The 55880-nt window shown below is 70.0% G+C and carries 53 protein-coding genes and 2 tRNA genes (1 of these 55 cut by a window edge); 38 read left to right on the top strand and 17 right to left on the bottom strand.

Annotation, left to right across the window (positions count from 1 at the left end; translation table 11 throughout):
* The 5 genes from ACFFGH_RS12880 to ACFFGH_RS12860 form a co-directional block, all read left to right on the top strand.
* Nucleotides 1-213 carry the 3' end of an NAD(P)-dependent oxidoreductase gene (locus tag ACFFGH_RS12880; RefSeq protein WP_386668843.1) on the top strand. Its footprint begins 429 nt before the window's first position, so the window shows 213 of its 642 coding nt (coding positions 430-642); the start codon falls outside the window, past its left edge; the stop codon is at nucleotides 211-213.
* A 94-nt stretch (nucleotides 214-307) separates the two neighbouring features.
* Nucleotides 308-1492, top strand: a complete 1185-nt coding sequence (locus ACFFGH_RS12875; protein ID WP_386668841.1) for an amidohydrolase family protein — start codon at nucleotides 308-310, stop codon at nucleotides 1490-1492.
* Nucleotides 1489-2799 (top strand): 2Fe-2S iron-sulfur cluster-binding protein, encoded by a 1311-nt coding sequence (locus ACFFGH_RS12870; protein WP_386668839.1) that lies wholly within the window; start codon nucleotides 1489-1491, stop codon nucleotides 2797-2799. The genes ACFFGH_RS12875 and ACFFGH_RS12870 overlap by 4 nt, the downstream gene beginning before the upstream one ends.
* Before the next feature lie 46 nt (nucleotides 2800-2845).
* Complete coding sequence (locus tag ACFFGH_RS12865; protein ID WP_386668837.1) at nucleotides 2846-3148, top strand: Dabb family protein; 303 nt, start codon at nucleotides 2846-2848, stop codon at nucleotides 3146-3148.
* A 192-nt stretch (nucleotides 3149-3340) separates the two neighbouring features.
* Nucleotides 3341-3772, top strand: coding sequence for a GerW family sporulation protein (locus ACFFGH_RS12860; RefSeq protein WP_386668835.1), 432 nt, complete (start codon nucleotides 3341-3343; stop codon nucleotides 3770-3772).
* Here ACFFGH_RS12860 and ACFFGH_RS12855 read toward each other — a convergent pair whose 3' ends face one another.
* The gene (locus ACFFGH_RS12855) at nucleotides 3773-4678 is read right to left on the bottom strand and encodes a LysR family transcriptional regulator (protein WP_386668833.1); all 906 of its coding nucleotides are present in this window, start codon (nucleotides 4676-4678) and stop codon (nucleotides 3773-3775) included. It abuts the gene before it with no gap.
* A gap of 103 nt (nucleotides 4679-4781) precedes the next feature.
* Between ACFFGH_RS12855 and ACFFGH_RS12850 the strand changes: the two genes are divergently transcribed.
* Nucleotides 4782-8249, top strand: a complete 3468-nt coding sequence (locus ACFFGH_RS12850) for a proline dehydrogenase family protein (RefSeq protein ID WP_386668831.1) — start codon at nucleotides 4782-4784, stop codon at nucleotides 8247-8249.
* A gap of 267 nt (nucleotides 8250-8516) precedes the next feature.
* Nucleotides 8517-9731: a DegT/DnrJ/EryC1/StrS family aminotransferase gene (locus ACFFGH_RS12845; RefSeq protein WP_386668830.1), complete on the top strand. Its 1215-nt coding sequence runs from the start codon at nucleotides 8517-8519 to the stop codon at nucleotides 9729-9731.
* A gap of 19 nt (nucleotides 9732-9750) precedes the next feature.
* Here ACFFGH_RS12845 and ACFFGH_RS12840 read toward each other — a convergent pair whose 3' ends face one another.
* Nucleotides 9751-10647 (bottom strand): universal stress protein, encoded by an 897-nt coding sequence (locus tag ACFFGH_RS12840; protein WP_386668829.1) that lies wholly within the window; start codon nucleotides 10645-10647, stop codon nucleotides 9751-9753.
* 83 nt (nucleotides 10648-10730) lie between these two features.
* On the opposite strand from ACFFGH_RS12840, the gene ACFFGH_RS12835 reads away from it, so the two are divergent.
* Nucleotides 10731-11873, top strand: a complete 1143-nt coding sequence (locus ACFFGH_RS12835) for a Gfo/Idh/MocA family protein (protein WP_386668827.1) — start codon at nucleotides 10731-10733, stop codon at nucleotides 11871-11873.
* Nucleotides 11874-12086: 213 nt separating this feature from the next.
* Here ACFFGH_RS12835 and ACFFGH_RS12830 read toward each other — a convergent pair whose 3' ends face one another.
* The 4 genes from ACFFGH_RS12830 to ACFFGH_RS12815 all read right to left on the bottom strand — a co-directional run bounded on the left by ACFFGH_RS12830 (nucleotide 12087) and on the right by ACFFGH_RS12815 (nucleotide 15901).
* Entirely contained in the window at nucleotides 12087-12716 is a 630-nt protein-coding gene (locus ACFFGH_RS12830; RefSeq protein WP_386668825.1) for a response regulator, read from the bottom strand.
* Nucleotides 12691-14421, bottom strand: a complete 1731-nt coding sequence (locus tag ACFFGH_RS12825; protein ID WP_386668823.1) for a sensor histidine kinase — start codon at nucleotides 14419-14421, stop codon at nucleotides 12691-12693. Before ACFFGH_RS12825 ends, ACFFGH_RS12830 begins: the two co-directional genes overlap by 26 nt.
* Before the next feature lie 95 nt (nucleotides 14422-14516).
* Nucleotides 14517-15347: a universal stress protein gene (locus ACFFGH_RS12820; protein WP_386668821.1), complete on the bottom strand. Its 831-nt coding sequence runs from the start codon at nucleotides 15345-15347 to the stop codon at nucleotides 14517-14519.
* Entirely contained in the window at nucleotides 15344-15901 is a 558-nt protein-coding gene (locus ACFFGH_RS12815; protein ID WP_386668819.1) for a hypothetical protein, read from the bottom strand. Before ACFFGH_RS12815 ends, ACFFGH_RS12820 begins: the two co-directional genes overlap by 4 nt.
* Before the next feature lie 143 nt (nucleotides 15902-16044).
* On the opposite strand from ACFFGH_RS12815, the gene ACFFGH_RS12810 reads away from it, so the two are divergent.
* The 6 genes from ACFFGH_RS12810 to ACFFGH_RS12785 all read left to right on the top strand — a co-directional run bounded on the left by ACFFGH_RS12810 (nucleotide 16045) and on the right by ACFFGH_RS12785 (nucleotide 22741).
* Nucleotides 16045-16635 (top strand): GNAT family N-acetyltransferase, encoded by a 591-nt coding sequence (locus ACFFGH_RS12810; protein WP_386668817.1) that lies wholly within the window; start codon nucleotides 16045-16047, stop codon nucleotides 16633-16635.
* Nucleotides 16636-16699: 64 nt separating this feature from the next.
* On the top strand, nucleotides 16700-19420 hold the full coding sequence (locus ACFFGH_RS12805; protein ID WP_386668815.1) for a helix-turn-helix transcriptional regulator: 2721 nt from the start codon (nucleotides 16700-16702) through the stop codon (nucleotides 19418-19420).
* Between the two features lie 57 nt (nucleotides 19421-19477).
* A complete protein-coding gene (locus ACFFGH_RS12800; protein ID WP_386668814.1) occupies nucleotides 19478-20002 on the top strand; it encodes a DJ-1/PfpI family protein in 525 nt (174 codons plus the stop codon).
* A 21-nt stretch (nucleotides 20003-20023) separates the two neighbouring features.
* Nucleotides 20024-21469 (top strand): MFS transporter, encoded by a 1446-nt coding sequence (locus ACFFGH_RS12795; protein ID WP_386668812.1) that lies wholly within the window; start codon nucleotides 20024-20026, stop codon nucleotides 21467-21469.
* A 37-nt stretch (nucleotides 21470-21506) separates the two neighbouring features.
* Complete coding sequence (locus tag ACFFGH_RS12790) at nucleotides 21507-22058, top strand: helix-turn-helix domain-containing protein (protein ID WP_386668810.1); 552 nt, start codon at nucleotides 21507-21509, stop codon at nucleotides 22056-22058.
* Entirely contained in the window at nucleotides 22055-22741 is a 687-nt protein-coding gene (locus tag ACFFGH_RS12785) for a hypothetical protein (protein ID WP_386668808.1), read from the top strand. Before ACFFGH_RS12790 ends, ACFFGH_RS12785 begins: the two co-directional genes overlap by 4 nt.
* Before the next feature lie 50 nt (nucleotides 22742-22791).
* Here ACFFGH_RS12785 and ACFFGH_RS12780 read toward each other — a convergent pair whose 3' ends face one another.
* Together ACFFGH_RS12780 and ACFFGH_RS12775 are read right to left on the bottom strand one after the other, a co-directional pair.
* Entirely contained in the window at nucleotides 22792-23361 is a 570-nt protein-coding gene (locus ACFFGH_RS12780) for a hypothetical protein (protein ID WP_386668807.1), read from the bottom strand.
* 13 nt (nucleotides 23362-23374) lie between these two features.
* A complete protein-coding gene (locus tag ACFFGH_RS12775) occupies nucleotides 23375-24523 on the bottom strand; it encodes a zinc-dependent alcohol dehydrogenase (RefSeq protein ID WP_386668805.1) in 1149 nt (382 codons plus the stop codon).
* 179 nt (nucleotides 24524-24702) lie between these two features.
* Here ACFFGH_RS12775 and ACFFGH_RS12770 point away from each other — a divergent pair, with 179 nt between their 5' ends.
* Nucleotides 24703-26181 carry an NAD-dependent succinate-semialdehyde dehydrogenase gene (locus ACFFGH_RS12770; protein WP_386668803.1) on the top strand — a complete coding sequence of 493 codons (1479 nt, stop codon included), beginning with the start codon at nucleotides 24703-24705 and terminating at the stop codon, nucleotides 26179-26181.
* Nucleotides 26182-26202: 21 nt separating this feature from the next.
* Here the strand turns inward: ACFFGH_RS12770 and ACFFGH_RS12765 are convergent, their stop codons facing one another.
* Nucleotides 26203-26559: a hypothetical protein gene (locus tag ACFFGH_RS12765; protein WP_386668801.1), complete on the bottom strand. Its 357-nt coding sequence runs from the start codon at nucleotides 26557-26559 to the stop codon at nucleotides 26203-26205.
* Nucleotides 26560-26614: 55 nt separating this feature from the next.
* On the opposite strand from ACFFGH_RS12765, the gene ACFFGH_RS12760 reads away from it, so the two are divergent.
* The 8 genes from ACFFGH_RS12760 to ACFFGH_RS12725 all read left to right on the top strand — a co-directional run bounded on the left by ACFFGH_RS12760 (nucleotide 26615) and on the right by ACFFGH_RS12725 (nucleotide 34758).
* Nucleotides 26615-27496, top strand: coding sequence for a carbon-nitrogen hydrolase family protein (locus tag ACFFGH_RS12760; protein ID WP_386668799.1), 882 nt, complete (start codon nucleotides 26615-26617; stop codon nucleotides 27494-27496).
* 4 nt (nucleotides 27497-27500) lie between these two features.
* The gene (locus ACFFGH_RS12755) at nucleotides 27501-28052 is read left to right on the top strand and encodes a hypothetical protein (protein ID WP_386668797.1); all 552 of its coding nucleotides are present in this window, start codon (nucleotides 27501-27503) and stop codon (nucleotides 28050-28052) included.
* Nucleotides 28053-28205: 153 nt separating this feature from the next.
* The gene (locus tag ACFFGH_RS12750; RefSeq protein ID WP_386668795.1) at nucleotides 28206-28799 is read left to right on the top strand and encodes a PKD domain-containing protein; all 594 of its coding nucleotides are present in this window, start codon (nucleotides 28206-28208) and stop codon (nucleotides 28797-28799) included.
* A gap of 257 nt (nucleotides 28800-29056) precedes the next feature.
* Nucleotides 29057-30601 carry a S1C family serine protease gene (locus ACFFGH_RS12745; RefSeq protein ID WP_386668793.1) on the top strand — a complete coding sequence of 515 codons (1545 nt, stop codon included), beginning with the start codon at nucleotides 29057-29059 and terminating at the stop codon, nucleotides 30599-30601.
* A gap of 138 nt (nucleotides 30602-30739) precedes the next feature.
* Nucleotides 30740-31756 carry a glycosyltransferase family 2 protein gene (locus ACFFGH_RS12740; protein ID WP_386668791.1) on the top strand — a complete coding sequence of 339 codons (1017 nt, stop codon included), beginning with the start codon at nucleotides 30740-30742 and terminating at the stop codon, nucleotides 31754-31756.
* The gene (locus tag ACFFGH_RS12735; RefSeq protein WP_386668789.1) at nucleotides 31756-32550 is read left to right on the top strand and encodes a CDP-alcohol phosphatidyltransferase family protein; all 795 of its coding nucleotides are present in this window, start codon (nucleotides 31756-31758) and stop codon (nucleotides 32548-32550) included. Before ACFFGH_RS12740 ends, ACFFGH_RS12735 begins: the two co-directional genes overlap by 1 nt.
* Nucleotides 32543-33457, top strand: a complete 915-nt coding sequence (locus ACFFGH_RS12730; RefSeq protein WP_386668787.1) for a glycosyltransferase family 2 protein — start codon at nucleotides 32543-32545, stop codon at nucleotides 33455-33457. Before ACFFGH_RS12735 ends, ACFFGH_RS12730 begins: the two co-directional genes overlap by 8 nt.
* 8 nt (nucleotides 33458-33465) lie before the next feature.
* Nucleotides 33466-34758 carry a CDP-glycerol glycerophosphotransferase family protein gene (locus ACFFGH_RS12725; protein WP_386668785.1) on the top strand — a complete coding sequence of 431 codons (1293 nt, stop codon included), beginning with the start codon at nucleotides 33466-33468 and terminating at the stop codon, nucleotides 34756-34758.
* 32 nt (nucleotides 34759-34790) lie between these two features.
* Here the strand turns inward: ACFFGH_RS12725 and ACFFGH_RS12720 are convergent, their stop codons facing one another.
* Both ACFFGH_RS12720 and ACFFGH_RS12715 read right to left on the bottom strand, forming a co-directional pair.
* Nucleotides 34791-35741 carry a hypothetical protein gene (locus ACFFGH_RS12720; protein WP_386668783.1) on the bottom strand — a complete coding sequence of 317 codons (951 nt, stop codon included), beginning with the start codon at nucleotides 35739-35741 and terminating at the stop codon, nucleotides 34791-34793.
* 116 nt (nucleotides 35742-35857) lie between these two features.
* Complete coding sequence (locus tag ACFFGH_RS12715) at nucleotides 35858-36550, bottom strand: phosphocholine cytidylyltransferase family protein (protein ID WP_386668781.1); 693 nt, start codon at nucleotides 36548-36550, stop codon at nucleotides 35858-35860.
* Between the two features lie 596 nt (nucleotides 36551-37146).
* Here ACFFGH_RS12715 and ACFFGH_RS12710 point away from each other — a divergent pair.
* Both ACFFGH_RS12710 and ACFFGH_RS12705 read left to right on the top strand, forming a co-directional pair.
* A complete protein-coding gene (locus ACFFGH_RS12710; protein ID WP_386668779.1) occupies nucleotides 37147-38223 on the top strand; it encodes an ABC transporter ATP-binding protein in 1077 nt (358 codons plus the stop codon).
* A gap of 88 nt (nucleotides 38224-38311) precedes the next feature.
* Nucleotides 38312-38692, top strand: coding sequence for a VOC family protein (locus ACFFGH_RS12705; RefSeq protein ID WP_386668777.1), 381 nt, complete (start codon nucleotides 38312-38314; stop codon nucleotides 38690-38692).
* A gap of 33 nt (nucleotides 38693-38725) precedes the next feature.
* On the opposite strand, the gene ACFFGH_RS12700 is transcribed toward ACFFGH_RS12705, so the two are convergent.
* Entirely contained in the window at nucleotides 38726-41848 is a 3123-nt protein-coding gene (locus ACFFGH_RS12700; protein WP_386668775.1) for a PKD domain-containing protein, read from the bottom strand.
* Nucleotides 41849-42206: 358 nt separating this feature from the next.
* Between ACFFGH_RS12700 and ACFFGH_RS12695 the strand changes: the two genes are divergently transcribed.
* From ACFFGH_RS12695 to ACFFGH_RS12685, 3 genes are all read left to right on the top strand, one after another.
* Nucleotides 42207-43793, top strand: coding sequence for a hypothetical protein (locus ACFFGH_RS12695; RefSeq protein ID WP_386668773.1), 1587 nt, complete (start codon nucleotides 42207-42209; stop codon nucleotides 43791-43793).
* 10 nt (nucleotides 43794-43803) lie between these two features.
* Nucleotides 43804-44064, top strand: coding sequence for a DUF3039 domain-containing protein (locus tag ACFFGH_RS12690; protein ID WP_386668771.1), 261 nt, complete (start codon nucleotides 43804-43806; stop codon nucleotides 44062-44064).
* Nucleotides 44065-44564: 500 nt separating this feature from the next.
* The gene (locus ACFFGH_RS12685; RefSeq protein ID WP_386668769.1) at nucleotides 44565-45194 is read left to right on the top strand and encodes a putative endonuclease domain-containing protein; all 630 of its coding nucleotides are present in this window, start codon (nucleotides 44565-44567) and stop codon (nucleotides 45192-45194) included.
* Nucleotides 45195-45238: 44 nt separating this feature from the next.
* On the opposite strand, the gene ACFFGH_RS12680 is transcribed toward ACFFGH_RS12685, so the two are convergent.
* Nucleotides 45239-46588: a nicotinate phosphoribosyltransferase gene (locus tag ACFFGH_RS12680; protein WP_386668958.1), complete on the bottom strand. Its 1350-nt coding sequence runs from the start codon at nucleotides 46586-46588 to the stop codon at nucleotides 45239-45241.
* Between the two features lie 33 nt (nucleotides 46589-46621).
* Here ACFFGH_RS12680 and murI point away from each other — a divergent pair, with 33 nt between their 5' ends.
* The 5 genes from murI to ACFFGH_RS12655 are packed head-to-tail and all read left to right on the top strand — an operon-like array spanning nucleotide 46622 to nucleotide 50967.
* Nucleotides 46622-47467: a glutamate racemase gene (gene murI, locus ACFFGH_RS12675; RefSeq protein ID WP_386668767.1), complete on the top strand. Its 846-nt coding sequence runs from the start codon at nucleotides 46622-46624 to the stop codon at nucleotides 47465-47467.
* On the top strand, nucleotides 47464-48204 hold the full coding sequence (gene rph, locus ACFFGH_RS12670) for a ribonuclease PH (RefSeq protein ID WP_386668765.1): 741 nt from the start codon (nucleotides 47464-47466) through the stop codon (nucleotides 48202-48204). Before murI ends, rph begins: the two co-directional genes overlap by 4 nt.
* On the top strand, nucleotides 48201-48791 hold the full coding sequence (rdgB, locus tag ACFFGH_RS12665; protein WP_386668763.1) for an RdgB/HAM1 family non-canonical purine NTP pyrophosphatase: 591 nt from the start codon (nucleotides 48201-48203) through the stop codon (nucleotides 48789-48791). Before rph ends, rdgB begins: the two co-directional genes overlap by 4 nt.
* A 36-nt stretch (nucleotides 48792-48827) precedes the next feature.
* Nucleotides 48828-49742 carry a cation diffusion facilitator family transporter gene (locus ACFFGH_RS12660; protein ID WP_386668761.1) on the top strand — a complete coding sequence of 305 codons (915 nt, stop codon included), beginning with the start codon at nucleotides 48828-48830 and terminating at the stop codon, nucleotides 49740-49742.
* A complete protein-coding gene (locus tag ACFFGH_RS12655; RefSeq protein WP_386668759.1) occupies nucleotides 49711-50967 on the top strand; it encodes an Nramp family divalent metal transporter in 1257 nt (418 codons plus the stop codon). The genes ACFFGH_RS12660 and ACFFGH_RS12655 overlap by 32 nt, the downstream gene beginning before the upstream one ends.
* An 18-nt stretch (nucleotides 50968-50985) precedes the next feature.
* On the opposite strand, the gene ACFFGH_RS12650 is transcribed toward ACFFGH_RS12655, so the two are convergent.
* Together ACFFGH_RS12650 and ACFFGH_RS12645 are read right to left on the bottom strand one after the other, a co-directional pair.
* Complete coding sequence (locus tag ACFFGH_RS12650) at nucleotides 50986-51750, bottom strand: DedA family protein (protein ID WP_386668757.1); 765 nt, start codon at nucleotides 51748-51750, stop codon at nucleotides 50986-50988.
* 31 nt (nucleotides 51751-51781) lie between these two features.
* Nucleotides 51782-51863: transfer RNA gene (locus tag ACFFGH_RS12645), tRNA-Leu, on the bottom strand.
* Between the two features lie 87 nt (nucleotides 51864-51950).
* Between ACFFGH_RS12645 and ACFFGH_RS12640 the strand changes: the two genes are divergently transcribed.
* Nucleotides 51951-52023, top strand: a tRNA-Glu gene (locus tag ACFFGH_RS12640).
* Nucleotides 52024-52104: 81 nt separating this feature from the next.
* Here the strand turns inward: ACFFGH_RS12640 and ACFFGH_RS12635 are convergent.
* Nucleotides 52105-52467: a cupin domain-containing protein gene (locus tag ACFFGH_RS12635; RefSeq protein ID WP_386668755.1), complete on the bottom strand. Its 363-nt coding sequence runs from the start codon at nucleotides 52465-52467 to the stop codon at nucleotides 52105-52107.
* A 109-nt stretch (nucleotides 52468-52576) separates the two neighbouring features.
* On the opposite strand from ACFFGH_RS12635, the gene ACFFGH_RS12630 reads away from it, so the two are divergent.
* The 4 genes from ACFFGH_RS12630 to ACFFGH_RS12615 are packed head-to-tail and all read left to right on the top strand — an operon-like array spanning nucleotide 52577 to nucleotide 55533.
* Nucleotides 52577-53458 carry an ABC transporter substrate-binding protein gene (locus ACFFGH_RS12630; RefSeq protein WP_386668754.1) on the top strand — a complete coding sequence of 294 codons (882 nt, stop codon included), beginning with the start codon at nucleotides 52577-52579 and terminating at the stop codon, nucleotides 53456-53458.
* A 40-nt stretch (nucleotides 53459-53498) separates the two neighbouring features.
* Nucleotides 53499-54371 carry an amino acid ABC transporter permease gene (locus ACFFGH_RS12625; RefSeq protein ID WP_386668752.1) on the top strand — a complete coding sequence of 291 codons (873 nt, stop codon included), beginning with the start codon at nucleotides 53499-53501 and terminating at the stop codon, nucleotides 54369-54371.
* Entirely contained in the window at nucleotides 54368-55123 is a 756-nt protein-coding gene (locus tag ACFFGH_RS12620; RefSeq protein WP_386668750.1) for an amino acid ABC transporter ATP-binding protein, read from the top strand. Before ACFFGH_RS12625 ends, ACFFGH_RS12620 begins: the two co-directional genes overlap by 4 nt.
* 53 nt (nucleotides 55124-55176) lie before the next feature.
* Nucleotides 55177-55533 (top strand): VOC family protein, encoded by a 357-nt coding sequence (locus ACFFGH_RS12615; protein WP_386668748.1) that lies wholly within the window; start codon nucleotides 55177-55179, stop codon nucleotides 55531-55533.
* Between the two features lie 35 nt (nucleotides 55534-55568).
* On the opposite strand, the gene ACFFGH_RS12610 is transcribed toward ACFFGH_RS12615, so the two are convergent.
* Nucleotides 55569-55859, bottom strand: a complete 291-nt coding sequence (locus ACFFGH_RS12610) for a 2TM domain-containing protein (RefSeq protein WP_386668746.1) — start codon at nucleotides 55857-55859, stop codon at nucleotides 55569-55571.
* Nucleotides 55860-55880 lie beyond the last annotated feature (21 nt).

Genomic DNA, 55880 nt, shown 5'->3' with positions numbered 1-55880 from the left:
GAGGAGCTCGACTGGTTCTTCGTCAGCCCGGCCGCCGGCTTCGGCGCCTGGGCGCCGGGTGAGCGCACCGGACGATATCGGCTCGGCGACGACGTGCTGCTCACCGACGAGAACGGCAAGAGCCTCATCTCGGCCGCGGATCTGGCGGTGGCCATCCTCGACGAGATCGAGCAGCCGAAGCACTCGCGGCGCCGCTTCCACGTCGCGTACTGAGCTCTCGATGCGCGGCGCTGCCGCTTCCGAACCGTTGGGCGGTTCACTCGGGAGTCCTGGATTCCAGACCCGCCGGCTCGTAAGGTTGATCCTTATGAACCATTCGCACCCCGAGGGCGGGGTCCGGCCGGGTGAGGTGCCGGCGGCCGCCGGCTCGCCGCTGCGCGTCGACACCGACATCCACAACGCGTTCCCCGACCTGCTGCCGTACCTGCCGCGCGTGTGGCGCGACCGCTGGTCCGCCACCGGCATGGGCGCGGGGTGGAACTACAGCAACCCGCGCGGAGTGTCCCGCCGGGACGTGACTCCGCCGAACGGGGCAGCGCCCGCGAGCGACCCGCTGTTCCTGCTCAGCGACCACCTGGATCGGTACGACATCGACTACGCCGTCCTCACCGGTCCGGGGCTGCTCCCGCTCGCGAACGATGTCGACTACCTCAACGCGATCGCGAGCGCCTACAACGACGTGACGCTCGACGCCTGGCTGCCGGTCTCCGACCGATACCTGGGCAGCATCCTCATCAACAGCGAGGACCCGGCGGGTGCGGTCCGTGAGATCCGGCGCTGCGCCGCACAAGGCAGGTTCGTGCAGATCATCGTCGCCGCGGCGACCCGGAAGCCGCTCGGCCAGCGGGACTTCCACCCGATCTACGAGGTCGCCAGTGAGCTCGGGATGCCGGTCGCGATCCACCCGGGAACGGAGGGCGCCGGCACGGCCTGGCCGCCGACCCCGGTCGGCTGGCCGTCCCGCTACATGGAGTGGCACAACATCCTGCCCATCGGGTTCATGGCGCAGATCAACAGCCTCGTCACCGAGGGCGTGTTCGAGAAGTTCCCGACCCTGCGATTCGTCGCCATCGAGGGCGGCGTCGCGTGGCTGCCCCACTTGATGTGGCGGATGGACAAGAACTACAAGGCGCTGCGCGACACGGCGCCATGGCTGAAGCGGCTGCCGTCGGAGTACATCCTGGATCACGTGGTGCTCACCACCCAGCCGATCGAGGAGCCGGCAAACCCCCAGCACCTGCTGCAGATCCTCGAGATGATCGACGCGGGCCGCACGCTCATGTTCTCCTCCGACTATCCGCACTGGGACTTCGACAACCCGCAGGCGATCCTTCCGGGAATCTCCCCTGAGCTGCGGGAGCGGATCATGGGAGGCACCGCGCGCGAGGTCTACGGGCTGACGACGAGGCCCGCGCGGGAGGCCCTGCCACCCTTCACCCCGGCGGAGGACGGCGTCCCGGTCGCGATGGCGCAGGCGGGACCGGCCGAGTGAACCGGACCCCCCTCGCCGAGGTGGCGGCGGTGCCGCCGCAGGGTGCGGGCGCGCTCACGGTGGCGGTGGACGGGGTCGAGGTCGGCCTCTACCGGGTGGGGGAGCGGATCGTCGCCTGGCGGAACGTGTGTCCGCACGGCGCGGCTCCGGTCTGCCGCGGCACGGTGGACGGCACGCGGCTGACGTCGGCGGTCTACGAGTACGAGTACGGCCGGGACCAGGAGATCCTCCAGTGTCCGTGGCACGGCTGGGAGTTCGACCTGCTGAGCGGGGAGCACCTCGCCGAGGGCTCCGCGGCACGCCTGCGCCGGCACCCGATCGCCGTCATCGACGGAGTGGTCTATGACGACGCGCCGGTTCCGGCGAGGATGCGGCTGCGGGTCACGGAGCGCGTCCGGGCGGCCGACGACATCGTGGTGCTCCGGCTGGCGTCCCCGGATGGAGCCGCGCTGCCGGCGTGGATGCCGGGCACTCACCTCGAGGTGTCGCTGCCGTCCGGGCTGGTGCGGCACTACTCCCTCTGCGGCGATCCGGCCGACCGCTCGTCGTATCGGATCGCGGTCCTCCGGGAGCGGTCGGGTCGCGGCGGATCGGCGGAGCTGTTCGCCGAATCCAAGGCCGGGCTGGAGCTCGACGTGCGCGCCTTGCGGAACCGGTTCCGGTTGCGGGAGGCCAAGCACTCGCTCCTGATCGCGGGCGGTATCGGCATCACGCCGCTGCTGCCGATGGCGGCGTCCCTGCACCGGCGGAGGCGGTCCTTCGAGCTGGTGTACACCGGCCGGGACCTCGCCTCGATGGCGCTCGCGGACGAGGCCGCGGCGCTGCCGAACGCGCGGCTCGTCGAGAGCAGCCTGCAGGGCCGCCCGGATCTCCGGGCGCTCCTCGCCGAGGCGCCGGAGGGCACTGCCGTCTACGCATGCGGTCCGGCCGGGATGATCGCGCAGGTGCGGGCGCTCGCGGCCGCCGAGGGGGATCGCATCCAGGTGTTCACGGAGGCGTTCGAGGGAGGCGAGCCGGAGCCCTCCGGGCACGGACCGGCCCGGCCGCTGGCGGTCGAGCTGGCGCGCTCCGGGGCGACGGTGCGGGTGGAGGCCGGCGAAACGGTGCTCCACGCGGTCAGGAACCTCGTGCCATCCGCCCCGTCCTCATGCGAGCAGGGCTGGTGCGGCACCTGCGAGACCCGGGTGCTCGACGGCGAGCCTGACCATCGGGATCGCGTGCTCACCGAGGGCGAGCGGGAGTCCGGGGACACCATGATGATCTGCGTCAGCCGCGCACGGTCGGAGCGGCTCGTCCTCGATCTTTAGTGTCCGGCTCCGCCTCGCGCTCCCCGACCGGCGGCAGAATGGGGTCATGGCTGAGATCACGCATGTCGTCCTGGTGCAGTGGCGGGCCGACGTGCCCGCCGAGGTGAAGGAGCAGGCGCGGGCGTCGGCGCGCGGCTTCGTCGGCGTCATTCCCGGCACGGTGTCGGTGGTCGAGGGGCCGAGTGTCAGCCCGGAGGGGCTGGAACAGGGGTTCGACTACGGGCTCGTGATCCGGTTCGCGGACGCCGCGGCACGGGACGGGTACCTCCCGCATCCCGTGCACCGTGTGCTCGCGGATCTGATCGGAGCCCACGCGGAACGCGTGGTCGTGTACGACATCGAGGCGTGAGCGACGCGGTCCGCCGCACCGGATCGGAAGGGTGTCGCCGGCTCGGGGGGCTGCGTGGCCAGAGGCGGCCGCCCGAGCGGGACCAAAGTCCTGGCGGCATTCCGAATGCGGGCGGATACTGCTGAGCGTGCGGTCCGGATCACGCCGGGGCGCCGTTCAGGTGAGCACGACTGGCCGAAAGGGGCGATGTCGATGGACAGGCGATCAAGAGCAGCCGAGAAGAAGCTTCCCGTGTTCCTGAAGGAATCGGTGGAGAAGATGCGATCGAGCGGATCCGCCGAGACGGTCTTCGGACCCGCACGCAAGGAGAACGGCCGCACCATCATCCCCGTGGCGCGAGTGGCCTACGGCTTCGGCGGTGGCTACGGCAGCGCGGCGCAGAAGGGCAAGGCGGGAGCCAGGCAGCGCAGGACCAAGCCGGGGGCCAACGGCGACACCGGGCTCGGCGGCGGGGGCGGCATGCGGGTCATCCCGGCAGGGATGTTCGAGGTCGGCCCGAACGGTGCGCGGTTCCTGCCAGTGCGCGGCTCGATGGCGACCACCGCGCTGACGCTCGCCGGGGGAGTGCTGGTGGGCATGCTGCTCCGTCGGCGCGCACGGCCGGCGGTCAAGCGGGTGCGCTGATCAACCTGCGGCCACCTGCGCGGCGGTGCGCTGCAGCGCGTCGCGGCAGGCGAGGATCGAGGGATTCCGCACGCTGGCGCTGCGGGCCGCCGTGAAGATCGTGCGGCGCGGGAGACCGGGCAGATCGATCAACTGAGCGCCCGTCTTCCGGCCCGTCCAGACCAGGTCCGGCATGAGTGCCACGGCGTTGCCGGACTCCACGAGCCGCATGTGCGCCTGGAGGTCCGCCGTCTCGAATCGCACGTCCGGCTCGAAACCGGCAGAGCGGCACGTCTGCTCGGCCCAGTGGCGGGATGCCGCACCGCGCGGCTCCATGACCCACGGGGATGAGGCCGCCTGCTCGATCGTGGCGATGCGGGTCCTGGAGCGGGACCGTGGCGGCACGGCGAGCCGGATGGCGTCGGTGGTCAGCGGGATGCGGTCGAGCTCTGGGTGGTGCGGTGCCGCGTGCCCGGGGTACTGCTCGGCGACGACGAGGTCGAAGTCCCGGATCCAGGTTTCGTAGAGCGCGGTCTCCGGCTCCCGCTGAGTGACCTCGACCCGGAGCGCCGGGTGCTCCTCGGCAAGGAGCGTCAGCACGCCGGGCAGCAGGGCGAGCGCCGCGGACTGGAAGACGGCGAGCCGCACCGTGCCGGTGGCCGAGCCGAGGGACACGCCGAGCTCCGACTCCGCGAGCTCCAGGCGCTCGAGCACCGCGGTCGTATGGTCCACGAGGATCTCCGCCTGCGGCGTGAGGGCGACCCGGCGCCCGGTCTTCCGCAGCAGCTCGACGCCCACCTCCCGTTCCAGTTGGGCGAGCTGCTGCGAGATGGCCGACGGGCTCTGGTTCAGCGCCAGCGCGACCTCGGCGAGTGTGCCCCGCAGCTTCAATTCGCGGAGCACCCGCAACCGCCGCACATCCAGCATCGTTTGTCCAGTTCTGCTTAGCAATACCGGTAAGAAAGCATCGCTTTACCTTACGCGAATCGCTTCGCATACTGAAGGCGTCCTCTTCAGATCGGGAGCCGCTATGACCGACGTGCTCGACGTTCCAGCCGTTCAAGCCTCATCCACCCGTGCGCTCGGGGACGAGGCGGTCGAGGTGGCAAGGCGCTGGCTCATGGAGGCGGCGAACCTGCCGGTGCATCCGTCGGCGCGCCAGCTCGCCGGCGTGCTGCGGGACCCGGATGGCCTCGACTTCACCGTCGGCTTCGTCGACGGCGTCGTCCGCCCCGAGGATCTCCGCGTCGCCGCGCGCAACCTGCGGGGGCTCGGACGCAAGATCCCGAAGTTCCTTCCTGCGGTTCTGCGCGGAGCCGTCGCCCTCGGCGGCGTGGTGGCACCCATCCTGCCGCGCATCGTCATCCCGATCGCCCGTGCGGTGCTACGCCGCATGGTGGGCCACTTGCTCATCGACGCCACCGACGCCAGGCTCGGCCGCGCCATTCGCAGAATCCGCACACCCGGCGTGCGGCTCAACATGAATCTGCTCGGCGAGGCGGTGCTCGGCGAGAAGGAGGCGGCGCGTCGCCTCGACGGCACCCGCCGGCTGCTCGAACGGGATGACGTCGACTATGTGTCGATCAAGGTCTCGTCGACCGTCGAGCCGCACTCGCCCTGGGCGTTCGACGAGGCGGTGGATGACATCGTCGAAAGACTCACGCCGCTGTACCGGTATGCCGCGTCGGCGCCGACTCCGAAGTTCATCAACCTGGACATGGAGGAGTACAAGGACCTGCACCTCACGATCGCCGTCTTCCAGCGGCTGCTGGATTCACCCGAGCTCAAGAACCTCGAGGCCGGCATCGTGCTGCAGGCGTATCTTCCCGACTCGCTCGCCGCGATGATCGGGCTCCAGGAGTGGGCGGCGACCCGGCGCGCGGCGGGGGGAGCCGGCATCAAGGTCCGGCTGGTCAAGGGCGCGAACCTGCCGATGGAGCACGTCGAGTCCGACCTCTCCGGCTGGCCGGTCGCCACCTGGGGCACCAAGCAGCAGACCGACACGCACTACAAACGGGTGCTCGACTACGCCCTCCACCCGGAGCGCACCGCGAACGTGCGGCTCGGCGTCGCCGGGCACAACCTCTTCGACCTTGCCTTCGCCTGGCTGCTGGCCAAGGAGCGCGGTGTGGAGAGCCACGTCGAATTCGAGATGCTGCTCGGCATGGCGCAGGGGCAGGCCGAGGCCGTGAAGAAGGACGTCGGCGGGCTGCTGCTCTACACCCCGGTCGTGCACCCGCAGGAGTTCGACGTCGCGATCGCCTACCTGATCCGGCGGCTCGAGGAGGGCGCGAGCTCCGAGAACTTCATGTCGGCGGTGTTCGAGCTCGCTGACAATCAGCTGCTCTTCGACCGCGAGAAGCAGCGGTTCCTGCACTCGCTCGCGGATCTCGACGACACCGTGCCGGGGCCGAACCGGACACAGGACCGTACGCGGCCGCCCGTCCCGGGGCTGCGCTCCGCATTCGAGAACGCATTGGACACCGACCCATCGCTTCCGGCGAACCGGCGCTGGGGCCGCGACATCCTCTCCCGGGTGCCGGCGTCACGACTCGGCGTCGATGCGGTGGCGGCCGCGACGATCGAGGACGCCGAGGCGCTGAGCGTCCTGATCGCCGCGGCGGCCGAGAGCGGCCGAGCCTGGGGTGCGCGATCCGGCGCCGAGCGTGCCGCAGTGCTGCACCGGGTCGGCGATGCGCTCGAACGCCGCAGAGCGGAGCTGATGGAGGTCATGGCCGCAGAGGCAGGCAAGACGCTCGACCAGTCCGACCCCGAGGTGTCGGAGGCCGTCGACTTCGCCCACTACTACGCCGAGCTCGCTCGTGAGCTCGACGCGGTCGACGGCGCCGTCTTCACACCCGCCAGGCTCACGGTGGTCACACCGCCGTGGAACTTCCCGGTCGCCATCCCGGCTGGATCCGTCCTCGCCGCACTCGCGGCCGGGTCCGCCGTGATCCTCAAGCCGGCGCATCCGGCGGCCCGCTGCGGCGCCGTGCTGGCGGAGGCGATGTGGGAGGCCGGCGTCCCGGGCGACGTGCTCCGGCTCGTGCAGGTGCGCGAGAGCTCGCTCGGCCGGGAGCTCATCGCCTCGCCCAGCGTCGACCGAGTCATCCTGACCGGCGCGTTCGAGACCGCCGAGCTGTTCCGCTCATTCCGCCCCGACCTGCCGCTGCTGGCGGAGACCAGCGGCAAGAACGCGATCGTGGTCACGCCGAGCGCCGACCTCGATCTCGCGGCGAAGGACGTCGCCTACTCCGCCTTCGGGCATGCCGGTCAGAAGTGCTCCGCCGCGTCCCTGGTGATCCTGGTCGGATCGGTCGCCGATTCGCGGAGGTTCCGCAGCCAGCTCGTCGATGCGGTGACCTCGCTGAAGGTCGGCTATCCCGACGACCCGGCCACCAAGATGGGGCCGATCATCGAGCCGGCGTCCGGCAAGCTGCTCGAGGCGCTGACTACGCTCGGACCGGGGGAATCGTGGCTCATCGAGCCGAGGCAGCTCGACGACTCGGGCAAGCTGTGGAGCCCCGGTGTGCGCGAGGGTGTGCGTCGCGGGTCGGAGTTCCACCGGATCGAGTACTTCGGCCCGGTGCTCGGCGTCATGCGAGCGGGCTCCCTCGAGGAGGCAGTGGCACTGCAGAACGATGTCGACTTCGGTCTCACCGCAGGCCTGCACTCGCTGGACCGGCGCGAGGTCGAATACTGGGTCGAGCATGTGCAGGCGGGGAATCTGTACGTCAACCGCGGCATCACGGGTGCGATCGTGCGCCGTCAGCCGTTCGGCGGCTGGAAGAAGTCGTCGGTCGGCGCCGGGACCAAGGCGGGCGGGCCGAACTATCTGGTCGGGCTCGGCAACTGGTCCGCGGCCCCGAGTGCGGCTTCGGTGCCGGTGAGCGACCCCACGGTCGCCGCGCTGCTCGAGGCGGCAAGGGAGGAGCTGCCCCCCGACGCCGGATACCTGGAGCGGGCGGCCCGGAGCGATGCCGCAGCGTGGGGGAGCGAGTTCGGCGTCGCGAAGGATGCGAGCGGACTGTCCGCGGAACGGAATGTGCTCCGGTATCTGCCGACGCGCACTGCGGTGCGCCTGGCCGAGGGTGAGCCGGTCGGGTCCTTGGTGCGGGTTCTCGCAGCCGCCATGCTCGCCTCCGCCGCGGTGACGGTGTCGAGCGCCGTGCCGCTGCCGAAGCCGATCGGCGTGATCCTCGCGGACCGGGGGATCCGGGTGCGGGTCGAGTCGGACGCCGCCTGGCTCGGCCGGCTCGCACGCGCGGACGATGAGCGCCTCCGGCTGATCGGCGGGAGCGTTGAAGCCGTCGCCGACGCCACCGGCGGACGACCAGGTCTCGCCGTCTATGGGCAGCCGGTCACCGAAGCGGGGCGCGTGGAGCTGCTGCCGTTCCTCAAGGAGCAGGCGGTGAGCGTCACCGCGCACCGGTTCGGCAACCCGACCGAGCTCGGGCAGGTCAGGCTCAGCGCCCCAGTGCCGGCCGCGTATCACTGAGGTGATTCGGAGCCGGTCCTCCTCGCTGACCGACCAGGGCGGACCCGGGACCTGGCACCGCGGCAGTGGCGGCACCGGCGCCCATCGCGTCGAGGAAAGAGCCGGTCCGGGGGCGGGTCCGGCCCGCTTTCCTTCCGCTGAGAGCGCCTGGTTGCTACAGTGAGCCAACTGATTCGTGTGAATAGTTAACCCGAGACGACCATACGAAGGGATATGGGCGCCGACCGTCCGCGGACGTGAGCCGTGTGCCGGCCCCCGACCGACCCCATGAGCCGAACCGCCGAACCCAGCCCCATACCGGTATATCGACCGTACCTCGGTCCTGAGATCCAAGATGCCGCCCGATCTGCAATCCAAGCCGGGTGGCTCGGGATGGGCAGCCTCAGCCAGCAGTTCGAGCAACGGCTGGAAGAGTTCCTCGAGTTGGATGGCCGGCGTGTCGTCAGCACGAATTCCTGCACCGAGGCGCTGCACCTGGCCGGCCAGCTGATCGGGCTCGGCCCAGGGGACGAGGTCATCTGCCCATCGTTCACCTACGTGGCAGGGCATCAGGCGATGAGCCGGACGGGCGCATCCGTCGTCTTCTGCGACATCGAGCCTGAGACGCTGAGCATCGACCCGGCCGCCGTGGAAGCACTGGTGACCGACCGCACGCGTGCCATCATGGCCGTCGACTTCCTCGGCCTCCCCTGCCGCATGGATGAGCTGATGGAGATCGCCGACAAGCACGGGCTCCGCGTCATCGAGGACGCCGCGCATGCCTTCGGATCACGAAGCAACGGGCGTCCGATCGGCTCCTTCGGCGACATCACCTGTTTCAGCTTCGGCCCGGTGAAGACGATCACGACCCTCGAAGGCGGTGCCGTGGTGACCGCCGATCCGAACGATGTCCAGGTGTTGCACGAGCTGCGTCACCTCGGCATCGACTCAGACACCGACGCCCGCTATCGGAATCAGCGGAACTGGGAGTTCGATGTCGTCCGCCAAGGCTTCCGGTGCCACCTCGGATCGGTCCCGGCAGCGATCGGCCTTGCGCAGATGGACCTGGTCGACGAGTTCATCGCGAATCGCCAGCAGTACTGCCGAGCCTATGACGAGGCATTCCGGAATGTGGACGGCATCGAGTTGTTCGAGACGGACTGGGACGGCATCGCCCCCTATATCTACGTGATCCGGGTCGCCTCCGACGTGCGCGACGATCTGATGGCTCACCTCAAGTCGCTCGGCATCGCCACCGGCATCCACTTCCTGGGGGCCCACAACTTCAGCTTCTACGCGGCGAGCCGGCGAGGAGACCTCTCGGTGACCGACCGGGTCACGAAGGAGGTGCTGACCCTGCCGCTTCACCCGTACATGAGCGACGACACGATCGGACGGGTGACGAAGGGGGTCCAGTCCTTCTTCAGCGGGCGGACGGCGGGCAGGGGCCGGTACGGTGGTGCTTCTCGCAAGGCTGCGGAGCCGGCCGACGCGCTGAACTGACGGTCACTCTCGGCAGTGATCAGCCGGCGCGCGCGTCACTTGGTGCCGTCTCGGCACCAGTGAGCTCGCGCTGTTCGTCGACCGGCACGACCGCGACCGGGCACGGTGGATTCATCAGCACGTCGTGCGCGGCCGAGCCGAGCACCAGGCCCCGCAGGATTCCGCCCCGCCTGCCGACCACGAGCAGCTGAGCGCGCTCGCCCTCATCGATCAGATGCGGGATGCGAGGGCCCTCCACCAGCCGCTCCGTGACGTCGAGCTCGGGAAAGGCGCTGCGGATCGCCGTCGCCGCGTCAGTGATGACCTCCTCATGCCAGTGCCGGATGGACTCGTGCAGATGTCCCACATGCTGCCGCACGGGCACCGGGTAGACCGGCGATGACGCCCATACGTGCAGCAGCTCCAAGCGCGTCTCCCGCACGATCGCCTCCCTGGCGGCGAACTCCGCTGCCTGGGGAGACGGCTCCTCGTCGCCGACGCCGAGCACGACGGGGGAGGACTCGCGCGACTGCCAGGTGCGGGGCACCACGACGACCGGGCAGCGCGCCCTTGCCGCGACCCGCATGGGGAGCGTGCCGTAGACCAGCCCGGCCATCTTGCTGGACTTGTCGGTGCCGATGACGAGCATGGAAGCACCCTCCGATTCCTGCACGAGCTCGGCCTGCGGCACGCCGTGCAGCATGCTCGTCGTCACCTCGACCCCCGGCACCGCGGACCGCGCATGCTGCTCTGCGTCGAGCAGCACCTGCTCATAGAGGGGCTCGACCTCCGAGTCGAAGGTGAATGAGGCGTGCCCCGTCCACACCACGGTCGCCACCCGCAACGCAGAGCGCGCCCGTCCGGCGCGTTCCAGGGCCCAGTCGAGGGCTGCCCGGCTGGCGGGGCCGCCGTCCACCGCGACGAGAACCGTGTCCATCTCCGCTCCTTCGCATTCGCGGACCCAATGGGCCCGAATCCAATCGTCCTCCCCGCCTGCCCGGGCGGGCTAGGCACTTCAGGATGTTCCAGCCGGATAATGACGGCGTGGTGAACGACGAGGCTTCTTCCTCCAGCCCACCTCTTCCGGATCCGCCGCTCCGCGCCGCCGTCGTGGGGCTCGGCTGGGCCGGCCAGCAGCACATGAAGGCGTACGCAGAGCTCCCCGGCGTCGACCTCGTCGCGATCTCCGGCAAGGAGCAGGCGCTGGGCCTCAGCCTCTGTGAGGAGTTCGGCGTCCCGCTGTTCGTCGACGACTGGAGCGAGCTGCTCGAGCGCACCCCGCTCGATGTCGTCAGCATCGCAGTGCCCACCTACCTCCACGCGCCCGTGGCGATCGGGGCACTGCAGCGCGGCATCCACGTGCTCACCGAGAAGCCGATGGCGAGGGCCGCGGAGGAGGCCGCCCAGATGGTGCAGGCGGCTCGGGCCGCCGGCCAGGTGCTCGACGTCGCGTTCAATCACCGCCGTCGCGGCGACATCGAAGCGCTGCGCGGCCTGATCGCCGAGGGCAGCATCGGAACCCCGTACCACGCACGCGCCTCGTGGATGCGGCGCAAGGGCATCCCCAAGCTCGGGAGCTGGTTCACGAACCGCGAGATGGCGGGCGGTGGCGCCCTGCTCGACATCGGCGTGCATGTGCTCGACTACGCGCTGTATGCCCTCGGCGAGCCGGAGGTGCGGTCGGTCTCGGCGGTCACCCACGCCGCGCTCGGTTCACGGGGCCTCGGCGGCAGCGAACGCGACACCGCGCTCGAGGGCACGTCCGAGTTCGAGGTGGAGGACATGGCGGCGGCCTTCGTGCGGTTCGCGGACGGCACCGCCCTGGTGCTGGAGACATCGTGGGCGGCCTTCCGCGATCCCGTCGATCTGATGGACATCGCGGTCCTGGGCTCCGACGGGGGAGCGGAACTCTCGATCGTCGGCGCCACCGCACTGGAGGCAGCCGAGATCCGGGTGTTCCGCGACGAGGACGGGCGCATCGCCGACTTCCGGGTGCCCACGCGCCCGGGCCGCGGCCACATCAAGGTGGTCGACGACTTCATCGGCGCGGTTCGGCGCCCGGAGGAATGGGGCCTGCATGACGGGGGACGCGCGCTCGTGCGGGCCGAGATCATCGATGCCTGCTACCGGTCTGCCGCCGAAGGGCGGGAAGTGACACTCTGACGTCGGTGGCGGGTGACCAAAGTCCCTACCCGGCCGGTGCTCGTGCGGAGAACAATGCAGGCACAGACAGCGGATGCTGTCTCACAGCAGCAGGAGGTATCCCGATGTCCCCGCACGAGTCTCCCCAGTCGGCCGTCAGCCCGCCCGCGGGCGATCAGCCGACGCAGCCCATCGACATCACGGCGATCCTCGGGTCGCTCGCCAAGTCCTGATTCACGTCCCGCGGAATCTCGCCCCGTACACCGCAGCCTGGGTGCGGCGCTCCATCCCGAGCTTCGCCAGCAGCCCGGAGACGTAGTTCTTGACGGTCTTCTCGGCGAGCTCGAGCCGCTCGCCGATCTGCCGGTTCGTGAGCCCGTCCGCGATGAGGCCGAGCACCTGACGCTCGCGAGCGGTGAGGTCGGCCCGGGCGGGATCCGCCGCCGTTGCCTGGATTCGCTGGACCACCGTGCGGCTGACGGTGGCGGGCATGAGGTTCTCGCCCCGCGCGACCCGGCGCACGCTCTCGACCAGCTTCTGGCCGCGGATGTCCTTCAGGGCGTAGCCGGCTGCGCCGGCCAGCACCGCGGCTGCCGCCGCCTGATCGTCGTCGAAGCCGGTGAGAATCAGGCACTGCACGGCGGATCCCGTGGAGCGAAGCTCACGGCAGACGTCGATGCCGTTGCCGTCGGGGAGGTGGACGTCCAGGATCGCCACATCGGGCTTCGTCGCGGCGATCCGCCCCACCGCCTGCTGGGCGGTCGATGCCTCACCGACCACCTCGAGGTCCGGCTCGGCGTCGATCATCTCGGCAAGCCCCCGGCGCACCATCTCGTGGTCATCGAGCAGGAATACCCGGATCATCCGTCCCCTCCCCGGTGCTTCGAACGTCGAGCCGGGCACGCCACGTCAGCTTGGTTCCTCCCTCGGCCCGGCGCTCCACTCGTGCGGTCCCGCCCCGGCGCGCTGCCCGCCGTTCGAGGTTCGCGATGCCGCTGCGCCGCCCGGTGTCGCCGATGCCGACGCCGTCGTCGGTGATCTCGAGTGTCAGTCCGTCTCCTTCGACCGTCAACGCGACGGTGACCTCGCGCGCTCGCGCATGCCGGGCGACGTTGGTGAGCCCTTCGCGGAGTGCGGCGAGGACGTCGTCGGCGACGTCGTCCGGGACCGCCAGGTCGACCGGGCCGGCGATCACCAGCCTGGGGGAGGCGTCGAAGAGGCCGGCCAGCTCGGTGAGCAGGCCGATCACCCGGTGGCGCAGGGGTGGACGCTCCTCCGGCTCAGAGGTGAGCGTGAAGATCGCGGTGCGGATCGCGACGATGGCCTCGTCGAGGGACTGCACCTGGTCAGCTATGCGCGCCTGTGTATCGGGGTCGGCGACCTTGGCCGCGGTGAGCTGGAGGCTGAGCCCCGCGGCGAACAGGCGCTGAATGACGTGGTCGTGGAGGTCGCGGGCGATCCTGCTGCGATCCTCGAGCACCAGCAGCCGCTGCTGGTCCTCCCTGGCCGCGGCAAGCTCGAGGGCGACGCTCGCCTGCGTGGCGAACTCCGCCGCCAGCTCCACGTCACGCGCGGTGAACTCGCGCGATCCCGGGCGTCGGGAGACGACGAGGGCGCCCAGCGGTGAGCGGGCTGTGATCATGGGGATCACCATGGTGGGGCCGAGCATCAGCGGCCGTTCTCGCGTGCCTTCCGAGAGGGGGACAACGACGGGCTGGCCGGTCTCCAGGGCGCGTCCGGTGATCGTGCCGGCGGCGGCGAACACGAGTCCCGCCACCCCGTCGGCGAGGGGTCCGGTGGCCCGGTCCACGACCATCGATTCCGCAGACACCGCCCGCACGAGCGCGACCAGGTCCGCCTGGGCCAGGGCGAGCACCCGATCGACCAGCAGATCCAGCGGGCTGTGCGGCGGGTCGGACAGGAGTGCAGCCGTCACATCCGCCAGCGCGGACGACCAGCGCTGCCGGCGCTGCGTCTCGTCGAACAGGCGAGCATTGTCGATCGCCGTCCCGGCCGTGGCGGCGAGTGAGATCAGCAGCTCCTCGTCCTCTGCCGTGAACTCGCCGGCTTCGGCATCGGCGAGATACAGGTTCCCGAACACCTCTCCGCGCACCCGCAGCGGGACCCCGACGAAGCTCTCCATCGCAGGATGGTGTTCCGGGAAACCCGTGAACCGCGGGTCGCGGGTCAGATTCTTCACCCGGATGGGCCGCTGCTCGCTCCCGAGTGCACGAAGCAGGCCGTCGCCATGCGGAAGCGGGCCCATCCGGGCTGCATCGTCCTCGGGGATCCCCACCTGGATGAACTGCTCGAGATGCCCGTCGCGTGCGATCACCCCGAGCGCGCCGTACCGGGCGCCGACCAGTTCCACCGCCGCGTCGACGATACGCCGAAGGACGACGGGCAGCTCCAGCTGCTCGACGACCGCCTGACCGGCTCGCAGCAGACTCCTGAGGCGGCCCTGGGTCTCGAGCACCCTTCGGGCGTTCTCCATCAGTTCGCCGAGGGTCCGATCGAGCTCTGACCGGTGACCATCGGTGAACGTCAACCGATAGCTCTGCTCGGTCATACGCCGTCCCGCCCCTGGTGTACCAGCTGGCAGTTCGGATTGTACTCCGCACCTGTCGCGAGGCCAGGGTTCCGTCGAGCGAGTTTCGGCCCAGTTCAGGCGCCCGCGCTGTACCGCGTGACGAGCACGGGACAATGGGTGTTGAGCAGGACCGACTGGGTCACCGTACCGATCGGCGATGCGCCGGTGCCGAAGGTTCGGGACGGGCCGACCACCAGCGTGCTGGCTTCGTATGCCGCGGCGAGCAGCGCCTGCGCGGCGCCGTCGGGGGAGAGCCGGGTGGAGACCGTTGCACCTGGCTCGATCTCGAGGGCCAGCTTCTTGGCCTCGCTGAGATTGATGGCGGCGAGCTCGGGGTGCGGCGCGCCGGCCCGGCGCTCGGCGCTTCCCATCCCGTGCACCAGCAGCAACGGCAGTTTGGTCGCGGCGGCCTCGTGCGCCGCCCAGACCACCGCCGGGCCGGCGGGCTCCCGCATCCCGACCCCGACGACCACCGGTCCCGCGGGATTCCGGCGCCGGTCCGGAATCACCGCGAGTGTGGCCGGGGTGATCGAGGCGACCTGCACGCTGCGCGAGCCCAGCACACGTCCGTCTGAGCTGCTCGAGCGGTGCGTGCCGAGCACCAGCATGTCGGGAGGGCCGGCGGCGTGCGAGAGCTCCCACGGCATGCTGCCATGCAGCACGGTGGAGCTGAGCTCCAAGTCCGGATAGAGCTGCCGGGCTTCCTCGAGGCGCTCGGCCAGGAGTCGCCTGCCCTCCCGTTCTGCCTGCAGCTGGATGTCTGGGCCGGCGAGCCCGGCCTCGTCGTCGAGCACATGGACGAGGCGGAGCGGGTGCCGCCTCCGGGACTCCGATCGCTCCAGCGCCCATTCCAGAGCCGCCTTCGACGGCGCGGAGCCGTCGACCCCCACGACGTACGAGCTCATGTCGACGTCTCGGTGGTCGTGCGCGGACGGGCCCGGCGGGCCGCTTCGGCGACCTGCTCGCCCCACCAGCGCGCCCGCTCCGCCTCTCCCGACTTCAGGCCGCCGGACCGGGTGAGCAGGAAGCTCTCGGGCGGCACCACCGGGGTCGACCCGCGCAGACGCAGTTCCCGGCCGATCCGCACGGATGCTGCCCCGGTCAGCAGCTTCGGGATGTCGGTGCGTGCATCGAACGCGGCGAAGAGGCCGGGCACCGACTCGAGCTCGTCGAACCACTCGCGCGGACCGGTCGTCATCTCCGTCAGATCGACTCGCAAGCCCGTTGCCGGATCCTCTCCCCACACGGCGGCCTCCTGCCGCGACGCGGGGGTGGCTGAGGACTGCGAATGGGCGGGTCCTCCGGCGACGAGCAGCTCTGCCGCAGAGGCATCTTCTGTCTGCACCTCGTCGGCGCGGCACAGGCGGACATCGAGCGAGCGCTTCAGGCCCGCCGCGATCGCCTCGGACAGCTCCCGCGTGGTGCCGAACATGGACTCGTAGACGACGAGGGCGCGCATCACGGACTTCTTTCCGAGGCACCGCCTCGACCGGGGACCCATCGAGCCTCGCCGCCGCCTCCGGCTGCCGGAAGGGCCGAAGGGCCCGGCGGCCGACTTTCGCTACTGTCTGTCGGGAAGCCGCGTCGTGGAGAGGAGGTCCGGTGTCACAGGTGCGGAAAGCCACCATCGAGGATCTCGGCGCGCTCGCCGAAACGCTGGTGCTCGCGTTCGACGGGTACCCGTGGACCGACTTCGCAATGGCCGAAGACCGCCGGGCGGAGCGACTTCGCCGATCGTTCTCCCATCACCTGGCGCTGGCGATCACCCACCAAGGTGAGGTGTGGATGGCTGAGGACGCCGCCAGCGTCGCGGCGTGGATCCGGCCGGGGCCGCCACCGGTTCCCGACGAACTGCTTCGCGCGTCGGAGCGGGTCGCGGCAGAGACGATCGGTCCGCGCATGCACGCGCTGTCGACCGTCGAGGAGCGACTCGCTCCGCTGCGGCCGAGGGAACCCCACTGGCTGCTCGCGACCATGGGGACGCGTCCCGCGGCCCGAGGCAGGGGACTTGCGAGCTCCCTGCTGGAACCGGTCCTGACTCAGGCGGACGCATCGGGCACCGCAGCCGCTCTCGAGACCTCCACCGCAGCCAACGTGGCGTTCTATCGCCGCTTCGGATTCGAGGTGTCCGGCGTGCTTGACGCCGCGGGCGGGGTGCCGCCGGTCTGGGTCATGGTGCGACCACCCCGCTGACGAGTTGGCGCGCCACCTCTGAAGATCGCCGGGAAGCGGCACTTCGGCGCTAAACTCCCGGGCTGTGATCGTCGGTCGCGACCCGGAGCTCCGCGCAGTTCGCGCCCTCCTCGAGCGTGCGCGCGGCGGGGACGGCGGTGCGCTCGTCGTGCACGGTGAGGCGGGAGTGGGCAAGTCGACGCTGCTCGCCGAAGCGGTCCGGCAGAGCAGCGGATTCCGGGTGCTTCGGACCCGCGGCAACGAGGCGGAATCGCCGCTCGCGTACGCGGCGCTGCACCGCCTCCTGCGACCGCTTCTCGGCCGCGTCGGCCGATTGCCGAGGCCGCAGGCCCAGGCTCTCGGCGCCGTGTTCGGGCTCGAGGCAGGCGGGGCCGTGGGCAGCGACCGGTTCCTCGTGTTCCTTGCGGCGCTGGGACTCCTGACGGATGCAGCCGAGGATGATCCGATCTTCTGCGTGGTCGATGACGCTCACTGGCTCGACGACGCGTCCGCGGCGGCCCTGCGGTTCATCGCCAGGCGGGTCGAGTTCGAGCGCATCGCCATGGTCTTCGGGGCGCGCGACGGCGGGTTGCGCCGATTCGACCCCGAAGAGCTCGCGACGCTGCACCTGGCGGGTCTCGACGCGGAATCCGCCGAACGGCTGCTCCTCGACGCGGCGCCTGCCCCGGTGCCCGCCGCCGTCGTGTCGCAGCTGGTCGCCCGCACGCACGGCAACCCGCTCGCGCTGGTCGAGCTGCCGGCGGCGCTGACACTGGAGCAGCTCGTGGGCGAAGCGGCGCTGCCGGCGCATCTTCCGCTGACCGACGGGCTGGAACGGGTCTTCCTGGAGCGGTTCCGCGGGCTCTCGGAGGACGGCCGCACCCTGCTGCTGCTGGCCGCGGCCGACGATTCGGGTGACCTGCTGAGCGTGCGCCGTGCCGCCGAGCTGCTCGGTGCGGCAGCCGGCCTGCCGGACGCCGAACGGTCCGGCCTGCTCGAGGTGACCGGAACGACGGTGGAGCTTCGCCACCCGCTGGTGCGCTCCGCGGTGTACACGGCGGCCACGAGCGTGGACCGGCGACGGGCACACCAGGCGCTCGCCGACTCGTTCACCGAACGCGGCGATCCCGACCGGGCGGTGTGGCACCGGGCCGACGCGCTCGAATCGCCGGACGAGGCGACCGCCGCGGAGCTCGACCGGGTCGCACGCTGGGCAGGGCAGAACGGCGGTCACGAAGCGGCGTCCGCCGCATGGGAGCGGGCGGCCGACCTCAGCCGCACGCCGGGGGAGCGCGCATCGCGGAGGCACTGCGCGGCACTGAGCGCATGGCTCGCGGGCCAGCCGAACCGGGCGCGCACGCTCGTCCAGTCGGCACGCGCCGAGGCATCGGATCCGGAACTGCTGGCGGACATCGACAGCCTGCGCGCGTTCCTCGAGATGAACTTCGGCTCACCGCGGGTGGGTCACGGCATCCTGATGAGCGCCGCCCGCGACGTCGCCGGCCACGACCCGGCACGCGCGCGCAAGCTCGCGATGGTCGCCACGGCGTTCGCGGCCTTCGGGTTCGACTCGGGAATCGGGATCGATCCGGTCTCGGTCGCGCCGCCGGCCGACGACGACGATCCTCTCGCGCAGACCTTCGGGAAGCTGCTGGCAGGGATGGCGGCGATCGTCCGGAAGGATACGCGCGACGCGGCGGCCCAGCTCCGGCAGGCCCTCGCGACGGCACAAGGACTCAGGGATCCCGACCTGCTCACCAACATCGGGATCGCCGCGGTGCTGGTCGGCGACGACGACGCGGCGATGCGGTGGCACGACATCCAGCTCGACGAGGGCCGCCAACGCGCGGCGCTCTCAGCGATCCTGCACGCTCTGACCCGGCGCACCATCGTGCAGCTGGCCGTCGGACGATTCCCCGCGGTCGGCACGGCTGCAGCCGAGGTGCTGGAGATCGCGGGGACGACCGGCCAGGTCAACCAGCGGGCATTCCCCCTTGCGGAGCAGGCACTGCTCGCCGCCCTCCAGGGCAGCGATCGATTCGCCGACAAGCTGGCGGACGCTGAACAGGCCCTCGCGGCGCATCCGGCCGGCGTCCTCGACGGCCTCGTCCGCGACACGCTCGAATGGGCGAAGGCCGTGGACGCCACCACGCCCGCCGTGGCACTGCACCACCTGCAGCGGGTCTCGCACTCTGCGATGGCGCGGATCATCGCCATCGATCGAATGGAAGCGGCGATCCGTGCCGACAAGCCGGACGACGCCCGAGCCGTCGCCGCCGACCTCGCCGCCTTCGCCGCCGACACCGGAGCCGCGTGGGCGGCGGCGGCGGCGGAACACGGACGGGCACTGCTGGCCGAGGGCGACGATGCAGAGCGGCATTTCCGCTCCGCGCTGGCGCGCTCACCGCAGAACACGCGACTGTTCAACCGGGCCCGGACAGAACTCGCATACGGCGAATTCCTCCGCCGCGCACGACGGCGCACCGACGCGCGGGAGCACCTGCGCAGCGCGTTCGCGGATTTCGAGACGCTCGGCGTGCGGCGGTGGGCCGATCGCGCGGCCGAGGAGTTGCGGGCGTCCGGGGAGTCACTGCGCAAGCGTGAGGACTCGGCGGTGAGTCCGCTGACCCCGCAGGAGCTGCAGGTGGCGAGACTCGTGCAGCAGGGACTGGCGAACCGAGACGTCGCCGCACGGCTGTTCGTGAGCCCGCGGACCGTCGACTTCCACCTGCGCAACGTCTTCGCGAAGCTCGGCATCACGTCGCGCGGTGCCTTGACCCAGATCGACCTGGACCACGCCGCCTGACCGAACCCGGCGATTCCGCCGGTGCGACCCCCTGGCCCCGCGACCGAGCATGGCTTCATGCAGATCGCAGTCATGCTCTTCGACGGATTCGCCGCACTGGACGTGGTGGGCCCGCACGACGCCCTCACCAGGGTGCCCGGCGTGCAGGTCACCTTCGCCGCCGAGCGGGTGGGCCCCGTCAGCAGCGACTCCGGGCGGCTCGCGCTCGTCGCCGACGCGGTCCTCGCCGAGATCCCGCATCCCGATGTGATCGTGGTGCCTGGCGGGGCAGGACGCCGGCGCCACATGTCCAACGGCTCGCTCCATCAGTGGCTCCGCGCTGCCGACGCGACCTCGCGCTGGACGCTCGGTGTCGGCGAGGGTGCGCTGCTGCTCGCGGCCGCCGGTCCGTTGCACGGCCGCCGCGCGGCGAGCCACGCGGGCTCCCGGAGCCTCGAGCTGGCCGGCCACGGCGCCACCCCCGTCGGGAACCCCTTCGTGTTCGACGGGAAGTACGCCACCGCGGCAGACGGCCACGCCGCGCTGCAGCTCGGCGCGGAGCTCGCTCGGAGAATCCGCGGGCCGATCGCCCGCGAGCACTAGAGAATTGGAAGGATGTCTGCCATGACCCACCCCTCGCGAGCGCGCACCCGGGTCGCCCTCGTCGTGCTCGTCGCCGCGCAGTTCGTGGTGATGCTCGACACCTCGATCGTGAACGTGGCGCTGCCGTCCATCCAGTCGGACCTCGGCATCGCCCACACCGGGATCGCCTGGGTCGTGAACACCTACTTCCTCGCGTTCGGCGGATTCCTCCTCGTGGCGGGCCGGCTCGCGGACGCCGTGGGGCGGCGCCGGATGCTGATGCTCGGCGCGGGTCTGTTCACCGCGGCCTCCCTCCTGGCCGGCTTCGCCTCCTCCGAGGCGATGCTGCTCGTCGCGCGGGTGCTGCAGGGCATCGGGGCGGCGTCCCTCAGCCCGGCAGCCCTGTCCATCTTGCTCGTGATGTTCCCGGGCCCCTCCCGCGCGAAGGCGATGAGCGCGTGGGGCGCCGCGTCCACCCTCGGCGGGGCGACCGGCGTGCTGGTCGGCGGCGTCGCGACCGGCCTGCTCGGCTGGCCGTCCGTGTTCTTCGTCACCGTGCCGCTGAGCGCCGCACTCGTGGTCGCCGCGCCGCTGCTCTTCCCGGCAGCGGAGGGGAACGGCGGCGCCCGATTCGACTTCGCCGGAGCGGCAGCCGTGACGGGCGCGGCCCTCGGCCTGATCTTCGCCGCGCTGTCCGTCCCGGCGTCCGGACTGGTGTCGCTGCCGGTCCTCGGCGGGCTCGGCTGGGCAGGTGCATCCCTCATTGCCTTCGTCCTCATCGAACGGCGGGCCGCGGACCCGATCCTGCCGCTGGCCCTGTTCCGCGCGCCCGCGGTGTCGGTCGGTGTCGCGGTCGGCGTCCTCGGGGGAGCGGCCCGCGCCTCCAGCTTCTTCCTCGTGGCGCTGTTCTTGCAGCAGGTGCTGCTGCTCGACCCGGAGCTCGCCGGCCTCGGCATGGTGCCCACCTCGCTGGCAGGCTTCGCCGTGTCGGTGCTGCTGCTGCCTCGGGTGCTTCGCGCCCTGGCGCCCGAGACGGTCGTGCTGATCGGCCTGCTGGTGCTGGCCGCCGGCCACCTGTGGCTCGCGCGCAGCCCGCTCGGCCCGAGCTACTTCGCCGACGTGCTCCCAGCGCTGCTGCTGATCGCGGCCGGGGTGGCCCTGAGCTTCACGCCGTCGACGATGGTGATCGCCTCCGGTGTCCCCGCGGAGCGGTCGGGGCTTGCCTCCGGGCTGTCCAACGCCAGCTCGCAGATCGGTGCCGCGATCGGCATCGCCATGCTCGGCGCGATCGTCGCTGCCGGTGCGGCAGGGAGTGCCGCCGGCCCCGCCGACCTGCTCGATGGGTTCCGCGGCGCGTTCGGCACCGCGGCGGGCCTCGCGCTCGTGGCCGCAGCGATCACTTCCTCGCTGGTCCTTCGGCGGCGCGGGCCGAAAGCTGTTCCAGCTGCGACGCCTTCCGCGGGGATGGAGCCGACTCCGAAGCGCTGATCGTCCGGAACGTTCCCAATTCTGATAATGTTGCGGAATGGGAAGAAAGAAGCCGGCTGAGGTGGTGCTGCATCCGCAGCGCCTCGCGATCCTCCGTGTGCTCGCGACGCGGCCGCGGACAACCAAGCAACTGGCGGATGCACTCCCGGACATCGCGCAGGCGACGCTGTACCGCCACATGTCGATGCTGCTGGAGAGCGGATTCGTCGAGGTGGTCGAAGAGCAGCAGGTGCGCGGAGCGGTCACACGCACGTACGCGCTCGCCGGGTCGGCGGTCCTGAGCGGCGCGGACCTCGCCGAGGCCACCAGGGACGATCACTTCCGGTACTTCGCCACCTTCGCCGCGGGCCTGCTGGGGGAGTACGGGGCCTACCTCGACGGCGCGGAGGTCGACCTCGAGCGAGACGGGGTCGGGTTCCGCGAACACGTCCTCCAGCTCACGGACCACGAGCTCCGCGACCTGCTCGCCGAGCTGCGGGCGTCGATCGCCGCCCGGGCTGCATACCCGCCGAGCGCCGATCGAAGCGCGCGGCTCCTCGCCACCATCACCATGCCGGTCGGCTCGGCCGCCGCAGAAGGGACACCATGACCACCATCGCGCCGGAGGACTTCGCGACGAAGACCCGCATCAACGCGTTCGCACTGCTGCCTGCGCCGATCCTCGTCGGGATCGTGATGGCGGTCGTGAGCGGGCCGTTCGAGCTGCTCCCGTTCGTGCTCGGCGCCGCGGGGTGGATGATCGCCCTGGTCCTCCGTCAGCCGGTCGCGCTCATCGCCATGCGTGCCGGCGGTCAGGAGCGCGCCGCGACGATCGTGGGCTGGTTCTCCGGGCCGGCGGAGGAGCTCGTGCGGTTCGGCCTCGTGATCCTGATCCTCGGAAACGTCCAGGGCGCGCTGTGGGCCGGTTTCGGCTGGGCGGCGATCGAGGTGGTGCTGATCGCCGTGAACGGCTTCGCGATCGCCGGCCTCATGACGAAGGACGACCCGAAGTCGCGTGAGGCGCGCGAGATCCTCGCAGCGCAGGGCATGATGACCGGGCACCACCCGCTGTGGGGCTTCCTCGAGCGGCTCAGCGCAATCGCGCTCCACATCGGGTTCACCCTGATGATCTTCGCCAACCCGTGGCTGGTGCTCATCACGCTGCCGCTGCACTCCGTCGTCAACATGGCGGCGGCCCGGTTCGCGAAGTCGCACGTCGCCCTCACCGAGCTCGGGCTGGCCGTCGTCGGCGCCGCGGTGCTTCTCGCCGGACTGCTGCTGAGCGGAGGCTGACGCGCAACATCAAACCACTCGCCAAGGGTGGTGCAGAAAGTTCCGCCGCGCTACTTCTTCGACGCCCCCAGCAGGTTCCGCGCCAGCAGGATCACCGTGGTGCCCACGACGACCCACGGTCCGGCGACCACGATCGGATCCAGCCACTGGTGCTTGGTGTCTGCCCGCTTGCCCGAGAACCGCGATGAAATCGGGTGGCGCTTCGGCTCGGCCAGGACACCGGTCTGTGTGATCGGGTTGTCCGGGCGGAGGGTCAGGAGCGACTGCGCGTGATGCTCCACCGCATCCACCCGATCGGCGAGGATCAGCAGCAGCCAGTGGGCTGCGCGGCCCTCGCTGAACTGACGGTACGCGTACTTGCGGATCGCCCCCGAGACGCCTCTGGGCGGGCTGGAGGTGCCGAACACCGGCGTCAGCATCGTGTGCTCGATCGAGCGCTCACGAGGCCACTTCTCCGGCTGGCGTTCCGGGAAGTCCCAGTGGGCGCCGCTGTCGAGAGACTGCTCGCGCGGGAACGCCGGCCGGTCCTTCGGGTCCAGGTCGGCGCCCCAGCCCGGAATCGTTGCGCGCAGCTCTTCCCTGGACTTCGCGAGCTTCGGCTTGTCTGCGGTGTATGGCATTGCTCGTCCTTCCTCAGGCCGCGCTCGGGATGAGGATCGGCTTGATGCAGCCGTCCAGCTTGGCGGAGAACATGTGGTACCCCTCGGCGATGTCCTCCAAGGGGATGCGGTGCGTGACGATGTCGTTAGGCTTGAGATAGCCGTTCCTGATGTGCTCGAACAGCCGCGGCCACTGCCGCTTCACCGGTGCCTGATTCATCCGCAGCGTGAGGCCCTTGTTCATCGCGTCGCCGAACTTCACCGCGCTGAACAGCGGCCCGTACGCACCCATGACCGACACGGTGCCGCCCTTCCGCACGGAGTCGATCGCCCAGTTCAGCGCGACGGGCGAGCCGCCCTGCAGCTTGAGCTTCGTGCCGGTCACCTGCTGGAGGAAGCTGCCGTCGGCCTCGGCGCCGACCGCGTCGATCACCGAGTCGGCGCCGAGCCCGTCGGTGATCCGCTTCGCGTGCACGATGATGTCGTCGTACTCCGCGAAGTTGTAGGTCTCGGCATGCGCGAACGTGCGCACCTTCTCCAGCCGGTACTCCAGATGGTCGATGACGATGACCCGCCCGGCGCCCATGAGCCACGCGGACTTCGCGGCGAACAGGCCCACCGGCCCTGCGCCGAAGACCATCACCGTGTCGCCCTCGACGATGTCGGCGAGCTGCGCCCCGAAGTAGCCGGTCGCGAGCGCGTCGGTGCACATCAGCGCGTCCTCGTCGTCCATCCAGTCCGGAATGATGCTCGGCCCGACGTCCGCGAAGGGCACCCGCACGAACTCAGCCTGCCCGCCGTCATACCCGCCGGAGGTGTGGGAGTAGCCGTAGATGCCGCCGACTGCCGTGGCATTCGGGTTCACGTTGTGGCAGTTGGAGTACAGGCCGCGGGCGCAGAAGTAGCAGGAGCCGCAGTAGACGTTGAACGGCACCATCACCTTGTCGCCGACCTTCAGGCTCTGCACCGAGGAGCCCACCTCGTGCACCACCCCGATGAACTCGTGGCCGAACGTCATACCGACCCGTGTGTCCGGCATCATCCCGTGGTAGAGGTGCAGATCCGAGCCGCAGATCGCCGCCCGGGTGACCCGCACGATGGCATCGTTCGGATGCTCGATCGGAGGGATGTCTTTCTCTTCCACGCGGATCTTGTACGGCCCGCGGTACACCATGGCTTTCATGAGGCCTCCCGAAGCCCCATCCTGCGCTTGTGGACGGACTCCGCTCCAGGGCAGGCCTGGTTACCCAGGAAGGTCGGAGGTGGCACTCTGCCGACGTCCGGGTGGCCTGCGGCTCACGATCCGGTCCAGACCAGCGATACTGGGAGCGATCAAGGCGATCAGCATCCCGGGAGCGGAACATGACAGAACGCAGCGCAGTTGAGCGGGACCTGCTCGAGCAGGTGCCGGACGGGCTGTTCCTCGGCGGTCGGTGGACCGCCGCCGGGGAGGGCGGGACCTTCGCGGTGTACGACCCGTCCAGCGGCGACGAGCTGAAGTCGATCGCCGATGCGGGGCCGGACGACGCCGTCGCCGCGCTGGACGCCGCCGTCGCGGCACAGGCGGACTGGGGCCGCACGCCACCACGGCAGCGTGGCGAGCTGCTGCGGCGGGCGTTCGACACCGTCACGGCGCGCGCGGAGGAGTTCGCGCTCCTCATGACGATGGAGATGGGCAAACCGCTCGCGGAATCGCGCGGCGAGGTGGCGTACGCAGCGGAGTTCCTGCGCTGGTTCAGCGAGGAGGCGGTCCGCATCGTCGGTCGCTACGGGGTCAACCCCGAGGGCACCGGCCGCACCATCGTCTCCCAGATGCCGGTCGGCCCGTCGTATCTCATCACCCCCTGGAACTTCCCCCTCGCGATGGCGACCCGCAAGATCGCGCCGGCGCTCGCCGCGGGCTGCACGGTCGTCGTGAAGCCCGCGAGCCTGACACCGCTCTCGACGCTGCTGTTCGTGAAGGTGCTGGAGGAGGTGGGGCTTCCCGCCGGTGTGGTCAACGTGCTCACCACGACCCGATCGTCGGCCGTGACGAAGCCGCTGCTCGGCGACTCCCGCCTGCGGAAGCTGAGCTTCACCGGATCCACCGCGGTCGGTCAGTCCCTGATGAAGCAGGCCGCCGACGGAATGCTCCGCACCTCGATGGAGCTCGGCGGGAATGCGCCCTTCCTCATCTTCGAGGACGCCGACCTCGACAAGGCGGTCGAGGGCGCGATGGCGGCGAAGTTCCGCAACATCGGCCAGGCCTGCACGGCGGCAAACCGGTTCCTGGTGCACGAGTCGGTGGCCGACGAGTTCGAGCGGAGGGTGACCGAGCGCACCGCGGCGATGCCGGTCGGCCGTGGCACCGAGGACGGCGTGAAGATCGGCCCGCTGATCGACGAGGACGCGGTCGAGAAGGCGGTGGAGCTTGTCACGGATGCCGTCGAGCGCGGGGCGCGGGTGCTGACCGGCGGCTCGGCGATCGATGGTCCCGGCACGTACTACCAGCCCACTGTGGTGACGGACGTGCGCCCCGGCAGCAAGATCCTCGAGGAGGAGATCTTCGGCCCGGTGCTGAGCATCACCAGGTTCAGCAGCGAGGACGAGGCGATCAGGCTGGCCAACTCGACCGAGTACGGGCTGGTCGGCTACGTCTACACCCGGGATCTGGCCAGGGGTCAGCGGCTGATGGAGCGGCTGGAGACCGGGATGATGGGCCTGAACGTCGGGGTCATCTCCAACGCATCGGCGCCCTTCGGTGGGATCAAGATGTCGGGCATCGGGCGTGAGGGCGGCTTCGAGGGCATCCACGAGTACCTGTCGCCCAAGTACACGATGACGCCCGACCCGTTCGCCTGACCGGCTGACTCGGCGGGCCGGTCACCAGAGCACGGCCACCACGATGTTCAGCAGGGCCAGCCCGCCGATCGTCGGGACGACCCACTGCGGTGTGCGGGTCGTCCGACGCCGGTAGAAGATCGCAAGCCCCGTCAGCAGCAGGAGCACCAGCAGCTTCACGCCGATGGTGATGCTGTTCACCTCGCCCAGATCCGCGCCCTGGATCACCGCGACCAGCGCCACCCCGGTCAGCAGTTGCAGGTAGCCCCCGTGCAGGATCGCCGGCAGGATGCGTGCGTCGCCGGTGCGGATGCTGCGCAGCTGCACCAGCACCCCGCCGAGCAGCGACGCGAGTCCGACGAAGTGCAGGATCATCAGGATGTTCCGAAGAATGTCCACGATCCGACGGTAACCCCCACGGGCAGGGATTTCACCGGGGAAATAAGCTGTTCGCATGATGACCGCTCCGCCGACATCCGTGCCCGTCGCGGTGGTGCAGTCGCGGCCAGGCGCAGATGTGGGTGCCAACTTCGAAGACATCAGGCAAGCGGCCGTCGCGGCACAGAGCGACGGTGCGCAGCTGGTGGTGTTCCCCGAGTACTCCCACTACTTCACCCCCAAGCTGGAGCCCTCCTGGCTGCAGGCGGCGGAGCCGCTCGACGGGCCCTTCGTCACCAGGATGGCGCACCTCGCCGCGGAACTCAGGGTCTTCCTCGTCGCCGGCGTGATCGAGGCGGTGGACGGCGGCGCTCGCTTCTCGAACACGCTCGTGGCGCTGGACCCGAGCGGTGCCCTCGTCGCCACCTATCGCAAGCTGCACCTCTACGACGCCTTCGGCGCCAGAGAGAGCGACTTCGCCGCCCACGGGCCGATCGAGCCGCCCCAGACCTTCGAGGTCGGCGGCATCCGGGTGGCCATGCAGACCTGCTACGACCTGCGATTCCCGGAGGTCACGCGACGTCTCGTCGACGCCGGCGCCGAGCTCGTCCTCGTGCCGAGCGAATGGGTGCCCGGACCGCTGAAGGTGGAGCATTGGCGCACGCTGCTCGCAGCACGGGCGATCGAGAACACGGTGTACATCGCCGCCGCCGACCAGGCCACCCCGAACGGCGTCGGCACCAGCATGGTGATCGACCCGGCCGGGGTGGTGATGGCGACGCTGGGTGACGACCCCGGCATCCTCGTCGCCGCCGTCGACCACGCGCGGATCGCTGAGGTGCGACACCAGAACCCCGCACTGCAGCTGCGCCGCTTCACCGTGGTCCCGCGAGAGCAGCAGCGGCCGGTCACGGCTGTGGAGAGCCGTGACGTCGAGGGCGCGACAGCCGTAAGTTGATCGCATGCGGTTGGTCGTCGGGCTGTTGGTCGCCGCGACCCTTGCCGCTCTCACGGGATGCAGCGGTGAACCGGAGCAGGAGGCACCCGCCTCGACACCATCGCCCACGGCGATCCCCGTTTTCGCGTCCGAAGAGGAGGCGCTCGCCGCGGCGGAGGATGCGTACCGGGAATACCTCGAAATGTCTGACGCGATCGCTCGAGATGGCGGCCGAGACCCTGAGCGCCTCGGATCGCTCGTGACGCGTGATGAGCTAGTACGGGCGGTAGCGGAGTTCGAGGCATTCGCCGAATCCGGTCGTCAGACTCGTGGCTCCTCAAGATTCAACACGTTCTCGCTACAGCAGTACGAAAGCCTCTCCAAGGTTGCGCAGGTCACGGTCTACGTCTGCCTCGACGTGTCGGACGTCCGTGTCGTCGACGAGAGCGGCAGAGACATAACGCCCGCCCGGGAGGCGAGGCAGCCGCTCAGCGTCATATTCGTTTCCGCAGACGAGGGGTCGCAGGAACTCGTATTGCAAAGGAGCGAGCAGTGGTCCTCGAACTTCTGCGAATAATGCTTGCACTGGCAGTATTGCCCGCCGTGAATCAGGCCGCGGCGCAGAGCGAATGTAGTGCACTATCTGCGGCAACCGGCGGCTGCGCTTCCGTTGACGCGGGGACGGACGGTCGCGAGGTGGACCTCGTCGGCGAGGTCACGGCCCCCGGTAGTGGACCTGCTCCCGACTCCGGGTCCGGGGGCCAACGGCGAGGCGGTCGGCCCACCTCTGGAGCCCGCGGAGCCAGTGGAGCCGCCACTGCGCTGGGACTGGACGGTCGAAGGTGCGCCGGAGGTCACGCTCACCGATCTCGCGAGCTTCGTGCCAACTGCGGGCGTCTCCGTCGGGGAGCCCGCGGGATGGGGCATCGTCGGGCTCGAGACGAACTTCTACGCCGAGACGGGGGTGCAGGAGCTCGAGGGCGAGCTGCTCGGCATTCCCGCGACGGTGCGCTTCACCCCGGTCGCCTGGCACTGGTCGTACGGCGATGGCACGCGCGCCGTCACGTCGACTGCGGGTGGACCGTGGGGAAGCGCTGACGAGTTCGAGCCGACCCCCACCAGTCACCGATATTCATCGACCGGCACCTATGCCGTGGGGCTCACCGTCGAGTTCGGTGCCGAGTACCGCTTCGGGCCGCTGCCATGGCGCACCGTCGACGGCACCGTGGTGGCCGACGCGCCGCCGCTCAGCGTGCGCATCGGAACCGCGGACACTCTGCTCGTCGAACGCGGGTGTGAAGCCGCCTCCGGTCCAGGCTGCTGACCGCACTCGGCCGCGATTACCGCGGGCCTGATCGACGGGATGCGCATGGACGTCGTACCCGTGGTGTTCGGGTCCGGAAAGCGCTACTTCGGGTCGGTCGACGCGCAGCACCTGTTGGAGGGACCTGATGTGGTGACCAGCAGTGCGACGCGGAGCCCTCGGGCTCCGCCGTTCGGCCGGTCTTAAGGCGCTCCAAGTGGCGACTTATAGAATGCACAGCTTGGCACTTGATAGTGACGCGGTCCGAAGGGAACAGAATGACCGACAACTCCGACTTCGCGTCGCGCCCGCAGCATCCTGATGCTGCCTCCACCCCGTCCACTCCGGAAGCTCCGGCCGCCTCCGCCACGACTCAGCCACCGGTTGCGCCGCAGTACGGCGTGCAACCGCCAGCGCAGCAGTCCCCGTTCACCCGGCCGCAGCACGAGGCACCCGCGTACGCGGCGACCGATGCGGCCGTGCCGAACGCCGCCGCCCCGAACGCGTATGGCGCCCCGGGGTATGCCACCGGGCCGCAGCCGACGGCCGCCTACCCCCCGAGCGCAGACGCGCAGCCGACCACCGAGTACGCACGGACCGGCGCGCCCGCAGAGCCGGAGCGCAAGCGGGGCGCCAAGACGGTTCCGCTCGTCGTCGGCGCACTCGTCGTCGGTGCGCTCGCGGGCGGCGCGTCGGGCGCCGGCATCGCCTCCCTGACGCTGAACAACGCCGGGACCACCGAGACCACCTCCTCGAGCCCGACCACCGTGACGGTGAACAAGCCGGCTGACGCGACGGTGATCACCGCGGCGGCAGCGACCGCCGCGCCCTCCACGGTCACCCTGTTCGTCACGGCCGAGATCGGCGCGGGCAGCGGCTCCGGCGTCGTCATCAGCGAAGACGGCTACATCGTCACCAACAGCCATGTCGTGACCCTCGGCGGCGCGGTCGCCGACCCGCAGATCCAGGTGCAGACTTACGACGGCCGCCTGCTCGACGCCAGCGTCGTCGGACGCGACCCCATCGCCGACATCGCCGTCATCAAGGTGGACGGTGCTGCCGGGCTGCAGCCCGCCGAGTGGGCCGACTCCGACGAGCTCAACGTCGGCGACACCACGGTGGTCGTCGGCGCGCCGCTCGGGCTCGCGAACAGCGTCAGCAGCGGCATCGTCAGCGCGCTCAACCGCAGCATCACGGTGTCGTCGTCCGAGGTGCCCGAGGAGGTCGTGCCGGAGAACGGCACCGAGGAGTCCCCGCCCCCGTTCGACTTCTGGAACTTCGACATCCCGGGCCAGGAACAGGAGCCGTCGAGCGCGAGCCAGCGGGTGTCGCTCGCGGTCATCCAGACCGACGCCGCCATCAACCAGGGCAACTCCGGCGGCGCGCTCGTCAACGAATCCGGTCAGGTCATCGGCATCAATGTCGCGATCGCCAGCACCGGCGGGGAAGAGGGCGGCAACATCGGCCTCGGCTTCGCCATCCCCTCGAAACTCGCACAGCGAGTGGCGCAGGAGCTCATCGAAGACGGCAAGGCGAGCCACGGCCTGCTCGGCGCGAGCGTCACCGACGCGACCGGCGACACGACCGTGGACGCCGACGTGGTCGGCGCCGTGATCCAGCAGGTGAGCGACGGCGGTGCGGCCGCTGCGGCGGGCCTGCGTGTCGGCGACGTCGTGACCGGTGTGAACGGCGTGCCGATCACCTCCAGCACCGACCTCACCGCGCAGATCCGCGCCCTCGCGGGTGGCTCCGATGCGGAGATCGCCTACGTGCGCGGAGGAGCCGCGCAGCTCGTCAAGGTGACCCTGGGCGAGCTGGACTGACCCTGGGCCGCCATACCGGCCGGAGCGGCGCGGGGTCTGCCCCCGCGCCGCTCCGCTGTCCCGGATGACCCCTGCTGGTAGGCTCGGCCGCGGCCGACAATGCAACCACGGGCCCGGATCGAACCCGAATTGGACCACATGGCAGACCCCCTTCCCGGCGTCTCCTACGTCATGCCCGTGCTCAACGAGGTCGAGCACATCGAGGACGCGGTGCTCAGCCTCACAGCGCAGCACTACGAGGGACCGACCGAGGTGGTGCTGGCCCTCGGACCAAGCGCCGACGGGACGAACGACGTGGTCGGCAGGCTGTCGGCGCAGGATCCGCGCATCCGCAGCATCCCCAATCCGCTCGGATCGACTCCGGGCGGCTTGAACGCCGCCATCCGCGCATCCATCCACCCGGTCGTCATCCGGGTCGACGCCCATTCGGTGCTTCCGGCGGATTACACCCGGATCGCGGTCGACACCCTCCTGCGCACCGGTGCGGACAACGTCGGCGGCATCATGAAGGCCGTCGGAGTCACCCCGTTCGAGAAGGCGGTCGCCACCGCCTACGGCTCACGAACCGGGCTGGGCGGCACGCCGCACCACGTCGGCGGGGCGGAAGGGCCCGCAGAGACCGTCTACCTGGGCGTCTTCCGGCGCGACCGCCTGTTCGCGGTTGGCCTCTTCGACGAGGAGATCAAGCGGGGCCAGGACTGGGAGCTGAACCGGCGGCTGCGCACCACCGGCGGCACGGTCTGGTTCACGCCGGAGCTGCAGGTGGAATACCGCCCGAGGTCCAGCCTCCGGCGGCTCGCCCGACAATTCGTCGCGACCGGTATGTGGCGCGGTGAGCTGGCGCGTCGCTTCACCGCCTCGAACTCGATCCGCTACTTCATCCCGCCACTCGCGGTGCTCGGGGTGATCGGCGGGCTCGTCGCCGGAGCAGTCGGACTCGCGACCGGCAACGGCCTGCTGACGGCGGCGCTGATCATCCCTGGCGTGTACGCCGCATTCGTCGTGTTCGCCGCGATCGAGACGGCGCGCAACGGGCTCCGCGCATTCCTCTGGTACCTCGTCGTGCTGCCGACCATCCACATCGGCTGGGGCACCGGCTTCCTGCTGGGGTTCCTGAAGCTCACCCGCAACATCACCGCGCGGACGGGACGCTGATGACCGAGCACCCGGTCAGCATCGACGAGCTGCGCAGGCGCACCCAGCCTCCCGAGGTGCGGCTGCGGGCCAACGCCGAGCACTGGACGGCGTCGCTCTACCTTCGGAACATCTCGCCGTATCTCACCTGGCTGCTGGTCCGCACGAGCATCAGTGCCAATGGCGTCACCGGGCTGATGATCCTGGTCGGCTGGTCCACCGCCGCCGCGATCCTCGTGCCCGGGATGGCCGGTGCCCTGCTCGCCGTGGTGCTCGGCCAGCTGCAGATGCTCGTCGATTGCTGCGACGGCGAGGTGGCGCGATGGCGCGGCACCTCGTCGCCGGCGGGCGTGTTCCTCGACAAGGTCGGCCACTACACGACCGAGGCGTTGATCCCCATCGCGCTCGGCCTCCGGGCCGCCGGGTGGCCGCTGGAGTGGCCCGACGACTTCGCGTGGACCACCGCCGGGTTCTCACTCGCGCTCATCATCGTGCTGAACAAGGCGCTCAACGACATGGTGCACGTGGCGCGCGCCAACGCCGGGCTTCCCAAGCTCGCCGACCGGCGGGGAGAGGCGGAGCCCAGCCGGCGCCTGATCGCACGGCTCCGCAGAGCGGCACGGTTCGTGCCGTTCCACCGGCTGTACCACTCCGTCGAGCTCACCCTGCTCGTGCTGGCCGCGGCAGTGGTCGGCCTGTTCCTCGAGCCGCTGGTGGCGGAGCGTGTGCTGCTGCTCGTGCTGCTGCCGCTCTCCGCCCTCGCCCTGGCGGGACACTTCGTGGCGATCCTCGCCTCCAAGCGGGTCCGTGGCTGACACCCGACCCGAACGCGGCGCGTCCGGGCCTGCCGGGTCGCTGCCGACCGTCGGCGTGGTGTCGCTGACCCAGGGCACCCGGCCGGATGACCTCGCGGCGGGACTGGAGAGCGTGCTTGCGCAACGCGATGTGGTGGTCGACCTGGTGGTGGTCGGCAACGGGTGGAAACCGATCGGGCTGCCACCGGAGGCGCGCGGCGTGCACCTCCCAGAGAACCTCGGGATCACCGCGGGCCGGAACGCCGGGGCGCACGCGGTGGCGGGGGAGTACGTCTTCTTCCTGGATGACGACGCCCGTCTGCCGTCGCCGACGTTCCTGCGTGACGCCATCGCGCTCCTGCAGAGAGATCCCGGCATCGGGCTGATGCAGCCCCGGGTCGTCGATCCGGACGGGCGGGCGAATCCTCGCCGCTGGGTGCCGCGGATCCGGAAAGGGTCCGCAACGCAGTCGTCGAACGTGTTCTCCGTTTGGGAGGGTGCGACACTGCTGCCGCGGCCCGTCTTCGACGCGGTCGGCGGCTGGGGGGAGCCGTACTTCTACGCCCACGAAGGCATCGAGCTGGCCTGGCGGGTGTGGGACCAGGGGCTTCGCAGCTGGTACGCCGGGAACCTCGTCGCGCACCACCCCGCCAACGAGCCCACCCGCCACGCGTTCTTCTACCGGCTGAACGCACGCAACCGGGTGTGGCTGGCGAAGCGCAACCTGCCGTGGGTGCTGGCGCCCCTGTATGTGCTGAGCTGGACGGGGGTGCAGCTCCTGCGGGCGGGGCTGAGGAACCCCGGAACGCTGAAGCCGTGGTTCCGCGGCTGGTGGGAGGGCATCCGCACCTCGCCGGGCGGGCGGCGAAGCATCAAGTGGGTAACGGTCTGGCGGATGACCCGTTCCGGGCGGCCGCCGCTGATTTAATCAACCAAGTGCCGCTCTTCAACGACGTCCGTACCGCCTCCCGACTCGTGCTGAACCTCCTCGAGTCCCGGCGTGACCGGCGAACCCTCGCCGCCCGTCAGCCGGGGATCGAGCGGCCGGCGCCGGGCACCATCCAGGTCGCCGTCTACTTCGCTGACGGGCCGGTGAACCTCTACCAGGTGCGGCAGTGGCTCGCTCCGCTGGCTGAGCTGTCGAAGGTCGCCCCGGTCGCGGTCATCTCCCGCTCGCCCGGATCGGCCCTCGCGCTGTGGGACGAGTCCCCGGTGCCGGTGCTGTATCTGCGGCAGGTCGTCGACCTCGAGGAGTTCGTGGCGGAGCAGGACCTGCGGATCGTCTTCTACGTCAACCAGAATTCCCGCAACTTCCAGATGTTCCGCTATGGCCGCATGTGGCACGTGTTCATCAACCACGGCGAGAGCGACAAGATGTACATGACCACCAACCAGTTCAAGGCGTACGACTACGCCCTGGTGGCGGGTCAAGCGGCGCTCGACCGGCTCCGCCGGGCGCTGTGGGACTACGACTTCGACAAGCGGGCGATCCAGATCGGGCGTCCGCAGGCCGACCATTTCGCCGGCGCGCTGCCGTACCAGCCGGACGACCGTGTGACGGTGCTGTACGCCCCGACGTGGGAGGGCGACCGCCCCGCGGCGGCATACGGGTCCGTCCGCTCCCATGGCGTCGCGCTCGTGAAAGCGCTGCTGGCGACCGGGCGCCATCGGGTGATCTACCGGCCGCACCCGCGCAGCGGCGTGCTGGATCGCGAGTACAAGGCCGCGAACCAGCAGATCATCGCGATGATCCGTGAGGCGAACGCCCGTGACTCGAAGGCACAGCACATCTACGACGACGGGCCGGAGCTCGGCTGGCAGCTCGCGGCCGCCGATATCGCGGTGACGGACATCTCAGCGATGATCTACGACCGGCTCGCGACAGGAAAGCCGGTCGTTGTCACGCGGCCGGACTCGCCCCTCGCCGAGATCGACGAGGGCGGCTACCTCGGCGACGCCGAATGGCTGGACGGCCCCGACGCCGGAGCCGCGGTGCCGATCCTCGAGCGGGTGCTGACCAGCGACGAGTCGCAGGAGCGGCTGAAGCATTGGGCACGCCATCACTTCGGCGACACCAGCCGCGGTTCGGCGACGGAGCGCTTCCACACCGCCGTGCGCCACCTCCTTGCGGAGTGGGTCCGGCATGCGGCCCTCCACGCGGGCGACCCGAAGCCGACCGGCAGTCTGCAGGTCGACGACGCCGACGACGGACTGCCGGGCAGCGACTGACCCGCCCGACGGTCAGCGCTGCAGCCGTGTGATCACTGCGACGGCGGAGTCGCCGTGGCCGTCTCCTCGTCCAGCGACGGGGCGACGAAGCCCTCGGTCTGGTGCAGCGCCGGGTCCGTCTCGTCGCGGCGATCCCGGCCGGTGATCCTGCCCCGCACGAGCCCCCGGCGCGGCTTGACGAATCCGCTCAGCTCGGCCTGAGCTCCGTCACGGGCGCCGCTCCGGCGTCGAAGCATGCCTCGCCGCGGGCTGGCCGCTCCCGCCGTCTCGTCCGCCCGGTACACCGGCTCCAGTCCCGGCGGGAACACGTCCGGAGCCTGCCCGAAGGCGGTGCGCGCGTTCTCGATGACCTTGCGCCCGAGCGCGTTGTTCGCTGCGCCCCCGATGACGGCCCCGACGCCGAACGGGATGACACGGCCGAGCACCCGACCGCCTTGCGCGCGGGCGAACCGTCGAATGAAGGTCTGCTTGATCCGGTCAGCGATCGATCCCATCGCGGTGGACGGAAGCGTCTTGGTGATCAGCTCGCCCCAGTTGGCGTTCTTCGCGGGCGCCTCGCCCGTCACCTGCGCCGCCAGCTGGCGGACGAGGTCTGAGCCGCCCGATCCGAGGATCATCGTCATCACGAGCGCGCGGGCGCGATCGGGGTCTTCGACCGCGATGCCATGCACCTCGGTGACCGCCTGGGCGAACAGGCCGCTGACCTCGAGGAATCCCGCCGTCTCCACCGCTGACAGCCCGAGCGACGCGGTGATGCCGACGGCCGGAATGGCAGAGCTCGCACCGACCGCTGCACCGCCGGTAGTCACCGCGGTGAGGTAGTTCTTCTCCAGGATCCGGATGACCTCGGCAGGACTCGCAGACGGGTACCGGCGGCGGATCTTCCGCACATGGGCGAGCACGAGCGGTCGCTGCACGCCGAGCGCTCCGTCGATGAGACGGTAGAAGCGGGGGTCGTCGGGGGAGATGCGCTGGTCGCTCATCCGCTCAGTCTTGCACCGCCGACCTGGGATTCCTTCAGGGTCGCTGAACGCTCGCTGGGCGCGCCGAAGCATCGGCCCGGCGATGGCCGAAGCGGCCGAACGGCGTGCCGGCAGCGTCAGACGAAGAGGTTCGCCCGCTCCAGGTCCTCGGCGAAGTCGACCTCCACGGCGTACAGGTCGGAGATGTCGACCGGCTCGAACCGGAGGCCGTTCTGCTCGATCGCGAGCTCGATGCCGCGCTCGAAGTAGTCCTGGTCGTCGACGCGCTGCAGCTGACGCACCAGCGCAGCCTTGTCGCGACGGGCGACGTAGTTGATGCCGACCGCCTCGCCGAGACCGTTCTCGACGGTCTTCGACAGCTCCTGGATGTAGCCCTCCGGACCGGTCGTGTACTTGACCTCCTCGTCGGACACCTTCGCGGTGTTGACGGAGACGAAGGACTGGTCCCGGGCGACGAGCTTCGAGGCGCGCACCAGCGCCATCGGGTCGAACACGACGTCGCCGTTCATCCACAGCACCCCGCCGGCCGACGACGCCTGCAAGGCGCGAAGGAGGCTCTTCGAGGTGTTGGTCTGGTCGTACTGCTCGTTGTAGACATACGACGCCTCCGGGAAGGCCTCGATGATGTGCTCCAGCTTGTAGCCGACGACGATGGTCACCTTGGCACTGTCACCGAACGCTGCGCGGACGTTGTCGAACTGCTGCCGCATGATCGTGCGACCGTCGCTCAGCTCGGTCAGCGGCTTCGGCAGCGAACGGCCGAGCCTGCTGCCCATTCCGGCAGCCAGGATCACGATTTGCGTGCTCACGTCCATCTCCTCGTTCGTACTCCAGCATCGGCTGGGTTGGCGTCTCGAGGCACCGCGGACGGGGTGTTCAACTCGAGTTCAATTCGTGGGCACTCCGGCGTGCTTCTTAATATGGTAATGGACGTTTCCGATACGTCCCAGGGGGTTGTGCTCTACGTTGCGGTTTCGTAATGCTTCCGAGGTGTGTTCCGGGCATCGCCGCAAGCCGTTGATAGCGTAGAGGCGTGAACCCGGACCCCGAAGCCACGGACGCCGCCCGCGCGGCTCCCGGTACGGAGTCCAGGGCGGCAGCATCCACCGGTCCCACGGCGCTTCCGGGCGGACGCGAGGAGCAGGTCCCGCGTCGGCCGTCCTCGGCGCGGCGCAAGCCCGTGCCGCCCGTGCACGGAGGCGGCGCCGGCCCCGCGCAGTCCTCGCCCGAGCCCGCGATGCCGGCCGACTCGCCGGACGGCGGGTCAGAGCGCGCCGAATCGCAGCTCGCCGCCGAACAGCGGCCCAGCGGCAAGGCCCGAGCCGGCAGGGGGACGCACCCGACAGCGGGATCCACGGCTGGACCTCGGCCGGCCAAACGGCCCGCCGCGTCGGCGCGGTCGGATGTGACCCCGTCCGCGGTCCGGGAGCCCAAGAAACCGGCCGCGCGTGGACCCGCCGCCCGACGCGACCCGATCGTCGAAGAACCGCCGACGGCGGCCGACCCGGCTTCCCAGGCGGGCGGCGACGGGGCGACGGCCGTGCCCGAGCGGGACGTCCGAGCGGCCGCCGCCCCATCCGCCGAAGCGACCGAGGTCGGTGCGCAGCCCGCGGCCGCGGAGGCGCCCACCCGGAAGGCGCCGCCGCGCGCCCCGAGGACGAAGAAGCGAAAAGGCCCCGAGCCGGGTGCCGTCCGGCCGCTCGAACACCCCCGTCAGCGCGTGGAGATCGTGCTGGCGCTCAACGACCTGTTCAAGCGATTCGGATCCACCACCGCCGTCGCCGGGATCAGCCTGCAGGTCCGCGCCGGATCCTTCTTCGGCCTCGTCGGTCCGAACGGTGCCGGAAAGACGACCACGCTGTCGATGGTCACGGGCCTTCTCCGGCCCGACTCGGGATCCGTCATCGTGCACGGAGCCGACGTGTGGTCGAACCCCGTCGTCGCGAAGCGGAACATGGGCGTGCTGCCCGACAGCCTGCGGCTCTTCGACCGGCTGACCGGCGCGCAGCTGCTGTACTACGCGGGCGTACTGCGGGGGCTCGACGCGCCCACCGTGCAATCGCGCACGCTTGACCTCGCGGAGGCGTTCGGTCTCACCCACGCACTCGATCGCCTGGTCACCGACTACTCGGCCGGCATGACGAAGAAGATCGCGCTCGCCGCGGCGATGATCCACTCACCGCGCCTCTTGGTGCTCGACGAGCCCTTCGAGTCGGTGGACCCGGTGTCTGCGGCGAACGTCACCGAGATCCTGCAGCGCTACGTCGCGGCGGGCGGCACCGTGGTGCTCTCCAGCCACAGCATGGACCTGATCCAGCGCATCTGCGACGACGTCGCCATCGTGGTGAACGGCCAGATCCTTGCCACCGGTTCGGTCGACCAGGTTCGCGGCGAAGGCTCCCTCGAGGAGCGCTTCGTGGAGCTCGCGGGCGGTCGCCGCGCGGCCGAGGGCATGGAGTGGCTGCACAGCTTCAGCGACTGAGCGCCGTTCGAGTTCTGCTGTCCTCCGGTGCTGGAGGTTTCCTGCGATCGTGTTCCAGCGGGACGCGGCCGCATGGAACCATGACGCGATGAAGATCAAACGACAGGTCGTCGTGTTCGACACGGCCGACCTCGACAGCGAGAGCAAGTTCTGGGCCGATCTCATGGGCGGCACGATCGAGAAGGACGATGACTGGCACACCGTCTCCGTTGACGGCGAGCCGCGGCTCGGCTTCCAGCTCGCGCCGAACCACGTTCAGCCCGACTGGCCCGACGGTGAGCCGCAGCAGGTCCACCTCGACCTGTACGTCGACGACATCCACGAGGCGCACGAGCACGCGCTGTCGGTGGGTGCTCGGCTGCTGAAGCCCGCGGAGGACTTCAGCACGCCGGACGGATTCCAGGTCTACGCCGACCCGTCCGGGCATCCCTTCTGCCTCTGCTGGCTCACGCCTCAGGCCGGTGAGTGAGTGGGCCGGGTGGGCACCACCCGGCCCACTGCCTCAGCCGGTGATCTCCAGAGTCCTCGGCTCGCCGACGTTGCCGGTCTCGTCGACCGAGTAGACCTGCAGTTGATACTTCTTCCCCGGCCGCATCGGCGGCAGGGGAGCTGACCGCCCGGTGCCCGTGTAGACGGCATAGCCGGCGGTCGCTGAGTTCACCGGCGCGTTTCCCGGCACGAGCCGCACGACGGAGTGAGCGAGGTCGGCCGCGGTGGACGGTGTCCAGGAGACCGTGCGTGATGTGCCGGATCCGGTCACCGTGACGCCGGTCGCCTGCGCGGGCGCTTGAACGTCGTCCCGCACCCGGAACTCGATGCGGCCGGTGCTCGGTTTGCCCGCGCCGAACTGGCAGTACACGGTGAAGGTGATGTCGGCGTAGACGGGAGCGCCATCGATCCCCAGCTCGTAGGCGCGGACGGTGTAGCTGCTGCCCGGCAACGCCGCGCAGCTCCGGCCCTCGACGCTGAGCAATATCGCATGGCGTGCGGGGTCGGTGACCGGTCTTTCGACGATCGCATGCGTGCCGACCTTCGGCTCACCGTCGCCTGGCACGTCGAAGGCGACCGAGATCCTGCGGTCCCCATCGAACGAGTTGGCGTGGAAGTAGCGGTACGCGCCCAGGCTCGGAAAGACGAAGTTCGAGTCGTCGCCGTGCCGGAGCGACTGCGGGTGGTGGAGGTCGTCGCTCTGGATCGTGATGCTGGACGCACCGGATCGGGTGATCGCGTTGAGTGCCACCCTCTCGACGGTCCCGTCGATGGGCACGGTCAGCGTCGCGTTCCGGGCACCCGCTCCGTCTGGCTGATATCCGACCCGCAATGTGCATGTCGCACCGGGCGCGAGCGTGCGTCCGCTGCACGCATCAGCGGCAATGGAGTAGTCGCCGGCCGTTCCGGCGCTGACCGACGCCTGACCGATCGCGATGTTCCTCGCCGAGATGTTCCGGACCCATTGAGTGGCATACGTCGGCTCCTGCACGCCGGCCGGCGTATGCGGCCAGCTGATCTGCCGCGCCGCCAACGCGTACGTGGGGTTGTCCGGCTGGCCGAGGCGGAACTGGCCCCAGATTTGGGTGGCGGGAGTCGTGTCGGAAGCGCCGAAGACGATGTCGAACGCCGTGATGTTTCCCCAGGCATCGGCTTGGATGTCCAGGATGTCGAGGTCGCCGAGGAAGCTGTAGCTCTGGGTGCCGACGGAGATCTGCACGGCGGGCTGGAGGTCGGTTCGGTTCGAGCTGACCCGGCGGTAATGACCTTCGGTGAGCGGCGCGTCGTAGGCCGGACTGATGCGGACGGAGTAGGCCCCCGTCGTCGCGGTCGGGGCCGCTCGAACCTCGATGCCGCTCGTCAGCGTGGGCCTGGTCGGATACGTCAGCTCGTCGCCCGTTGAGAAGAGGGCGCTCTGTCCGGAGAGCAGGATCGTGTTGAGTGTCAGCGTGCCGCCGCCTGTCACGCCGGGAGGGGGCGGCGGGATGTCCGACGTGGAGCGGGCGGAGAAGTCGTCGAATCTGACCACCTGCGTCGAGGGAGTCGCGCTTCCGGAGAGGTATGTGGAGAGGCCAACTCCTCCCGGGTCCTGAATCACGACGGCGTCTGAGGCGGTGACCTGCCAGTCCGCGGGCTCGGCCGTTCCCGACTCCCATACCTTGGCCTGGACGGTTGACGGGGACAGACCGGTGACCCGGACCTTGAACTGAAGCTCGTCGCCCGATGCGAAGCTCACACTCGTCAACCGGAACGAGCGGAGCACCGTATCGACATCCCGATGCAGCTGAAGCAGGGGCGCCCCGCTCGCGCCGACCACGACACGCGCACCGTACGCGGGCGTGCCGCCACGGCTTCTGCCGATCACCCCGACGTAGACGGAACCGCTGGTCGGCCGCACGAATGACGCCGCGGCCCGCACCTCGGTGTCGGCCCAGCGCACACCGTTGAGCGTCGCCGTCCGGCGGCTGTAGGGCGCCAGGCTGATGCGCGCCTCGCCTCCGCTCACCGAGAGACCGGAGGAATTGTTGGCCGTCCAGCTGCCGCCGGTCTCCGCGGTTCCGAGCCCGCCGCTCGCGGTCCGCTCGAACGAATCGGCGGCGAGCAGCGCGCCGACCGCGGACGGGTCCGGGCTCTCGTCCACGATCCGGACCTCCCGGCTCCACCCGCCGCTCCCATCCGCGTCGTCGTGCACGGTCAAGGAGATCAGGTAGCGGCCCGGCGCCGCGTAGGTGTGCGTCACGTTCTGCCCTGAGGCGGTGGTGCCGTCCCCGAGATTCCAGCGATACTCCGTGATCTCCCCGTCCGGGTCGGAAGCGCTCCCTCGGAGCGAAACGGTGCGGTTCTCCTGCGTCATCGTGAACGAGGCGGTGGGGAACTGGTTCGCCGGAGGCGGAGGCGGCGGCGGGGGAGCCGCCGTGGAGACCGCCGAGAAGTCGTCGTAGCTGACCACGATCGACGACGGGTTCGCGGCGCCGCCGAGGTAGCTGTAGAGGCCGACCGTGCCGGGCTGTTGCAGTGTGGTCGTCGAGTCGGTGGCCGTTGCCTGCCACTCCGCCGGCTCCGTCGTGCCGGTCTCCCACACCTTCACTCGAAGGCTCGTCGGGTTGGTGCCGACCACCTGGAGCCGGAACTGGAGCTGATCTCCGGAGGAGAAGTTCAATCCGCTGAGGCGGGCGGAGCCGAGGATGACGCCGGTGTTCCGCTGCAGCTGCAGCAGCGGCGCGCCGGTCGCGCCGACGACGACGCGTGCGCCATAGGTCGCGGTGCCGATCCGTCGGCCGACGACACCGACGTAGACGGAGCTGCTGGTGGGGCGCGCGAACGCGACGGCGGTGCGCAGCTCAGTCTCGGTGGATGACACGTCCGACAGGTGCGCCAGGCGGTTCGTCGAGCGCGCCGTCGTCACTCGCGCGGTGGAGCCGTTCACCGCGTAGGCGGATGCCGCGCTGGTCGACCATGTGCCACCTGTCTCAGCGGTGCCGAGGCCCCCGGTGACGGTGCGGGAGAACGAGTCCGCTGCCAGCACCGGTGCCGCAGCGCCCGCCGGAGCCGGTGGGACACCGGTCAGCAGCGTGGCGGTCATCACGGCCGCCACGGCGGCAGGAAGCAGCCTCAGGGATTTGAGCGGGTTGCGCATCGTCGGGAACCGCAGCTTTCGCTATGGCTGCATCGCGCTCGACGGTCTTCGATCGGGTGGCGAAGACCTGCCGGGTAAGCAGAGCGCCCGGTCCCTTCGGGTTGCAGCGGGTAAGTCAGCAAGGACCGGACCGCCAGGGTAGCGGGCACGGCGAACCGAGCACAACCCGCTGAGGTTGAGGAGTCCTCGGTGCGACGCGACCCTTGTGACGACATGGCCCGCTGTCGGCTCGCTCGGCTGATCGGCGGACGTCCCGCCCACGCGACGCGCGCCCTGGCGAATGTCTCCTAGGGTGGGAAGACGCCGCCCCGGGGAGGGAACGGCTGATCAGCGCCGAAGAAGAAATGACCGCAGCGAGATGAACGCAGTCCTGAACGACGTCAAGCCGTTCGTCACCCTGCGTCTCCGGCTGTTCTTGAACGCCTTCCGGCGCAGTCCCTGGCAGCTGATCGGCATCTTCAGCGCTGCGATCTACGGTCTCGTCCTCGCCGGCTTCGTGCTGGCCGGACTCTTCGCGCTGCGCGTCGCACCGGCGGACGTGGCGGGTCCCGTCGTCATCGTGCTCGGATCCGCGATCACGCTCGGCTTCCTGCTCGTGCCGCTGATCTTCGGCGTCGATGACGCCATGGATCCGCGGAAGTTCTCGCTGTTCGGGATCGACTCCCCGCGGCTGACGCTCGGGCTCTCGCTCGCGGCGTTGATCAGCGTGCCCTCCGTCGTGGTGATCCTGATCGCGCTCGCCCAGGTGATCACCTGGACGCGCGACGTGCTGTCCTTCCTGCTCGCGGTGATCTCCGTGGCGGCGATCGTCGTCACCTGCGTGCTCGGCGCCAGGGTGACGACCTCGCTCGGAGCGCTCCTGCTCTCCAGCCGCCGCGCCAGGGACGCCACCGGGCTGATCGGCCTCGTCGGGATCGTGCTGGCTTCACCGGCGTTCGTGCTGGCAGCGAACGTCGACTGGGCCGATGACGGGCTCGAGGTGCTGACCGGACTCGCCGACCTGCTCGGCATAACCCCGCTGGGCGCCGCGTGGGCGGCTCCCGCCGCCGCGGCGAACGGCGACATCGGCGGAGCGCTGCTCCGGATGCTCATCGCGCTCGGGTTCGCCGGCCTGCTGTGGCTCGCGTGGCAGCGGCTCGTCGCGGCGATGGTGGTCACACGGCACCGCCAGTCCGACCCGAAGGAGTACATCGGCCTCGGCTGGTTCCGTTGGTTCCCTGCCCGCCCGGCCGGCGCGATCGCCGCTCGCACCCTCACCTACTGGGGCCGCGACTCACGGTACATGGTGTCGCTCGCGGTCGTGCCGATCATCCCGATTGCGATGTTCGTGCCCCTGCTCATCGCCGGGGTTCCGCTCAGCTGGCTGTGGCTGCTGCCGATGCCGGTGATGGCGCTGTTCCTCGGCTGGTCGCTGCACAACGACGTCGCGTTGGACCACACCGCGATCTGGCTGCACCTCGCCACCCACACGAGCGGGCGCGCCGACCGGTGGGGGAGGGCGGTTCCGGTGCTGATCGTCGGCGTGCCGATCCTCGTGCTCGGCTCGCTCGCGTGCGCGTTCCTGCACGGCGACTGGGACGTCGCGCCGACCCTGATCGGCGTCTCGCTCTGCATCCTGTTCGCCGGGGTGGGGCTGTCGAGCATCACGTCGGCCGCGTTCCCGTATGCGGTGGTGCGGCCGGGCGACAGCCCGTTCCAGCAGCCGCAGTCGGGCACGGCATCGGCGCTCGTGCAGTCGTTCTCCTTCGTCGCCATCCTGCTGCTCGCCGCGCCGGCCCTGCTGCTCGGCGTGCTGTCGTTCCTCGAGGACGCCGCGCTGAACTGGGCGACCTTCTGGGTCGGGCTCGCGATCGGTGTCTCGGTGCTCGTGTTCGGCATCGCGGGTGGCGGTCGCATCTTCACCGCACGCGCTCCGGAACTGCTCGCCTTCAGCTCCCGAAACTAGACTCGGCTGTATGAGCGACACCGAACCGACGGGCGGCGGCACGGACACCCTCGACCGCGAGCTGGAGCAGCTGCTCAACCAGGAGCAGCTCGAAGAGGGTGACCACGAGCGGTTCTCGCACTACGTGCCCAAAGACAAGATCCTCGAGTCGGCGCTGACCGGCAAGCCGGTTCGGGCCCTGTGCGGCAAGCTGTGGACCCCCGGCCGCGATCCGGAGAAGTTCCCGGTCTGCCCGACCTGCAAAGAGATCTACGAGAAGCTCAAGGAGTAGCCGGCCTGGGCGCGACTTGCGGCAAGCCGCCGGTTCGACGCGCGTGATGCTGCGAAGTGCCGCATTTCGTAACCACACCTTGCCCCCACAGCTCCGGATCCAGTCGGGTGACTCACCGATCCGCGCCGCCTTGTTCGGCAGAGCCGCGCTCGGGCGATGGTTGCTGAATGGTGCGACCGCGGCCCCTCCCGGAATGCTTGCGTGACGGACCATTCGCATACCGGGAAGCCCTCGACGCCGGCGTGACGGACAGCCGGCTCCGCGCGCGTGATCTCACCGCCCCGTTTCACGGTGTTCGCGACCGCGCCGGCACAGAGGTGACCGTCGAGTCCCTCGCGCGTGCCTACCTTCCCCGGATGCGTCGCGATGCTGCCTTCAGTCACACGACCGCGGCCCTCCTGCGGGGACTCCCACTGCCCCTCCGTTTCGGTCCGTCCCCGATTCATGTGGCGTGCAGCGCAACCGGCCGGGCCCCCGAAGGGCGCGGCGTTCGTGGCCACGTGCTGCGCTCAGACCTTTGGGCGATCCGCGAGGTCCTCATCAATCGGGAAGATGCGCTGGTCGCCCTCCCGATCACGACCGACGCAGTCACCTGGCTGACGATGGCCTCTGCTCTGGACGTGCCGGACCTCGTGGCACTCGGAGATGCCATGCTGACCGACGGGGGATCGACCCGTGCCGCCCTCGAAGCTGCCGTTCGAACGTGGGGCGATGGCCGAGGCGGCCGGACAGCGCGCGCCGCGCTCCCGCTGCTTCGTCGTGGGGCGATGTCGCGGCCGGAAACCCTGCTGCGCCTGCAGATCGTGGCCGCAGGCCTGCCTGAACCGCACATCAACGTACTCGTCGCTGATTCCGCGGGCCGCCCCGTATTCCGCCCCGACCTCAGCTGGCCGGACTCCCGCGTCCTCGTCGAATACGAAGGCGATGGCCACCGCCTCTCGCGAGCGAAGTTCCGATCGGACATCGACCGAATGGAGGCATTCGTGGACGCGGGATGGACCGGGTTGCGAGCAACGGGCGACGACGTGTTCGCGCGACCGAACCGCTTCCTCGCCCGACTGCACCGCCGCATGGTCGAGCGAGGTCTGCGGCCTCGTGAATTGCGGCAAGTCGCTGCTGCGAGGCACTGAAGGCATCGATTCGCCGCAAGTCGCGGCATCTCGATGATGGGGGGCTACACGTAGTGCGTCGGGATGGCGGGGTCGCCCTCGCCCAGGCCGAACGCCGACACCGGCAGCTCCTGGATGACCGACGCCCGATGAGCCCTGGCGAGCTCGGTGCCTTCCGGGCCGAGGAAGCGCTGGTCGGGCTCTCCTTCGACGACGAGCGGCACCAGCAGCGGGCGGCCGTCGATCCCGAACTCCGGCTCGGCGCCGACGTGGATGGTCTCGGCGACCGCCGTCCCGCGGTGCATCGACCGGATCGGGAACTTGCGGCCCGCCACCGAGTTCTTCGAGCTCGACTTCTTCGCGACGGGGATCCACGCGCCGTCGTCGTCCAGGTGCGCGACCAGCTTGTACACCATGCCGGAGGCCGGAAAGCCGGATCCGGTGACGACGGACGTGCCGACCCCGTAGGAGTCGACCGGCGCGGCGCGGAGCGCGGCGATCGTGTACTCGTTCAGGTCGCTCGTCACCGTGATCTTCGCGTTCGGCGCACCCAGCCTGTCGAGCTGCGCCCGGACGGCCGCCACCACCTCCGGCAGGTCGCCGGAGTCGATCCGCACCCCGCCGAGCTCCGGTCCGGCGAGCCGCACGGCGGTCTCCACGGCCTTCGGCACGTCGTAGGTGTCCACCAGCAGGGTGGTGCCGGGACCGAACGCCGTGATCTGGGCGCGGAACGCCTCCTCCTCGCTGTCGTGCAGGAGGGTGAAGGAGTGCGCCGCGGTGCCCATGGTGGGGATGCCCCAGCTGCGGCCGGCCTCGAGGTTGCTGGTCGCGCCGAAGCCGGCGATGTATGCGGCGCGGGCGGCCGCCACTGCGGAGCGCTCCGCCGTCCGCCGTGACCCCATCTCCGCGACCGGCCTGCCGGATGCGGCGGAGACCATGCGAGCCGCGGCGCTCGCGACCGCGGAGTCGTAGTTCAGCACGCTGAGGATCAGAGTCTCGAGGATGACGCCCTCGGCGAAGGTGCCTTCGACGACGAGGATGGGAGAGCCGGGGAAGTAGAGCTCGCCCTCCTGGTAGCCCCAGATGTTGCCGCGGAACCGGTAGTCGGCGAGCCAGTCGAGCGTTGCGGTGTCGACGACCGAGTTCGTCCTCAGCCACTCGAGCTCCGGCTCCCGGAACCGGAACTCGGTGATCAGCTCCAGGAGCCGCCCGGTCCCGGCCACCACGCCGAACCGGCGGGCACCCGGGAGTGACCGGGCGAACACCTCGAACACGCTTCGCCGCGCGTGCCGGCCGCTCTCCAGCGACGCGTCGATCATGGTCAGTTCGTAGCGGTCCGTCAGCAGCGCCGTGCTCATGGCGACGAGCCTAGGGTGTGTCCGCCGACCGTCGCATGGCCCTGGGAGGCACCTCAGGACACGCGCATGCGAGCGCTACGCTTGACGATCGTGACCGACGCGCCCCTCGGAGTCTTCGACAGCGGAGTCGGCGGGCTCACCGTGGCACGGGCGATCATCGACCAGCTCCCGCACGAGTCCGTGCTCTACGTCGGCGACACCGCCCACTCGCCGTACGGACCGAAGCCCATCGCCGACGTCCGACGGTACGCCCTGGCGGTGCTCGACGACCTCGTCGATCAGGGGGTCAAGGCGCTCGTCATCGCCTGCAACACCGCGTCCGCCGCCATGTTGCGGGATGCGCGCGAGCGCTACACGATCGGCCACGGCATCCCCGTGGTCGAAGTGATCCAGCCCGCCGTGCGCTCCGCGGTGCGTCAGACCCGCAACCGCCGCGTCGGGGTGATCGGCACCGAGGGGACGATCCGCAGCCGCGCCTATGAGGACGCCTTCGCCGCCGCGTCCGATCTGGAGCTGGTGACGCAGGCATGCCCGCGCTTCGTCGAGTTCGTCGAGGCGGGCGTCACGACCGGACCGGAGCTCTTCGAGGTCGCGGAGGAGTACCTCCGTCCGCTGAAGGACGCGGACGTCGACACTCTCGTGCTCGGCTGCACCCATTACCCGCTGCTCTCAGCCGCCATCCAGTACGTGATGGGCGACGGCGTCCGGCTCGTGTCGAGCGCCGAGGAGACGGCATACGACCTCTACCGGATGCTCGTCGAGCACGGTCTGGAGAGCCCGGCCGGCGACCGTGCCCGGCACCGGTTCGAGGCGACCGGGGCGGACGAGGCGGGGTTCAAGCAGCTCGCCGCGCGATTCCTCGGGCCCGAGGTCACCAGGGTCGACACGTTCGAGACGGGCGCCATCCCGCTGCCCGCGAGAAGGGAACCAGCATGACGAGAGCCGACGGCCGGGCGGCGGATGAGCTCCGCCCCATCACCATCGAACGTGGCTGGAGCAGCCAGGCGGAGGGCTCCGCGCTCATCTCCTTCGGGGCCACGAAGGTGCTCTGCACGGCTTCCTTCACCAACGGCGTGCCGCGCTGGCTCAACGGCAAGGGCAAGGGCTGGGTGACCGCCGAGTACTCGATGCTGCCCCGCTCCACGAATGAGCGGATGGACCGCGAGTCGGTGAAGGGCAAGATCGGCGGACGCACCCATGAGATCTCGCGGCTCATCGGCCGCTCGCTTCGCGCGGTGATCGACACCAAGGCGCTGGGGGAGAACACCATCGTGATCGACTGCGACGTGCTGCAGGCCGACGGCGGCACGCGTACCGCCGCCATCACCGGTGCGTATGTGGCGCTTGCGGACTCGATCGAGTGGGCACGGACGCAGAAGTTCATCGGTCAGAAGTCCCAGCCGCTCGTCGACAGCGTCGCGGCAGTCAGTGTCGGGATCATCGACGGTGAACCCCTGCTCGACCTCGCCTACGTGGAGGACGTGCGGGCGGAGACCGACATGAACGTCGTCGCCACCGGGCGGGGGCTCTTCGTCGAGGTGCAGGGCACCGCGGAGGGCGCCCCATTCGACCGGCGTGAGCTCGACTCCCTGCTCGATCTGGCGCTCGGCGGCACCGCGAGGCTCACCGAGCTGCAGCTGGCTGCGCTCGGCGAAGAGCTCGCCCGGCCGTGAGTGCGGCACCGCGCCGGGTGGTGCTCGCCACCCACAACGCCCACAAGGTCGAGGAGCTGCGGAAGATCCTCGGACTGGAGCTCGGCGACATCGAGCTGATCGGCTACGACGGCCCGGAACCGGTCGAGGACGGTGTGACCTTCGCCGAGAACGCGCTCATCAAAGCACGCGCGGCACACCGCCACACGGGGCTCCCGGCGCTTGCGGACGACTCCGGGATCAGCGTCGACGCGCTGGGCGGCGCGCCGGGCATCCACTCCGCCCGGTATGCCGGCACACGGGACGACCGCGACAACCGGATGCTGCTGCTCGAGCGCCTCGGCGACGAGCGGGACCGCTCCGCCCGGTTCGAGTGCGCGGCCGCCTTCGTGACCGACGGCTTCGAGCACGTGGAGCTCGGAATCTGGCCGGGCCGGGTGCTGCGGGAGGAGCGGGGCACCAACGGATTCGGCTACGACCCGGTGTTCTCACCCGACGGCATGGACGGCTCTTCCGCCGAGCTGACGCCGGACGAGAAGAACGCGGTGAGCCACCGCTCGCGCGCCTTCCGCGCGATATTGCCGACGGTCCGCGAGCACCTGTCCTGACGCAAGGCACGTACCGCCGGGTTCTAAGGTTGAGGCGTGGGCTCCGGGCATGCGCATGGCTCAGGCTCCGGCGATCGCCGCCGGCTTGCCGCTGCGCTCGCCGTCGTGCTCGCGGTGCTGGTCGCGGAGGTGGTCGCCGGCATCCTGACCGGGTCGCTCGCGCTGCTCAGCGACGCGGCTCACATGGCGAGCGACGCGATCGGACTCGGGGTGGCGCTCGTCGCGAGCGCTGTCGCCGCCCGTCCCGCGACGGATCGCCACACCTACGGATTCCGCCGGGTGGAGGTGCTGGCCGCCCTGGTCAACGGGGTGCTGCTGACCGTGCTTGCGGTGTCGATCACCGTCGAGGCGGCACGCCGTCTCGCCGCTCCCGAGACGGTGGAGGTGCTCGCCGCGCCGATGCTCGTCGTCGCCGTGGTGGGTCTCGTCGCCAACGCCGGAACACTCCTGCTGCTCCGCGGGGGCGACCGGCGATCCCTCAACATGCGCGGCGCATACCTCGAGGTGCTCGGGGATCTGCTCGGATCCGTGGTCACGGTCGCGGCGGGCGTCGCGCTCCTGCTGTCCGGCTTCGCGCAGGCGGACGCGATCGCATCCATTGCCATCGCGGTGCTGATCGCACCGCGCGCATTCCTGCTGCTGCGCGATGTCGCCCGGGTGCTGACGGAGTCGGCGCCGCGCGAGACGGACGTGGCACAGATCCGCCGCCACATGCTGGAGACTCAGGGTGTGGTCGATGTGCACGATGTGCACGTGTGGGCGATCACCTCCGGTTCACCGGTGTTCAGCGCCCACGTCGTCGTCGCCTCCGAGATCTTCACCGCGGGTCGCACCGGGCAGCTGCTGGACCGCCTCGGCGAATGCCTCACCGATCACTTCGACGTCGCCCATTCCACCTTCCAACTGGAGCCCTCCGAACATGCCGCGCACGAAGACCACCACCATCGCTGACGGCCGGGTCCGCAGCACCCGGGCGCTGCTGCCCCTGCTGGGGCCCGCGATGGTGGCGGGAGTGGCGTATCTGGACCCCGGCAACGTCGCCAGCAACATGACTGCGGGCGCCAAGTACGGGTTCCTGCTGCTCTGGGTCGTGGTCGTCGGCAACGTGATGGCGTGGCTGATCCAGTATCTGTCGGCCAAGCTCGGCGTCACCACCGGCCGGAGCCTCCCTGACCTGCTCGGTGCGCGGCTGAAGAAGCGCACAGGACGCTACGCGTACTGGGTGCAGGCCGAGCTCGTCGCCATGGCGACCGACGTCGCCGAGGTGATCGGCGGCGCCGTGGCGCTGAACCTGCTGTTCGGGCTGCCGCTGCTGGTGGGCGGGCTCATCACGGGAACGGTCTCCATGGTGCTGCTCGCACTCCATGACCGGCGTGGGTCACGACCGTTCGAGGCACTCATCACCACCCTGGTGGCAGTCATCGCGGTGGGCTTCTGCGCCGGAATCATCATCGGGCCGCCAGCCCCCGCCGACTTGGCCTCGGGACTCGTGCCGCGCTTCGAGGACTCCGGCTCCGTGCTCCTCGCCGCATCGATCCTCGGCGCGACGGTCATGCCGCACGCGATCTACGCCCACTCGGCACTCACCCGCGACCGTTTCGGCGGCGTCCCGGAGGGGCCGCTGCGCAAGCAGGTGCTGCGTGCGACGAAGGTGGACGTCACCATCGCGCTGGCGATCGCCGGGACCGTGAACGCCGCGATCCTGCTGCTCGCCGCCACGAACCTGCAGGGGATCGAGGGCACCGACACGCTCGAGGGGGCGCACGCGTCGCTGCAGGATGCGCTGGGCCCGGTCATCGCGATGCTGTTCGCGGTCGGCCTGCTCGCCTCCGGACTCGCATCGACGTCGGTCGGCGCCTACGCCGGAGCCGAGATCATGAAGGGGCTGCTGCACGTGCGCATCCCGCTGCTGCTGCGGCGGTTCATCACGATCCTGCCGGCGCTCGCCATCCTCGTGCTCGGAGTGGACCCGACGCTCGCCCTCGTGCTGAGCCAGGTGGTGCTGTCATTCGGCATCCCCTTCGCGCTCATCCCGCTGGTGCGGCTGACGACGAACAAGCAGCTGCTCGGTGATGCGGTGAACGCGGTGCCGACCACCGTCACCGCGTCCATCGCCGCGGGCCTGCTCATCACGCTCAACGTGACGCTGCTCTACCTGCTCTTCACCGGCGCGTGAGCCGCCCGGCGGTGAGACTCAGCTGAAGCGGTGGGGCGGGTCGTTCTTCGGGTCCTGGTCGAAGTTCTCGCGGGCCAGCGCGAGCTCCTCGGCCGACGGAGGCACCTCGACCGGCTCGCCGCTGCCGAGCTCGGCTGCGAGCTTCTTCGCGCGGCGGGAGGACTGCACGTAGTGGTAGACGGTCGGGATGAGCGTCAGCACCACCGCGGCGAGCAGGATCAGGTCGATGTACTCCTCGACGAAGAACGCGACCGGCGGGATGTAGCCGAGCAGGTATCCGAAGAAGGTCAGTCCAGCGCCCCAGATCAGCGCTCCGACGAGGTTGTACAGCGTGTACTTGCGGTAGTCCATGTGGCCGACGCCGGCGGCGACGGGCGTGAAGGTGCGCACGATCGGCACGAAGCGGGCGAGGATGACCGCGAGGCCGCCGAAGCGCTCGAAGAACGCGTTGGTGCGTTCGACGTTCGCTTTGCTGAAGAGGCCCGTTTCTTTCCGCTCGAAGATCCTCGGCCCGGCCTTATGACCGATGAGATATCCCACTTCACCGCCCGCGAAGGCCGCGAATCCGATCGCGAGGCAGACCCACCAGATGTCGACCGGGAAGTCGGGCCGGAAGGCGAGAAGACCGGTGATGATGAGCAGCGTGTCGCCGGGCAGCAGGAAGCCGACCAGCAGACCCGTCTCCGCGAACACGATCAGGCAGACACCGAGCAGCGCGTACGGTCCGAAGCCGGTCACGAGCGTCTCGGGGTCGAGCCACGGGATGAGCGCGGAAGGGTTCACAGCATGGGCTCCAGACGTCGAGAGGCGCTAGTGCGGAAGGTGGGACTTGAACCCACACGCTCGAAAGCACAGGAACCTAAATCCTGCGTGTCTGCCAATTTCACCACTCCCGCGAGTGCCTTTGTCAGTGTACTGGCGGAGTGTCGGCGGCCGTTTTTGCGCCCGCATTCCGGTGTGGCATACTCGATGAGTTGTCCGACGGCCCCATCGTATAGCGGCCTAGTACGCCGCCCTCTCACGGCGGTAACGCGGGTTCGAATCCCGCTGGGGTCACAGCACGAAAAGAGCGTCCGGCTTGCCGGGCGCTCTTTTGTGTTCCTGCCCCAGTGTCGCTTCGGGCCGAGGCGTTCCGGATCAGTCCGGCCGGACCTCCGCCGGCAGACGCGCACCGTGCTTCGCCACGGTGAGGAGCACGACCGAATCCTCCTCCGCTTCGAGACTGTGCCGCGCCGGCGGAACGATGAGCAGGTCTCCCGTCCTCGCCTGCCAGAAGTGCTCTCCCGCCCGCATCCGGACCCTGCCTTGCACCACATACACGGTGGCGTCGCCCGGGTTCGCATGTTCGGCCAAGCTGGTCCCCGCCACCATTCCGATGACCGTTTGGCGGAGCACCTTCTCGTGACCGCCGTAGACGGTGTCGGCGGCCCGCCCGCTCGGGGCCCGTCCCGCGGCCTCGAGCTGCTGCCGCGCCAGCGCTTCGATGGAGATCTTCTGCATTCCCCGAGCGTACGGCCGTGGTCTCGAGGTCGTAACAGTTCGTAGCCGATACCAGCGGCAGATCGCGCGCGGACGAAAATGGAGCAACACAGCCCCGAAGGAAGCGCCCATGATCCGCCTCGCCCGAACCCACCGTCCCACCCGCACCCCGCTGTCCGCTGCGGCCCTCACCGCGGTCGTCGGCCTCACCGCCTGTGCCGGCTCCACCGGTGGCGGATCCGAGGCACCCAGCGGCGACGCGTCCGCCGACGCCTCGGCCGAGTACGTCACCGAAGGGAAGCTCACGGTCGCGACCGGGGAGCCGGCGTTCTACCCGTGGGTGATCGAGAACACCCCGGAGTCCGGTGAGGGCTTCGAGGCGGCGGTCGCGTACGCCGTCGCCGAGGAGCTGGGCTTTGCGGAGGACGACGTGGTCTGGGTTCGCACCACGTTCGAGGAGGCCATCGCCCCGGGCCCGAAGGACTTCGACTTCAACCTGCAGCAGTTCTCGATCACCGACGAGCGGAAGCAGTCGGTCGATTTCAGCTCGCCGTACTACGAGACCACGCAGGTCGTCATCACGACCGCGTCGTCGCCGGCGGCGGACGCGACGTCCATCGCCGACCTCAAGCCGCTGCTGATCGGCGCCCAGACCGGCACGACGAGCTTCCAGGCCATCGAGTCGACGATCGCCCCGGACCAGGGCGCGCAGGTCTTCAACACCAACGATGACGCGAAACTGGCGCTGGAGAACGGCACCGTGGACGCCATCGTCGTGGACCTGCCGACCGCCTTCTACCTCACCGGCGCGGAGCTCACCGAGGGTGTCATCGTCGGCCAGCTGCCCGCGGAGGCCGGCACCGGCGACCAGTTCGGACTGGTGCTGGAGAAGGACAGCCCGCTCACCGACGACGTGACCGCCGCCGTGGATGCGCTGCGCGAGAGCGGCACGCTGGACGAGCTGGCGGAGGAGTGGCTGGCGAGCGCCGGTGAGGCACCCGTCCTGCAGTAGCGACGACCGCAGCACCTCGTCGAGCCGGTAGCGTTCTCGGGTGACCGCCCCCGCCCCCGCCGCCCCGGTCTGGCAGCCGAGCGACGTCGAGCTCGAGCGCCGCGCGTACCGCCGGAAGCAGAGCAAGCGCTCCGTCGCGATCGCGATCGTCAGCACGTTGCTGTTCGCCGGCATCGCGTGGCTGACGGTCGTCAACACGCCCGGCTGGGCACGCGTGCAGCAGTCGTTCTTCAACCCGGAGGTCGCGCTGGCTGCGCTTCCCCGGGTCGCTCAGGGCTTCCTGCTCAACATCCGGGTGCTGCTGGTCGCGGCGGCGGGCGTGCTGGTCTTCAGCGTGCTGGTCGCCGCGATCCGCACCCTCCGGGGGCCGGTGTTCTTCCCGCTCCGCGCGCTCGCGGCGGGCTACACCGACCTCTTTCGCGGGATGCCGCTCATCATCGTGCTGTACCTGGTGGGCTTCGGGATCCCGGGCCTGGAGTTCACGGAGAACCGGATTCCCGCCGAGGTGCTCGGCACGATCGCGCTGATCCTCACCTACTCCGCGTACGTGTCGGAGGTCTTCCGCGCCGGGATCGAGGCGGTGCACCCGTCGCAGCGCCTCGCCGCCCGGTCTCTGGGCCTCAGCCACGGCAAGACGATGCGGCTCGTGGTGCTGCCGCAGGCCGTGCGGAAGGTCACCCCCGCCCTGATGAACGACTTCGTCGCCATGCAGAAGGACGTCGGCCTCATCTCGGTGCTCGGCGCCATCGACGCAGTCCGCGCGGCGCAGATCGAGACGGCATCCGCGTTCAACTTCACGCCGTACGTCGTGGCGGGGCTGCTCTTCGTGCTGCTCGCGCTCCCGATGATCCGCCTCACCGACTGGTACACCGCCCGGCTCCGCTCGCGGGAGCAGATCGGCACGATCGTATGAGCGCAACGGCCGGGGGCCGGGAGGTCGTGCTGCGGCTGGAGGACGTGCGCAAGTCCTTCAAGGACCTGGACGTGCTGCGCGGCATATCCATGGACGTCGCCCGCCACGAGGTCGTGGCCCTGATCGGGCCGAGCGGGTCGGGCAAATCGACGCTGCTGCGCACCATCAACCTGCTGGAGCCGGTCGACGACGGCCGCATCTGGCTCCGAGACCTGGAGATCACCGACCCGAGGGTGAAGCCGGATGCCGTGCGGGCCCGGATCGGCGTGGTGTTCCAGCAGTTCAATCTGTTCCCGCATCTCAGCGTGATCGACAACGTGACCCTCGCCTCCCGGCACGTCTGGGGCAAGTCGCGGACCGAGTCGCGGGGGCGCGGGATCGAGCTGCTCGCCCGGATCGGGCTCGCCGAGAAGGCGGACGACTTCCCGGACCGGCTCTCCGGCGGCCAGCAGCAGCGGGCGGCGATCGTGCGGGCGATCGCGACCGACCCTGAGCTGCTGCTGCTCGACGAGATCACGAGCGCCCTCGACCCGGAACTCGTCGGCGAGGTGCTCGAGCTCGTCGCCGAGCTCGCGAGCGCCGGCACGACCATCGTGATGGCGACTCACGAGATGGCGTTCGCCCGCGACGTCGCCAGCCGGGTGGTATTCCTCGACGGGGGAGTGCTGGTCGAGCAGGGCGAGCCGAGCCAGGTGCTGGAACACCCGAGAGAGCCGCGGACCCAGGCGTTCCTCTCCCGGTTCACCGGCTGACCAGTGCGTCGAGACCTTTGCCCTGCGTCGGCCGGTTCTGGAACAGTGGTTCCATGATCGGCACCTGGCACGGACTCGTCATCGACACGGAGGACACGAACGCCCTGGCCTCCTTCTATCAGGAGCTGCTCGGCTTCGTGCGGGTGCAGGACGATCCCGACTTCCTCGTCATCGGCGACGCGCCTGACCGCCCGGGCATCGCGTTCCAGCGGGTGGACCGGCACGTTCGGCCCGAGTGGCCGGACGCCGACCACCCCGCGCAGATGCACATCGATGTGCGCGTGCAGGACATCGAGGAAGCCGAGCGGCAGGCGCTGGCACTGGGCGCCACGCGCCTCGGGTTCGACGCGGAGCACCACCGGGTCTACGCCGACCCGTCCGGGCACCCTTTCTGCCTGGCCTGGTGGTGACCGCTTCGGCCGCCTGACGGCCCCCCGGTGCCCGGTCAGGGCATGCGACCGCGCAGCCGTTCCATCTCTGACTCCACATCACGCTCGCTGATGGGCCGTCGCATCCCGAACGCGTCCATCGCCATGAACAGCGCGGCGATGCCCATCGCGAGGATGGGCCAGATCGGCCAGAAGTAGCCGGTCGGTGTGCTGAAGAACCAGATGGCCACGAGCAGCAGCGACACGGCCGCCCAGATCATGAGGAAGTCGAAGAAGTCCTTGCGCGCTTTCAAGCGCTTCCGCGCGATCGTGCGCAGGTCGTCCTCGGCGAGGCGGTTCTCGGTCATGGCGGGACGTTAGAACCGGCG

Source organism: Lysobacter korlensis, assembly GCF_042434515.1.
The sequence above is the reverse complement of the archived record's forward strand: the minus strand, read 5'-3'. Positions and strand labels throughout refer to the sequence as shown.

Bases quoted from the DNA above. Each gene is read 5' to 3' on its own strand.
- ACFFGH_RS12875 (WP_386668841.1), top strand. From the start codon at position 308: ATGAACCATTCGCACCCCGAGGGCGGGGTCCGGCCGGGTGAGGTGCCG.
- ACFFGH_RS12865 (WP_386668837.1), top strand. From the start codon at position 2,846: ATGGCTGAGATCACGCATGTCGTCCTGGTGCAGTGGCGGGCCGACGTG.
- ACFFGH_RS12860 (WP_386668835.1), top strand. From the start codon at position 3,341: ATGGACAGGCGATCAAGAGCAGCCGAGAAGAAGCTTCCCGTGTTCCTG.
- ACFFGH_RS12855 (WP_386668833.1), bottom strand. From the start codon at position 4,678: ATGCTGGATGTGCGGCGGTTGCGGGTGCTCCGCGAATTGAAGCTGCGG.
- ACFFGH_RS12850 (WP_386668831.1), top strand. From the start codon at position 4,782: ATGACCGACGTGCTCGACGTTCCAGCCGTTCAAGCCTCATCCACCCGT.
- ACFFGH_RS12845 (WP_386668830.1), top strand. From the start codon at position 8,517: ATGAGCCGAACCGCCGAACCCAGCCCCATACCGGTATATCGACCGTAC.
- ACFFGH_RS12840 (WP_386668829.1), bottom strand. From the start codon at position 10,647: ATGGACACGGTTCTCGTCGCGGTGGACGGCGGCCCCGCCAGCCGGGCA.
- ACFFGH_RS12835 (WP_386668827.1), top strand. From the start codon at position 10,731: ATGTTCCAGCCGGATAATGACGGCGTGGTGAACGACGAGGCTTCTTCC.
- ACFFGH_RS12830 (WP_386668825.1), bottom strand. From the start codon at position 12,716: ATGATCCGGGTATTCCTGCTCGATGACCACGAGATGGTGCGCCGGGGG.
- ACFFGH_RS12825 (WP_386668823.1), bottom strand. From the start codon at position 14,421: ATGACCGAGCAGAGCTATCGGTTGACGTTCACCGATGGTCACCGGTCA.
- ACFFGH_RS12820 (WP_386668821.1), bottom strand. From the start codon at position 15,347: ATGAGCTCGTACGTCGTGGGGGTCGACGGCTCCGCGCCGTCGAAGGCG.
- ACFFGH_RS12815 (WP_386668819.1), bottom strand. From the start codon at position 15,901: ATGCGCGCCCTCGTCGTCTACGAGTCCATGTTCGGCACCACGCGGGAG.
- ACFFGH_RS12800 (WP_386668814.1), top strand. From the start codon at position 19,478: ATGCAGATCGCAGTCATGCTCTTCGACGGATTCGCCGCACTGGACGTG.
- ACFFGH_RS12795 (WP_386668812.1), top strand. From the start codon at position 20,024: ATGACCCACCCCTCGCGAGCGCGCACCCGGGTCGCCCTCGTCGTGCTC.
- ACFFGH_RS12790 (WP_386668810.1), top strand. From the start codon at position 21,507: ATGGGAAGAAAGAAGCCGGCTGAGGTGGTGCTGCATCCGCAGCGCCTC.
- ACFFGH_RS12785 (WP_386668808.1), top strand. From the start codon at position 22,055: ATGACCACCATCGCGCCGGAGGACTTCGCGACGAAGACCCGCATCAAC.
- ACFFGH_RS12780 (WP_386668807.1), bottom strand. From the start codon at position 23,361: ATGCCATACACCGCAGACAAGCCGAAGCTCGCGAAGTCCAGGGAAGAG.
- ACFFGH_RS12775 (WP_386668805.1), bottom strand. From the start codon at position 24,523: ATGAAAGCCATGGTGTACCGCGGGCCGTACAAGATCCGCGTGGAAGAG.
- ACFFGH_RS12770 (WP_386668803.1), top strand. From the start codon at position 24,703: ATGACAGAACGCAGCGCAGTTGAGCGGGACCTGCTCGAGCAGGTGCCG.
- ACFFGH_RS12760 (WP_386668799.1), top strand. From the start codon at position 26,615: ATGATGACCGCTCCGCCGACATCCGTGCCCGTCGCGGTGGTGCAGTCG.
- ACFFGH_RS12755 (WP_386668797.1), top strand. From the start codon at position 27,501: ATGCGGTTGGTCGTCGGGCTGTTGGTCGCCGCGACCCTTGCCGCTCTC.
- ACFFGH_RS12745 (WP_386668793.1), top strand. From the start codon at position 29,057: ATGACCGACAACTCCGACTTCGCGTCGCGCCCGCAGCATCCTGATGCT.
- ACFFGH_RS12740 (WP_386668791.1), top strand. From the start codon at position 30,740: ATGGCAGACCCCCTTCCCGGCGTCTCCTACGTCATGCCCGTGCTCAAC.
- ACFFGH_RS12735 (WP_386668789.1), top strand. From the start codon at position 31,756: ATGACCGAGCACCCGGTCAGCATCGACGAGCTGCGCAGGCGCACCCAG.
- ACFFGH_RS12720 (WP_386668783.1), bottom strand. From the start codon at position 35,741: ATGAGCGACCAGCGCATCTCCCCCGACGACCCCCGCTTCTACCGTCTC.
- ACFFGH_RS12705 (WP_386668777.1), top strand. From the start codon at position 38,312: ATGAAGATCAAACGACAGGTCGTCGTGTTCGACACGGCCGACCTCGAC.
- ACFFGH_RS12700 (WP_386668775.1), bottom strand. From the start codon at position 41,848: ATGCGCAACCCGCTCAAATCCCTGAGGCTGCTTCCTGCCGCCGTGGCG.
- ACFFGH_RS12695 (WP_386668773.1), top strand. From the start codon at position 42,207: ATGAACGCAGTCCTGAACGACGTCAAGCCGTTCGTCACCCTGCGTCTC.
- ACFFGH_RS12690 (WP_386668771.1), top strand. From the start codon at position 43,804: ATGAGCGACACCGAACCGACGGGCGGCGGCACGGACACCCTCGACCGC.
- rph (WP_386668765.1), top strand. From the start codon at position 47,464: ATGACGAGAGCCGACGGCCGGGCGGCGGATGAGCTCCGCCCCATCACC.
- ACFFGH_RS12655 (WP_386668759.1), top strand. From the start codon at position 49,711: ATGCCGCGCACGAAGACCACCACCATCGCTGACGGCCGGGTCCGCAGC.
- ACFFGH_RS12635 (WP_386668755.1), bottom strand. From the start codon at position 52,467: ATGCAGAAGATCTCCATCGAAGCGCTGGCGCGGCAGCAGCTCGAGGCC.
- ACFFGH_RS12630 (WP_386668754.1), top strand. From the start codon at position 52,577: ATGATCCGCCTCGCCCGAACCCACCGTCCCACCCGCACCCCGCTGTCC.
- ACFFGH_RS12620 (WP_386668750.1), top strand. From the start codon at position 54,368: ATGAGCGCAACGGCCGGGGGCCGGGAGGTCGTGCTGCGGCTGGAGGAC.
- ACFFGH_RS12615 (WP_386668748.1), top strand. From the start codon at position 55,177: ATGATCGGCACCTGGCACGGACTCGTCATCGACACGGAGGACACGAAC.
- ACFFGH_RS12610 (WP_386668746.1), bottom strand. From the start codon at position 55,859: ATGACCGAGAACCGCCTCGCCGAGGACGACCTGCGCACGATCGCGCGG.